Annotated in this window: 54 protein-coding genes (2 of these 54 only partly in view); 33 read left to right on the forward strand and 21 right to left on the reverse strand. The window is 60.6% G+C overall.

Annotated features, from left to right (window positions below; translation table 11 throughout):
- Both glcF and ATY79_RS23705 read left to right on the forward strand, forming a co-directional pair.
- On the forward strand, window positions 1-576 hold the 3' portion of the coding sequence (gene glcF, locus ATY79_RS23700) for a glycolate oxidase subunit GlcF (RefSeq protein WP_088705058.1). It extends 738 nt beyond the left edge of the window; only the last 576 of its 1,314 coding nucleotides appear in the window; the start codon falls outside the window, past its left edge; it ends in the stop codon at window positions 574-576.
- Window positions 577-614: 38 nt separating this feature from the next.
- Window positions 615-1,055, forward strand: a complete 441-nt coding sequence (locus ATY79_RS23705; RefSeq protein WP_088694646.1) for a hypothetical protein — start codon at window positions 615-617, stop codon at window positions 1,053-1,055.
- A gap of 33 nt (window positions 1,056-1,088) precedes the next feature.
- On the opposite strand, the gene ATY79_RS23710 is transcribed toward ATY79_RS23705, so the two are convergent.
- Entirely contained in the window at window positions 1,089-1,769 is a 681-nt protein-coding gene (locus ATY79_RS23710) for a L,D-transpeptidase (RefSeq protein WP_088705059.1), read from the reverse strand.
- A 134-nt stretch (window positions 1,770-1,903) separates the two neighbouring features.
- Entirely contained in the window at window positions 1,904-2,644 is a 741-nt protein-coding gene (locus tag ATY79_RS23715) for a L,D-transpeptidase (protein ID WP_088705060.1), read from the reverse strand.
- A 209-nt stretch (window positions 2,645-2,853) separates the two neighbouring features.
- Here ATY79_RS23715 and ATY79_RS23720 point away from each other — a divergent pair, with 209 nt between their 5' ends.
- Together ATY79_RS23720 and ATY79_RS23725 are read left to right on the forward strand one after the other, a co-directional pair.
- Window positions 2,854-3,483, forward strand: coding sequence for a DNA-3-methyladenine glycosylase I (locus ATY79_RS23720; RefSeq protein WP_088705061.1), 630 nt, complete (start codon window positions 2,854-2,856; stop codon window positions 3,481-3,483).
- Window positions 3,480-3,962, forward strand: a complete 483-nt coding sequence (locus ATY79_RS23725) for a hypothetical protein (protein ID WP_088705062.1) — start codon at window positions 3,480-3,482, stop codon at window positions 3,960-3,962. The genes ATY79_RS23720 and ATY79_RS23725 overlap by 4 nt, the downstream gene beginning before the upstream one ends.
- A 7-nt stretch (window positions 3,963-3,969) precedes the next feature.
- Here the strand turns inward: ATY79_RS23725 and ATY79_RS23730 are convergent, their stop codons facing one another.
- A complete protein-coding gene (locus ATY79_RS23730) occupies window positions 3,970-4,674 on the reverse strand; it encodes an HAD family hydrolase (protein ID WP_088694641.1) in 705 nt (234 codons plus the stop codon).
- Between the two features lie 238 nt (window positions 4,675-4,912).
- Here ATY79_RS23730 and ATY79_RS23735 point away from each other — a divergent pair, with 238 nt between their 5' ends.
- Entirely contained in the window at window positions 4,913-5,962 is a 1,050-nt protein-coding gene (locus ATY79_RS23735) for an aldo/keto reductase (protein WP_088705063.1), read from the forward strand.
- Between the two features lie 53 nt (window positions 5,963-6,015).
- Here the strand turns inward: ATY79_RS23735 and ATY79_RS23740 are convergent, their stop codons facing one another.
- Window positions 6,016-6,375, reverse strand: a complete 360-nt coding sequence (locus ATY79_RS23740) for a DUF305 domain-containing protein (protein WP_088694639.1) — start codon at window positions 6,373-6,375, stop codon at window positions 6,016-6,018.
- Between the two features lie 158 nt (window positions 6,376-6,533).
- Between ATY79_RS23740 and ATY79_RS32015 the strand changes: the two genes are divergently transcribed.
- Both ATY79_RS32015 and ATY79_RS23750 read left to right on the forward strand, forming a co-directional pair.
- On the forward strand, window positions 6,534-6,911 hold the full coding sequence (locus ATY79_RS32015; protein ID WP_210421415.1) for a hypothetical protein: 378 nt from the start codon (window positions 6,534-6,536) through the stop codon (window positions 6,909-6,911).
- Between the two features lie 103 nt (window positions 6,912-7,014).
- A complete protein-coding gene (locus tag ATY79_RS23750; protein ID WP_088694638.1) occupies window positions 7,015-9,006 on the forward strand; it encodes an ABC transporter ATP-binding protein/permease in 1,992 nt (663 codons plus the stop codon).
- Window positions 9,007-9,040: 34 nt separating this feature from the next.
- Here the strand turns inward: ATY79_RS23750 and ATY79_RS23755 are convergent, their stop codons facing one another.
- Complete coding sequence (locus ATY79_RS23755; RefSeq protein ID WP_088694637.1) at window positions 9,041-9,799, reverse strand: hypothetical protein; 759 nt, start codon at window positions 9,797-9,799, stop codon at window positions 9,041-9,043.
- A gap of 138 nt (window positions 9,800-9,937) precedes the next feature.
- On the opposite strand from ATY79_RS23755, the gene hisS reads away from it, so the two are divergent.
- From hisS to hisG, 3 genes are read left to right on the forward strand one after another with little or no spacing between them, the layout of a single operon-like run.
- Window positions 9,938-11,452, forward strand: a complete 1,515-nt coding sequence (gene hisS, locus ATY79_RS23760; protein WP_088705064.1) for a histidine--tRNA ligase — start codon at window positions 9,938-9,940, stop codon at window positions 11,450-11,452.
- A gap of 1 nt (window position 11,453) precedes the next feature.
- Entirely contained in the window at window positions 11,454-12,572 is a 1,119-nt protein-coding gene (locus tag ATY79_RS23765; RefSeq protein WP_088694635.1) for an ATP phosphoribosyltransferase regulatory subunit, read from the forward strand.
- Complete coding sequence (gene hisG, locus ATY79_RS23770) at window positions 12,572-13,267, forward strand: ATP phosphoribosyltransferase (RefSeq protein ID WP_088694634.1); 696 nt, start codon at window positions 12,572-12,574, stop codon at window positions 13,265-13,267. Before ATY79_RS23765 ends, hisG begins: the two co-directional genes overlap by 1 nt.
- An 81-nt stretch (window positions 13,268-13,348) precedes the next feature.
- On the opposite strand, the gene ATY79_RS23775 is transcribed toward hisG, so the two are convergent.
- The gene (locus tag ATY79_RS23775; protein ID WP_088694633.1) at window positions 13,349-13,771 is read right to left on the reverse strand and encodes a DoxX family protein; all 423 of its coding nucleotides are present in this window, start codon (window positions 13,769-13,771) and stop codon (window positions 13,349-13,351) included.
- A 215-nt stretch (window positions 13,772-13,986) separates the two neighbouring features.
- Here ATY79_RS23775 and ATY79_RS23780 point away from each other — a divergent pair, with 215 nt between their 5' ends.
- Window positions 13,987-14,697, forward strand: a complete 711-nt coding sequence (locus ATY79_RS23780; RefSeq protein WP_088694632.1) for a glutathione binding-like protein — start codon at window positions 13,987-13,989, stop codon at window positions 14,695-14,697.
- Window positions 14,698-14,761: 64 nt separating this feature from the next.
- Here the strand turns inward: ATY79_RS23780 and ATY79_RS23785 are convergent, their stop codons facing one another.
- The 3 genes from ATY79_RS23785 to groES all read right to left on the reverse strand — a co-directional run bounded on the left by ATY79_RS23785 (window position 14,762) and on the right by groES (window position 18,029).
- Window positions 14,762-15,208, reverse strand: coding sequence for a hypothetical protein (locus ATY79_RS23785; RefSeq protein ID WP_189637243.1), 447 nt, complete (start codon window positions 15,206-15,208; stop codon window positions 14,762-14,764).
- Between the two features lie 810 nt (window positions 15,209-16,018).
- The gene (gene groL, locus ATY79_RS23790) at window positions 16,019-17,659 is read right to left on the reverse strand and encodes a chaperonin GroEL (RefSeq protein WP_088705065.1); all 1,641 of its coding nucleotides are present in this window, start codon (window positions 17,657-17,659) and stop codon (window positions 16,019-16,021) included.
- Between the two features lie 73 nt (window positions 17,660-17,732).
- Window positions 17,733-18,029, reverse strand: a complete 297-nt coding sequence (gene groES / locus ATY79_RS23795) for a co-chaperone GroES (protein WP_007530391.1) — start codon at window positions 18,027-18,029, stop codon at window positions 17,733-17,735.
- A 324-nt stretch (window positions 18,030-18,353) separates the two neighbouring features.
- On the opposite strand from groES, the gene chrA reads away from it, so the two are divergent.
- The 5 genes from chrA (at window position 18,354) to ATY79_RS23825 (ending at window position 25,667) form a co-directional block, all read left to right on the forward strand.
- Window positions 18,354-19,766: a chromate efflux transporter gene (gene chrA / locus ATY79_RS23800; protein ID WP_088705066.1), complete on the forward strand. Its 1,413-nt coding sequence runs from the start codon at window positions 18,354-18,356 to the stop codon at window positions 19,764-19,766.
- A gap of 103 nt (window positions 19,767-19,869) precedes the next feature.
- A complete protein-coding gene (locus ATY79_RS23805; protein WP_088705067.1) occupies window positions 19,870-20,718 on the forward strand; it encodes a TIGR01459 family HAD-type hydrolase in 849 nt (282 codons plus the stop codon).
- A gap of 27 nt (window positions 20,719-20,745) precedes the next feature.
- On the forward strand, window positions 20,746-21,729 hold the full coding sequence (locus ATY79_RS23810; RefSeq protein ID WP_088694627.1) for a bifunctional riboflavin kinase/FAD synthetase: 984 nt from the start codon (window positions 20,746-20,748) through the stop codon (window positions 21,727-21,729).
- Between the two features lie 271 nt (window positions 21,730-22,000).
- Window positions 22,001-24,907, forward strand: a complete 2,907-nt coding sequence (gene ileS, locus ATY79_RS23820; protein WP_088705068.1) for an isoleucine--tRNA ligase — start codon at window positions 22,001-22,003, stop codon at window positions 24,905-24,907.
- 133 nt (window positions 24,908-25,040) lie between these two features.
- The gene (locus ATY79_RS23825; protein ID WP_088705069.1) at window positions 25,041-25,667 is read left to right on the forward strand and encodes a hypothetical protein; all 627 of its coding nucleotides are present in this window, start codon (window positions 25,041-25,043) and stop codon (window positions 25,665-25,667) included.
- A gap of 109 nt (window positions 25,668-25,776) precedes the next feature.
- Here ATY79_RS23825 and ATY79_RS23830 read toward each other — a convergent pair whose 3' ends face one another.
- The gene (locus tag ATY79_RS23830) at window positions 25,777-26,214 is read right to left on the reverse strand and encodes a nucleoside deaminase (protein ID WP_189638070.1); all 438 of its coding nucleotides are present in this window, start codon (window positions 26,212-26,214) and stop codon (window positions 25,777-25,779) included.
- A 90-nt stretch (window positions 26,215-26,304) separates the two neighbouring features.
- On the opposite strand from ATY79_RS23830, the gene ATY79_RS23835 reads away from it, so the two are divergent.
- Genes ATY79_RS23835 through ATY79_RS23845 form a run of 3 tightly spaced genes read left to right on the forward strand, consistent with a single transcriptional unit; the run spans window position 26,305 to window position 29,709 of the window.
- On the forward strand, window positions 26,305-28,248 hold the full coding sequence (locus ATY79_RS23835) for a pseudouridine synthase (protein ID WP_088705070.1): 1,944 nt from the start codon (window positions 26,305-26,307) through the stop codon (window positions 28,246-28,248).
- The gene (rsmD, locus tag ATY79_RS23840) at window positions 28,229-28,789 is read left to right on the forward strand and encodes a 16S rRNA (guanine(966)-N(2))-methyltransferase RsmD (protein ID WP_088705071.1); all 561 of its coding nucleotides are present in this window, start codon (window positions 28,229-28,231) and stop codon (window positions 28,787-28,789) included. The genes ATY79_RS23835 and rsmD overlap by 20 nt, the downstream gene beginning before the upstream one ends.
- 23 nt (window positions 28,790-28,812) lie before the next feature.
- Window positions 28,813-29,709: a patatin-like phospholipase family protein gene (locus ATY79_RS23845; RefSeq protein ID WP_088694621.1), complete on the forward strand. Its 897-nt coding sequence runs from the start codon at window positions 28,813-28,815 to the stop codon at window positions 29,707-29,709.
- Between the two features lie 15 nt (window positions 29,710-29,724).
- Here the strand turns inward: ATY79_RS23845 and ATY79_RS31025 are convergent, their stop codons facing one another.
- From ATY79_RS31025 to ATY79_RS23860, 3 genes are all read right to left on the reverse strand, one after another.
- Window positions 29,725-29,874: a hypothetical protein gene (locus ATY79_RS31025; RefSeq protein ID WP_189638067.1), complete on the reverse strand. Its 150-nt coding sequence runs from the start codon at window positions 29,872-29,874 to the stop codon at window positions 29,725-29,727.
- 286 nt (window positions 29,875-30,160) lie between these two features.
- Window positions 30,161-30,673, reverse strand: a complete 513-nt coding sequence (locus tag ATY79_RS23855) for a hypothetical protein (protein ID WP_088705073.1) — start codon at window positions 30,671-30,673, stop codon at window positions 30,161-30,163.
- A 147-nt stretch (window positions 30,674-30,820) separates the two neighbouring features.
- Window positions 30,821-32,629: a monovalent cation:proton antiporter-2 (CPA2) family protein gene (locus ATY79_RS23860; RefSeq protein WP_088705140.1), complete on the reverse strand. Its 1,809-nt coding sequence runs from the start codon at window positions 32,627-32,629 to the stop codon at window positions 30,821-30,823.
- Window positions 32,630-32,747: 118 nt separating this feature from the next.
- On the opposite strand from ATY79_RS23860, the gene ATY79_RS23865 reads away from it, so the two are divergent.
- The 6 genes from ATY79_RS23865 (at window position 32,748) to lpxK (ending at window position 38,587) form a co-directional block, all read left to right on the forward strand.
- Window positions 32,748-34,094: a TldD/PmbA family protein gene (locus tag ATY79_RS23865; RefSeq protein WP_088705074.1), complete on the forward strand. Its 1,347-nt coding sequence runs from the start codon at window positions 32,748-32,750 to the stop codon at window positions 34,092-34,094.
- 18 nt (window positions 34,095-34,112) lie between these two features.
- Window positions 34,113-34,922: a 3'(2'),5'-bisphosphate nucleotidase CysQ gene (locus ATY79_RS23870; RefSeq protein ID WP_088705075.1), complete on the forward strand. Its 810-nt coding sequence runs from the start codon at window positions 34,113-34,115 to the stop codon at window positions 34,920-34,922.
- 61 nt (window positions 34,923-34,983) lie between these two features.
- A complete protein-coding gene (locus ATY79_RS23875; protein ID WP_088705076.1) occupies window positions 34,984-35,229 on the forward strand; it encodes a DUF4170 domain-containing protein in 246 nt (81 codons plus the stop codon).
- 148 nt (window positions 35,230-35,377) lie between these two features.
- The gene (waaA, locus tag ATY79_RS23880; RefSeq protein WP_088694616.1) at window positions 35,378-36,697 is read left to right on the forward strand and encodes a lipid IV(A) 3-deoxy-D-manno-octulosonic acid transferase; all 1,320 of its coding nucleotides are present in this window, start codon (window positions 35,378-35,380) and stop codon (window positions 36,695-36,697) included.
- 14 nt (window positions 36,698-36,711) lie between these two features.
- Window positions 36,712-37,425 (forward strand): HAD family hydrolase, encoded by a 714-nt coding sequence (locus ATY79_RS23885; protein WP_088705077.1) that lies wholly within the window; start codon window positions 36,712-36,714, stop codon window positions 37,423-37,425.
- A 106-nt stretch (window positions 37,426-37,531) separates the two neighbouring features.
- The gene (lpxK, locus tag ATY79_RS23890) at window positions 37,532-38,587 is read left to right on the forward strand and encodes a tetraacyldisaccharide 4'-kinase (protein WP_088705078.1); all 1,056 of its coding nucleotides are present in this window, start codon (window positions 37,532-37,534) and stop codon (window positions 38,585-38,587) included.
- 10 nt (window positions 38,588-38,597) lie between these two features.
- Here the strand turns inward: lpxK and ATY79_RS23895 are convergent, their stop codons facing one another.
- Entirely contained in the window at window positions 38,598-38,828 is a 231-nt protein-coding gene (locus ATY79_RS23895) for a DUF2093 domain-containing protein (protein WP_088694613.1), read from the reverse strand.
- A gap of 68 nt (window positions 38,829-38,896) precedes the next feature.
- On the reverse strand, window positions 38,897-40,708 hold the full coding sequence (mutL, locus tag ATY79_RS23900; protein WP_088705079.1) for a DNA mismatch repair endonuclease MutL: 1,812 nt from the start codon (window positions 40,706-40,708) through the stop codon (window positions 38,897-38,899).
- Window positions 40,709-40,884: 176 nt separating this feature from the next.
- On the opposite strand from mutL, the gene ATY79_RS23905 reads away from it, so the two are divergent.
- Together ATY79_RS23905 and ATY79_RS23910 are read left to right on the forward strand one after the other, a co-directional pair.
- Window positions 40,885-42,600 (forward strand): response regulator, encoded by a 1,716-nt coding sequence (locus ATY79_RS23905; RefSeq protein ID WP_088694611.1) that lies wholly within the window; start codon window positions 40,885-40,887, stop codon window positions 42,598-42,600.
- Window positions 42,601-42,723: 123 nt separating this feature from the next.
- Window positions 42,724-44,082 (forward strand): EAL domain-containing protein, encoded by a 1,359-nt coding sequence (locus ATY79_RS23910; RefSeq protein ID WP_088694610.1) that lies wholly within the window; start codon window positions 42,724-42,726, stop codon window positions 44,080-44,082.
- Window positions 44,083-44,141: 59 nt separating this feature from the next.
- Here the strand turns inward: ATY79_RS23910 and ATY79_RS23915 are convergent, their stop codons facing one another.
- From ATY79_RS23915 to ATY79_RS23935, 5 genes are all read right to left on the reverse strand, one after another.
- Window positions 44,142-44,759 carry a PRC-barrel domain-containing protein gene (locus ATY79_RS23915; protein ID WP_088705080.1) on the reverse strand — a complete coding sequence of 206 codons (618 nt, stop codon included), beginning with the start codon at window positions 44,757-44,759 and terminating at the stop codon, window positions 44,142-44,144.
- A 250-nt stretch (window positions 44,760-45,009) separates the two neighbouring features.
- On the reverse strand, window positions 45,010-45,897 hold the full coding sequence (locus ATY79_RS23920) for an SMP-30/gluconolactonase/LRE family protein (protein WP_088705081.1): 888 nt from the start codon (window positions 45,895-45,897) through the stop codon (window positions 45,010-45,012).
- Window positions 45,898-45,902: 5 nt separating this feature from the next.
- Window positions 45,903-46,535, reverse strand: a complete 633-nt coding sequence (locus ATY79_RS23925; RefSeq protein WP_088694607.1) for a 2-dehydro-3-deoxy-6-phosphogalactonate aldolase — start codon at window positions 46,533-46,535, stop codon at window positions 45,903-45,905.
- A 15-nt stretch (window positions 46,536-46,550) separates the two neighbouring features.
- Window positions 46,551-47,468 carry a 2-dehydro-3-deoxygalactonokinase gene (locus ATY79_RS23930; RefSeq protein WP_088705082.1) on the reverse strand — a complete coding sequence of 306 codons (918 nt, stop codon included), beginning with the start codon at window positions 47,466-47,468 and terminating at the stop codon, window positions 46,551-46,553.
- Window positions 47,468-48,238, reverse strand: a complete 771-nt coding sequence (locus tag ATY79_RS23935) for an SDR family oxidoreductase (protein ID WP_088705083.1) — start codon at window positions 48,236-48,238, stop codon at window positions 47,468-47,470. The genes ATY79_RS23930 and ATY79_RS23935 overlap by 1 nt, the downstream gene beginning before the upstream one ends.
- 104 nt (window positions 48,239-48,342) lie before the next feature.
- On the opposite strand from ATY79_RS23935, the gene ATY79_RS23940 reads away from it, so the two are divergent.
- The 3 genes from ATY79_RS23940 to apbC all read left to right on the forward strand — a co-directional run bounded on the left by ATY79_RS23940 (window position 48,343) and on the right by apbC (window position 51,732).
- Window positions 48,343-49,137 carry an IclR family transcriptional regulator gene (locus ATY79_RS23940; protein WP_088694711.1) on the forward strand — a complete coding sequence of 265 codons (795 nt, stop codon included), beginning with the start codon at window positions 48,343-48,345 and terminating at the stop codon, window positions 49,135-49,137.
- Window positions 49,138-49,329: 192 nt separating this feature from the next.
- Entirely contained in the window at window positions 49,330-50,061 is a 732-nt protein-coding gene (locus ATY79_RS23945) for a LuxR family transcriptional regulator (RefSeq protein ID WP_088694604.1), read from the forward strand.
- A gap of 516 nt (window positions 50,062-50,577) precedes the next feature.
- Entirely contained in the window at window positions 50,578-51,732 is a 1,155-nt protein-coding gene (gene apbC, locus ATY79_RS23950) for an iron-sulfur cluster carrier protein ApbC (RefSeq protein ID WP_088694603.1), read from the forward strand.
- A 14-nt stretch (window positions 51,733-51,746) separates the two neighbouring features.
- Here the strand turns inward: apbC and ATY79_RS23955 are convergent, their stop codons facing one another.
- Complete coding sequence (locus tag ATY79_RS23955) at window positions 51,747-51,959, reverse strand: hypothetical protein (protein WP_088694602.1); 213 nt, start codon at window positions 51,957-51,959, stop codon at window positions 51,747-51,749.
- Window positions 51,960-52,094: 135 nt separating this feature from the next.
- Between ATY79_RS23955 and ATY79_RS23960 the strand changes: the two genes are divergently transcribed.
- The 3 genes from ATY79_RS23960 to ATY79_RS23970 form a co-directional block, all read left to right on the forward strand.
- Complete coding sequence (locus tag ATY79_RS23960) at window positions 52,095-53,069, forward strand: magnesium transporter CorA family protein (protein ID WP_088694710.1); 975 nt, start codon at window positions 52,095-52,097, stop codon at window positions 53,067-53,069.
- 18 nt (window positions 53,070-53,087) lie between these two features.
- Window positions 53,088-54,986, forward strand: a complete 1,899-nt coding sequence (locus ATY79_RS23965; protein ID WP_088694601.1) for a potassium transporter Kup — start codon at window positions 53,088-53,090, stop codon at window positions 54,984-54,986.
- A gap of 158 nt (window positions 54,987-55,144) precedes the next feature.
- A protein-coding gene (locus ATY79_RS23970) for a cell wall hydrolase (RefSeq protein WP_088694600.1) crosses the window boundary here: on the forward strand, window positions 55,145-55,832 show its 5' portion. 491 nt of this gene lie beyond the right edge of the window; 688 of the gene's 1,179 nt are visible here — the first part of the coding sequence; the start codon lies at window positions 55,145-55,147; its stop codon lies off the right edge, out of view.

Raw genomic sequence — 55,832 nt, forward strand, 5'->3', positions numbered from 1 at the left:
GCCAATGTCGATGTGTGGACGCGTGAAATCGAGAGGGGTGGGCTCGACGCAATCATCATCACTGCCTCCGGCTGTGGCACGACGATCAAGGACTATGGTCATATGTTGCGGCTCGATCCCGCCTATGCCGAAAAGGCGGCGCGCGTATCGGGCCTGGCGAAGGACATCACGGAATATCTCGTATCGCTCGAGCTTCCGACACAGATGCCGAAGGGCATCATCGTCGCCTATCACTCTGCCTGCTCGATGCAGCACGGGCAGAAGATCACGATAGCGCCCAAGCGACTGCTGAAGGCGGCCGGCTTCAATGTCCGCGATCCCGCAGAAGGCCACCTCTGTTGCGGCTCGGCCGGTACCTACAACATCATGCAGTCGGATATTTCCGAGGTACTCAAGACCCGCAAGGTCAAGAATATCGAAGCGACGAAGCCGCAGGTGATCGCAACCGGCAATATCGGCTGCATCATGCAGATTGCGACCGGGACAGCCCTTCCGATCGTTCATACGGTGCAATTGCTGGATTGGGCCTATGGCGGGGATGTACCGGAAAAATTAAAGGATTTGCCTTTAGCTTAGCGGCGCGTCGGATTATCCGGCGATTTCAGGAGCCGCTCATGTATCGCACTATCGTCGCGCTAACGGTTTTCTGCGGCGCGGCAACTGCCGCCCACGCAGACACTCGCTATTTCTGCTCGGCGGATGACAAGGACGTGCGCTTTACGGTCGAAAGCGGCTTCGAGGCTGGCGGCGGCCACAAGCTCAATCATCTTCGCGGCGCTCTGGTGGCGAAGAACGATGACGTTCCGCAGGCACTCAAGAAGATTGCCGTCAGTTCAGAAAACCTGACGCATCACTGGTCGCATGACGGTGAACTGCGGCTGGAGATCTTCTATGAGGGTGGTGACGATGCGAATGGCCAGGGGATCAGCCTGATCGTGATGGCTGGTCAGCGCGGAAAATCGATGAACACGTTCTCGGGGACCTATGAATTCGCTCTCGACGGTGGCGCAAAACCGCTCACCGCCACCGGCAAGGTCACCTGCGGATCGAAATAGGCGACCGGTTGCCCGGCCGCCTGATTGCTTGTCTCAGCCGCCGAACAGCGTCCGCAGCACGTCGATGCCGCGATCGTCGAAGCTGACTTCGCCCTGCTTGTTGCCGGGACCAACGACGATGACCTTTGTGCCGACGGGCGCGCGATCATAAAGATCGATCACATCCTTGTTCATCATCCGGATGCAACCGGACGACATGTTGAGGCCGATCGACCACGGCTGATTGGTGCCGTGGATACGGAAGGAAGTATCGTTGCCGCCCTTGTAGAGATACATGGCGCGGGCGCCGAGCGGATTGTCTTCGCCGCCTTCCTGGAAGGTCGGGAGGATGTGACCCTTTGCCGCCTCGCGAACGCGCATTTCAGGCGGTGGCGTCCAGCCTGGCCACTCTGCCTTGCGGCCGATCTTGACGACGCCCGACCAGCCGAAGCCCTCGCGGCCCACGCCGATGCCATAGCGCGTCGCGCGGTTCTCCGTTTCGACGAGGTACAGGAACTTGTGGTTCGTATCGATGATGATCGTTCCGGGCGCTTCGTTGGTGACGAGGTGCACGCGCTGGCGCTTGAACTGTGGCTTGACCGATTTCGGCGGCACGGCGACCCGGACGACAGGCGCGCCATCATGAGCAGGCGTAGTCGGCTGCGCCGACACCGATGCGGACATGGAAGAGACCAGAAGGCCGGCGGCCGCAAGGGCCGTCGCGAATTTCAGCATGGTTGATTCCCTCAAAGCAAAACTGGAGCGAAGCTATCCGAACTTCGATCCAGTTCAAGATGTCGGGCGCGGAATGAAGCAGGTGCGATGTTAAATTGCAACTGTTCTTGGCGGCATGCCGTATTGATGAGCCTTTACATGACGATGACGCGAGTTCCAATCTTTACGCGTTCGTAAAGGTCAACGACGTCTTCGTTGCGCAACCGAATGCAGCCGGAGGAGACCGCGTTGCCGATCGTCCAGGGGGCGTTGGTGCCGTGGATGCGATAGAGGGTCGAGCCAAGATACATGGCACGTGCGCCAAGCGGGTTCTCTGGCCCGCCGTCCATGCGCGCCGGGAGGTAATGGCCCTTGGCGGCTTCGCGGCCGATCATTTCCGCCGGCGGCGTCCAGTCTGGCCATTCGGACTTGCGGGTGATCTTGTGCGCGCCGGCCCATTCGAAGCCCGGCTTGCCTACGCCGACGCCGTAACGTCGTGCCTTACCGCCGTCCATCACCAGATAAAGGAAGCGGCTGTTGGTATCGATGACGATCGTGCCGGGCTGCTCCGTGGTGTCGTAGTTGACGATCTGCGGCAGATACTGTGGGTCCAGCTGGCGGCGGACGACAGGAACGCCGGGATTGATGGCGGACGTCGGTTGTGCCGCGGCGGCGGGAGCGCGGCCGAAGGCGCCGGACGTGAACAGACCGCGTTGCGGAAATACCGGTTGCTTGTAGACGACGGGGCGAACCTTGCCGCCGAACTCCATGATCCAGGGCTCCGCGAGATCGGGGCTCAGAACAACCGGTGGGCGCGTCGCATAACGATCGTCGCCGAGCGCGGCCGTGGAAAAGGCGCCGAGCATCGCTGCGGCGAGCAGAAGGGATTTCATCATCGGACGGACTCTCTACAAATGGCCGAAATGCGCGGACGGCACCGGCCGTCTGCTTTCACGCTGCCATCTTTCCCGCCAGCGAATGGTAAATTTGAATTCATTCAAACCTGAAGCACCGGATAAACTTTTCGTCAGGGTTATCGTTCGGTTTGGAAACAGAGTTTGCAAATGGTAAAGCCGGATTCGCAGCACGAAAGCGAAGTAGGATCATGAGCGATACGGGCATCATTATCGGTGAGGATGGCAAGAGCCGCTGCCACTGGCACGCCAACCTCCCGGATTATCTCAAGTATCATGATGAGGAATGGGGACGTCCGGTAACGGATGACATCCGCCTTTTCGAGAAGATCTGCCTGGAAGGGTTCCAGTCGGGCCTCTCCTGGCTCACCATTTTGCGCAAGCGCGAGAACTTCCGCGCTGCCTTTGCCGGCTTCGATTTCGAAAAGGTCGCGCTCTTCGACGATAGCGATATCGAGCGCTGCCTTGCCGATTCCGGTATCGTGCGCCATCGCGGCAAGATCGTCTCGACGATCAATAACGCCCGCCATGCGATCGAACTGCGGCAGGAGTTCGGGTCACTCGCGCGCTATTTCTGGAGCTTTGAGCCCGGTCACAACGAGCGGCCGAAGGTGGTTGATCGAGCCGCCGTCATGGCCAACCCGACAACGCCGACATCGGTCGTCATTTCCAAGAATTTGAAGAAGCGCGGCTGGACGTTTGTCGGTCCGACCACAGTTTATGCCTTCATGCAGGCAATGGGTCTCGTCAACGATCATGTCGAAGGTTGCTTCTGCCGCGTTGGGGTAGAGGCGATGCGCGATGCATTGGTGCGCCCATGAGGGCGCTCGCGGCAACCGTCGCCTTCTGCCTGGTGGCGTCGATGGCATTCGCCCAGTCACCGGAACTGCAGCCCGGCGAGCGACTCGAGAAGCTGCAGTTTCCGGCCGCTACCATGGAGCTCAAGGGTTGGACGAAGTTCGGAAACGGGCGCGTCTACACGCTTCCCGTCAAGGCGGGCCAGCATGTGAAGGTCAGTTTCTCGACCAAGAGCAAGTTTGCCTTTCTCTCGATATTCGATCTCGCGACGCCTGATGAGGAGGCGATCTTCGGTACCGACGAGGATGGCAGCAGCTACAACATAACCGTGAAGGACAGCACCACCTGGCTGCTGCGGCCTTATTATTCAAAAGTATCGCCGCGCCGCGGGCTGGGCGCACCCTACAGTATTCTGGTTGAGCCTCGGGCAGCGACGGCGCCGCAACAGGTTGCTCCCGCTGAAAAGGAATCGCCGTCGCCTCTCTTTCCCCCAAGGCAGTGACGACGGGTCAGCCCAGGCCTTCGATCAGTCCGCGCAGTTCTCCGAGATGTTCGATCTTGCGAAAGCGCGGTGCGTCCTTCGGTTCCTCGACATGCTCGACGACCCAGGTCAACTCGTGCGGCACGAAGACACCGTAGCTGCCGGCGGCGATTGCGGGGACAATGTCTGATTTGAGCGAGTTGCCGACCATCATCGCCCGTTCCGGACCGCCGCCGACCTTGGAGAAGATTCGCCGGTACGTCACAGCGGTCTTGTCGGAGACAATCTCGATGGCGTGAAAGAAGTCGCCGAGCCCGGACTGCGCCAGCTTGCGCTCCTGATCGAAAAGGTCACCCTTGGTTATCATCACCAGCAGGTAGTGTTCCGAGAGCGCCGCCAGCGTCTCCTGCACATGCGGCAACGTCTCGACCGGGTGGGAAAGCAGATCGCGGCCGGTGTCGAGGATGCCGGCAATGACGCTGGCAGGCACCTTGCCGTCGGTGACCTCGATTGCCGTCTCGATCATCGATAGGGTAAATCCCTTGATGCCAAAGCCATAGTGGCGGAGATTGCGCTTCTCTGCTTCCAGCAAGCGCTCCGAGACCCTAGGGCCATCTGCATAATCGGCCAGCAATTCGGTGAAATGCGCCTCGGTCAGCCGGTAATATTGCTCATTCTGCCAGAGCGTGTCGTCGGCATCGAAGCCGATGGTTGTCAGCGTGCGAGTCGTCATCGCCCATCTCCGAGTGATCTGATTGGAATCTATTGAAAGATGGACGCGAAACAAGGGGATCACGAGGGGCGTAACGTGAGCACACGGCATGTTGAAATGCTGCCGTCTCGCCTTACATCGTTACTGCCTCCCGCGCAGCCGTATTCCGGCTGTTCCTGTCATGCGCAGGCCAATAACCAAAAATGAATTCATCTGTCCGTGGGCACTGCCTACGGTCGTCACGAGGAAATCTTCGACCATGCGTTACAATCAACTTGGAAATACGGGGCTATTCGTCTCCGAAATCTGCCTCGGCACCATGACCTTCGGGGCTGCCGGCGAAGGCAATATCTGGGGTTCCATCGCCGACGTCGACCAGAAGGCTGCCGACCAGATCGTCGAGAGGTCGCTTGCATCAGGCGTGAACTTCATCGATACGGCCGACGTCTATTCCTTCGGCGAATCCGAAAAGCTGCTGGGCCAGGCCCTGAGGAACCTGAGCGTTCCCCGCAAGGACGTTGTCATCGCCACAAAGGTCTACGGCGTCATGGGCGACAAGCCGAACGACCGCGGCGCCTCGCGTGGCCACATCATGGATTCGGTCGAGGCGAGCCTGAAGCGGCTACAGACCGATCATATCGACCTCTATCAGATACACGCCACCGATACTGTCACGCCGATCGACGAGACGCTGAGGGCCTTCGACGATCTCGTGTCACGCGGTCTGGTGCGTTATATCGGTGTCTCCAACTGGCAGGCGTGGCGCATCGCCAAGGCGCTTGGCATCTCGGAACGACGCGGCTTTGCGCGCTTCGAAACCGTGCAAGCCTATTATTCGATCGCCGGCCGCGATCTCGAACGCGATATCGTGCCGATGATGCAGGAAGAAAAGCTTGGCCTGATGGTCTGGTCGCCGCTGGCTGGCGGGCTTCTATCCGGCAAGTATGGGCCGGGAGCACCCGGCAATGGGGAAGGGCGCCGCGCCTCATTCGACTTCCCGCCGGTCGACAAGGATCGCGCCTGGGCCTGCGTTGCCGTCATGCGCGAGATCGCTGGGAAGCACGGCACGAGCGTCGCGACCGTGGCGCTTGCCTACATTCTCGCGAAGCCTTTCGTGACGACGGTCATCATCGGGGCCAAGCGCGTCGAGCAGCTCGACCAGAACCTTGCGGCCGTCAACTTGAAACTCGATGCAGACGACCTGAAGAAGCTGGACGAGGTCAGCGAGCTCGCGCCTGAGTATCCCGGCTGGATGCTTGCGCGGCAGGGATCTGGCCGCCGACCCGAGCCATTCCAGCCGAAGGCCTGATCGAGGTCTTCTGAGGCGGACGCCGGAGCCTGCTGCTCCGGCGTCCTTCGCGATTACTTGCCGTGTGCCTTGAGCCAGGCCTGCATATCGGCAATCTCGGCTTCCTGGGCCTTGATCACCGCTTCGGCGAGTTTGCGAATTTCTGGATCCTTGCCGTATTGCAGCTCAATCTTCGCCATGTCGATCGCACCCTGATGGTGCGGGATCATGCCGCGGACGAAGTCGACATCGGCGTCGCCGCTATACTTGAGCATCATGTCCTTGTGCATCTTGGCATTGGCCTTAGCAAAGGCATGGCTGGACGCGTTGTGGTCGCCCATCGGCTTGCTCATGTCCATCTTCATGTCTTCGGCGAAGACAGATGCAGTCGAGAGTGCAAGCGTTGCAGCGATGGCGAGAACTTTCAGAGACATGGGATTTCCTTCCTCTGTCTGATATTGGAATTCAATGCACGGCCGGGGCCGCAGCAGTTCATGAAAACCCGTCAGGCAAGCCGGGGAGGAGGCGCCAGTGGCGCAGGGCGTGCATCCCGCATGGCATGAGCCGCTCCGGGCGCAGGATAGGAAAATGCTTGTTTGCCGGCTTCGCCGAAAGCCATCGGTGGCGGCACGACAAGACAGGTCGAGCAGAATGGCATGTGCACCATCCCGGCTGCCGAGCAGGGATCCTGTTGCGGGGCGGGCGACTTGGCTTTCTCGCCCATATCCATCCCGCTCATATGCTGATGCTCGACGCTGGCTTTCGAAGCGGCGGCCTGCATGGACAGGCATGTCGGGCAGCCAGCCCAAGCGGACATGGTGCCATAAGCAAGCCAAGCGAATACCATCGCTATGATTGCAAGAAAGCGCATGCTGTCAAAATAGGAACAGGAAGCGAAGATGCCAAGCCGCTTTTTGTTGATTTGGCAGACGCTACGGACGTGGTAGCCACATTCGGGCCGACTGGCTGAAATTGAGTTCGAGCCGCGATTGCCTCAATTTCTCGACAGGCCTTCAACCAAGTTCGACATTGGCACCGTGAAACCTTTCGATTTTTAAGCCGTTGTCGCGGTTATGACGGACGCTAAATTCAATCCGAAATCGGTCGGCGGTGCCAAATCAGACCATGCCGGGAAGGCATCGACTGTCGAAGTTGCGCCGCCGCCAAATGTCGTTGAGCCCGATCCGGAATTGACGGCTGAGGAGGCCGAGCAGGCGCGCAAGAGATACTTGCTGACGCGTTTCTGGATCAGCGCGCGCGGTTATTGGGGTCGCGGCGGCGACAGCTTCGCGTGGCCCTGCTCACTCGGGCTATTGACACTGATCGTCGTCAATGTCGGCTTCCAGTATGGAATCAATCTCTGGAATCGCGCAATCTTCGACGCCCTCGAGCAGCACAATGCCCGTACTGTATATTTTCTGAGCGCCGTATTCCTGCCACTCGTACTCGGAAGCATAATCCTCGTCACTACACAGGTCGCCCTTCGTATGACGATCCAGCGCCGCTGGCGTTCCTGGCTTACGACCGCGATGATCGCGCGCTGGCTTGCAAACGGCCGTTATTATCAGTTGAACCTGATCGGCGGCGACCACAAGAATCCCGAAGCGCGCATCTCGGAGGATTTGCGGATTGCCACGGAATCACCCGTCGATTTCATCGCCGGCGTCATCTCAGCATTCCTGTCGGCCTCGACCTTCATTGTGGTACTCTGGACGATCGGCGGCGCCCTGCATCTGACAATTGCAGGGTCGATCGTCACCATTCCCGGCTTCCTCGTCATCACTGCGGTACTCTACGCAGCGATCACGTCCAGTTCGATGGCGGTCATCGGCCGTAATTTCGTCCACGTCTCGGAGGTTAAAAATCAGGCGGAAGCCGAATTTCGCTATACGCTGACGCATGTGCGGGAAAACGGCGAGAGTATCGCACTGCTGGGCGGTGAAGAGGAGGAGCGTAGCGACCTCGACAAGACCTTTACCAATGTGCTCAGGCAATGGGCGCTCCTTGCACGCCAGCACATGCGCACGACGCTTGTTTCGCAGGGATCGAGCTTGTTCGCGCCAGTCGTGCCTGTCTTGCTTTGCGCGCCAAAGTTTCTCGAAGGCAGTATGACCCTTGGGCAGGTCATGCAGGCAGCCTCCGCCTTTGCGATCGTTCAGAGCGCATTCGGATGGCTGGTCGACAACTATCCTCGTCTCGCCGATTGGAATGCCTGTGCACGGCGCATCGCGTCGCTGATGATGTCGCTCGACGGGCTCGAGCGCGCGGAACAGAGTGACGCCTTGGGACGCATCAAGCGCGGTGAAACGGAAGGCGATGTGATGCTCAGTCTAAGCGATCTCTCCGTATCGCTTGACGACGGTACCGCCGTGGTCAAGGAAACCCAGGTCGAGATCGAACCAAGTGAGCGGGTGCTCGTGGCGGGTGAATCCGGTTCGGGCAAGAGTACGCTGGTGCGGGCGATCGCAGGTCTCTGGCCGTGGGGTGATGGCAGCGTCAATTTCCACGCCGACAGGCAACTATTCATGCTGCCGCAACGACCTTACATCCCTGCCGGCACGCTCCGCCGTGCCGTCGCTTATCCCGGTGCCGCCGATCGCTGGACCTTGGATGAGATCAAGGCGGCCCTCGACAAGGTAGGGCTGGATTATCTGACCGATAAGATCGAGGAAGACGCGCCCTGGGACCAGACATTGTCGGGTGGCGAAAAGCAGCGGCTCGCGTTTGCGCGTCTGCTGCTGCACAATCCCGATATCATCGTGCTGGACGAAGCGACGTCAGCCCTCGACGAGAAGAGCCAGGACAAGATGATGGAGATGGTGATCCAGGAATTGCCGAAGGTCACCATCATAAGCGTAGCGCATCGAGCCGAGCTGGAAGCCTTCCATAGCCGCAAGATCACGTTAGAACGGCGCGAGGGTGGTGCAAAGCTTGTCAGCGATGTTGACCTTGTCCAGCGCAAGAGAAAGCGGAATTTGCTTTTGCGCCTTGTTGATAACCGGCGTTCCTTGCCGAAAGGCAGCACGACCTCGAACAAAGCGGCGCTTCCCCAGAATAAAAATTGAACTCGCCTAGTTCGGTCGACGTGTGGAAGAAGCCTCAATAGGCGGCGACGACCTCATGGACGATCTGATAGTCGGCGCTCTCTTCTCCGAGTGGCGCCACGGCCCATTTCCAGGTGGCCTGAACAGATGACAGCGCCACGCCATGCAATAGGTCCGTCTCCTCATGAACCTTTCCGTGGCGGTCGATGACGGCATAGGAGACATCGGTAACCAGGCAGGTCTTGCAGGGCGCCGCCTCCAAGGCTGACCGGTGCGCCTCGATCAGTTGCGTCACGGTATCGGCGGGCATGGCGCCTTTCTCTTCCGCCTCGTAGCGGCGTTTTGCGCCGCGACCGATCTGGGAAAGGAGATTGGCCGAGACTACGAAATCGAGATACGGAACGGTTCTCAGGAAGGCGAGCGGCTCCGGTTGCTTACCGACCGCAAGCTCATCATAGCCCGAGAGATCGCGCTCGATCAGCCGAACATTGCTGTACCCTTTGAGCCGGAGCCAGAGGCGCACCGAGGCGAGATGCACGAGGTCGACAAGCACAACGGTATCAAAGGTCCGTGCCAGTTCCTCGATCGGCACGTCGCGCAGCAGACCTGAGCCGAGGACGACCGCCGTTCTCCTCTGTCGCAGGCCCACCAGGGCACTCCTCACCGCGTTCTTGCTTTGCTCCTCGTGCACCGCCCATTGCCGGCTGCAGCGGCCGGCGCGGGACCAGAGATTGACGGAGTATCGGATGAAGCGGCGATGCGCCTTCCGCGTCACCGGAACGGTCGCGGCATAGAGAAGCGCCTCTGCGATCATGATAGAGCTCCTGCCATTCGATCCATTCTCCCTCGTTCAATCGATTCTGTGTTCCGGATCAAGGGCCTTCGCCCTTGCCGCACCCGGCCCTTTCCGCTAGGAAACCGCCACTGTCACAGCGAGCGGAATACCTTGGAAATGAACGACAAGCAGAAGAAACCACAAAAGCTCAAGGCCAGACTTCCACGCGGCTTCGTCGATCGTTCGGCAGCCGACATTCGCGCCGTCAACGAAATGACCGCGAAGATCCGGGAAGTCTACGAGCATTATGGTTTCGATCCTGTCGAAACGCCGCTCTTCGAATACACCGATGCGCTGGGCAAGTTCCTACCCGATGCCGACCGGCCGAACGAAGGCGTCTTCTCGCTGCAGGACGATGACGAGCAGTGGATGTCGCTCCGCTACGACCTGACGGCGCCGCTTGCCCGTCACGTCGCCGAGAATTTCAACGAGATCCAGCTGCCCTACCGCACTTATCGCGCCGGTTGGGTCTTCCGCAACGAGAAGCCCGGCCCCGGTCGCTTCCGCCAGTTCATGCAGTTCGACGCTGACACCGTCGGTGCGCCTGGCGTGCAGGCCGATGCGGAAATGTGCATGATGATGGCCGATACGCTGGAAGCCCTCGGCATCAAGCGCGGCGATTACGTCATCCGCGTCAACAACCGCAAGGTTCTCGACGGCGTTCTCGAAGCGATCGGTCTTGGCGGTGATGACAAGGCCGGCCAGCGTCTCAACGTGCTGCGCGCGATCGACAAGCTCGACAAGTTCGGTCCGGAAGGCGTCACGCTCTTGCTCGGCCCCGGCCGCAAGGACGAGTCCGGCGACTTCACCAAGGGTGCCGGCCTTGATCGGACCCAGATCGACAAGGTTCTCTTCTTCGTCGGCATCAAGGACTACACCGAAAGCGCCGCGCAGCTTGCCGAGCTGGTTGCCGGGACGTCCAAGGGCGGCGAGGGTGTCGAGGAACTGAATTTCATCGGCGCATTGGTACGAAGCGCCGGCTACCAGTCCGACCGCATCAAGATCGACCCCTCCGTCGTCCGCGGCCTCGAATACTACACTGGCCCGGTCTACGAGGCGGAGCTCACCTTCGACGTCACCAACGAGAAGGGCGAGAAGGTTGTCTTCGGTTCCGTCGGCGGCGGCGGTCGCTATGACGGCCTCGTATCCCGCTTCATGGGTCAGCCGGTTCCGGCCACCGGCTTCTCTATTGGCGTCTCGCGCCTGATGACGGCGCTCAAGAATCTCGGCAAGCTCGGCCAAGCCAAGGTCGTCGAGCCGGTTCTCGTGACGGTCATGGATGGCGACGTCGACGCCATGGGCCGCTACCAGCGCATGACGCAGGAACTGCGCAAGGCCGGTATCCGCGCCGAGATGTTCCAGGGCAACTGGAAGAAGTTCGGCAACCAGCTCAAATACGCCGATCGCCGCGGCTGCCCCGTTGCCATCATTCAGGGCGGCGACGAGCGGGCGCAAGGCGTCGTGCAGATCAAGGACCTGATCGAGGGCAAACGCCTGTCGGGTGAGATCGAGGACAACGCCAGCTGGCGTGAGGCGCGCGTCGCACAGGAAACTGTTGCCGAAGGCGATCTTGTCGCCAAGGTAAAGGAAATTCTGGCGGCGCAGGCCGAAGACCGGAAGAGGGCGGGCTGAGATGGCCCTTATCAACCTGCCGGACTTCTCCGGCGAGCTCCTTGCAGAGTTTGCGGCGCGAAAGACGGAGCGGGTGGACACGCCCGTCATTCAGCCGGCCGAACCGTTTCTCGATATCGCTGGTGAGGATCTTCGTCGGCGCATCTTCATGACTGAAAGCGAGACGGGCGCCAGCCTCTGCCTGCGCCCGGAGTTCACGATCCCCGTCTGTCTGCGCCACATCGAGAGCGCGACCGGCACGCCGAAGCGCTATTCCTATCTCGGCGAGGTCTTCCGCCAGCGACGCGAAGGCGGCAACGAGTTCTATCAGGCCGGGATCGAGGATCTTGGCGACATCAACATTGCCGCGGCCGATGCGCGGGCGATCGGTGATGCGATCGGCGTGCTGGAGCGTGTCGTTCCCGGCAAGCGTCTTGCAGTGACGCTCGGCGATCAAGCGGTCTTCGAGGCGGTCGTGCAGGCGCTTGGCCTGCCGCTCGGCTGGCAGAAGCGGCTGATCCACGCGTTCGGCAATATGAGCCAGCTCGAGGCTCTGCTGGCGAGCCTTGTCAGCCCTCAGTTCGTGACCGGGCTGAGTGACGAGATCGCGCAGCTGATTGCCGCCGACGACGAAGCCGCACTGGTCGCGCATATCGATGCGACCATGCAGGCGACGGGCTATTCGACGAACGCCAGCCGCTCGCCACTGGAAATCGCGCGTCGCTTGAAGGAAAAGCTGATCCTCTCCGAAACGCGCCTCGATGACGCGGCCTTCCGCGTGCTTGAGGAATTCCTGTCGCTGAACGTGCCGCTGATCAATGCCTCGGCGGCGCTCGCTGGCTTTGCCGATGCCGCGGGCCTCAAGCTCGGCAACGCGCTGGCGCGTTTCGACGGCCGCGTGGCGGCTCTGGCGAATGCCGGCGTCGATTTGGCGCTGATCGACTACCGAGCAGCTTTCGGCCGTCCGCTGGATTACTACACCGGTCTGGTTTTCGAGATTGGCGTCCAGGGCACGTCGGCGGTTCTCGCCGGTGGGGGCCGTTTCGATCGCCTGATGACCTTCCTTGGCGCCAAGGAACGCATTCCTGCCGTCGGCTTCTCGCTCTGGCTGGATCGCATCGAAGCCGAGAGGGCTGCCTGATGACGATTACTATCGCACTGCCCTCCAAGGGCCGCATGAAAGACGATGCCTCGGCGATCTTCGAACGCGCCGGCATCAGGATCACCGCTGTCGGTAACGATCGTTCCTACCGCGGACGCGTCGAAGGCTGGGACGACGTCGAAGTCGCCTTTCTCTCCGCCTCCGAGATTTCTCGCGAGCTCGGCAACGGCACCGTCGATTTCGGCGTCACCGGCGAAGACCTCGTTCGCGAGGGCCTGGCGGAGGCCGACAAGCGTGTGGAGTTGTGCGCACGTCTCGGTTTCGGCCATGCCGATGTCGTGGTTGCCGTTCCTGAAATCTGGCTCGACGTCGACACTATGGCCGATCTTGGCGATGTCGCCTCCGATTTTCGTGCCCGCCACGGCCGCCGCCTGGCGATCGCCACCAAATACTGGCGGCTGACGCAGCAGTTCTTCTCCAGCCAGCATGGCATCCAGCTTTATCGCATCGTCGAAAGCCTTGGGGCAACGGAAGGGGCGCCAGCCTCGGGCTCGGCCGATATCATCGTCGACATCACCTCGACCGGCTCGACCCTTCGGGCGAACAACCTGAAAGTCCTGTCAGACGGTGTCGTCCTTCGCTCCGAGGCTTGCTTCGTCAGGGCACGGAAGGAAAGCCACGCGAATGACGCGACAGTTCAGCGGTTGATCGACGCCGTTCGTTCGGCGCTCTGACGCATCTTCGAATAATCGCATAAAAAAACCCGCCGTCTCGTGAACGGCGGGTTTTTCATGCCTGGGAGGATGCCTGATCGCTTAGGCGGCTGCGTAGGCGCCGCGACGTGCGTCGAGCGAGTAGACGCCCGGGCCGTAGGTGGCGAGCAGGATGTAGGCGCCGGCCAGCGTGATGTTCTTCATGACCATGATCTGGTTCAGGATGTTAACCAGTTCCGTGCCGCTGGCGTAGGGCAGGTGGAAGAGAACGGCCGTGAACACACAGAAGCCAGCCAGCAGCCAGCCGACGATCTTCGTCTGGAAGCCAACGAGAACGGCAAGGCCGGTCAGCAGTTCGAAGGCGCCTGCGAGATAGGCGAGGGCGGTCGCTGCCGGAAGGCCAGCCCCGGCGATCATGCCGGCAGTGCCAGCCGCATCGGCGAGCTTGCCGAAGCCTGCCAGGATGAACATGAAAGAGAGTAGGATGCGGGCGCCAAGAATGATGAGGTTGTTGGTATTCGACATGGGACGTTGTCTCCGTTTGAATGACGTCTGAGGTCGTTGTGCCCCCGGCACGCTATCAACCTCGATGCCACTTTGTCGCCTTTTTTTGCCGTAGTGGAAAGATAGACGGAAGGGGACACTTTGTTCTCTAATATTGAACGACAGATAGTGAGTAGGCAGCCTTGCCATCGGCGTTGGCCCTCTTCTATGTTCGGCCACCCAAGATGGAGGCCCCAATGGCAGATCTTTCCGCTTTTCCAATCACGACGCGCTGGCCAGCAGCAAACCCGGACATTATCCAGCTTTACTCGTTGCCGACGCCGAACGGCGTGAAGATATCGATCGCGCTCGAGGAACTCGGCTTGCCCTATGAGCCGCATCTGATTTCGTTCAGCACCAATGACCAGAAATCTCCGGAATTCGTGTCGCTCAATCCGAACGGGCGTATTCCAGCGATCATCGATCCCAATGGTCCGGACGGAAAGCCGATCGGCCTTTTCGAATCCGGTGCCATCCTGCTCTATCTCGCCGAGAAGACCGGCAAGCTCATTCCGTCAGACGCGGCCGGGCGCTACGAGACGATCCAGTGGGTCTTCTTCCAGATGGCCGGAATCGGGCCGATGTTCGGGCAGTTCGGGCATTTCTACAAGTTCGCGGCCGACAAGGTCACGAACAACTCCTACCCGATGGAGCGCTACCGCGACGAATCCAAGCGGCTGCTCAGTGTGCTGGAAGCACGGCTGCAGGGCCGGCAGTGGATCATGGGTGATCTCTACACCATCGCCGATATCGCCACATTCCCGTGGCTCCGGGGCGCCGATATCTTCTACGGCGGCCGGGAGGTGCTGGACTATAAGAGCTTCCCGGCTGTCATGGACTGGCTCGAGCGTTGCATCCTCCGGCCGGCATCCGGAAAAGGCCTGAGTATACCTGCGCGACCTGAGTAAAGCCGAAGCAAGATAGCGACAAGAGCCGGTCCCACAGGGGCCGGCTCTTGTCTCGTGGACGCTGCTATTGGCGGCGCGCAAACTCGTTGCCGACATTGGTCTTGAAACGCGGAAAGACGAAAACGCCAAGCATGCTGCCGTGGTAGGCATCGTCATGCCCGTTCGACTCGCCCATGCAGAACAACGGCTGACGGAAGCCATTCGACATTATGATCGTCGTCGAGAAGCAGAAGGACGACGAAAGCGTAGCGGCCTGCTCGAAGAGTTCCAGGATGTGTGCGTGATCCTTGGGGTCATAACAGCGCATGAGGCTGAGAAGCCCGCATTCCCGGGCCGGTAGCCCGTGCAGCAGGGCGCTCGATTCCTTGAGGTGGATCACGCCGCTGGAAAAGTCTGCGACCCAGGTTTCCGAAATGGAAAACTGCGCCAGCATTTCAGGATCGTGATTGCTGATATCCAGTGAGCCCGGCATGAGCGGTGCCGCGGCGTTGGTTTTCGCGATTTTGAACAAGTTTTTCCCCAGCTTAGGTACAGCTTCCCCCGCTGCACGTCCGGCAAAAATGAGCAGGTTCAAGCTGCACCGCGCTTCATGCACGGGCACCTGCGAAATGGGGTCTGGATTGCCGGTTCTTCTAACGGAACCGTTTCCAATTTCGCCGAAAGCTTACACAACTTATGATGTATCGTCGGGAGGGGTTCTTCCCGAGCTCGGTCTCGCGCTCTTGTGGTCGGGATCGTTGTCGGTCGCGACCGTCGGCCGATGAACGCGCGCCGAATGCAGCGCGGATTTATAGGCACTTTTATGCAAACGGCAACCGGCTTTTTGCATGCCGCTGGTCTCTACTGTGAGTGGAAAGGGAGCTTGCGGTGGTGTGGAGATTAAAAGAAAGCCAAAAGACTGCAATTTTTGAGGGTGTAAACGGTTTCAGTTGCCGTCGATGCAGTCAAATCTGCATGAAATTGCATCGAAATGGAAAACAGCCTCCGGACGAAAAAATGCAAACCCGCAAGCTTTGCGAAAGCCTCGCCAAACGCGAGCTACGCTCAGATATCTGCTTAAACGTTTCAGCTAACAATTGAAAAACACGCTCGACCGCAATCCCGCGAATCAGAGTCGAAACGAAAAAGGGCGGTCCGAAGACCGCCCTTCCTGTTCCGGGAAAACCGGAGATAGATCGATGAAGCTTTATGGACGACTTCAGCGATAGGCTTTCGCCTATCACATTATGTCCATGCCGCCTGTTCAGCGCGCTTGTCGCACTGAACCACTTGAAGTGCATGGGCGAAGCTTTACGGACATACCTGCGATAGGCTTTGCCTATCACATCATGTCCATGCCGCCCATGCCGCCCATGCCGCCTGGCATGCCAGCCGGAGCGTCCTTCTTCGGCAGCTCGGCAATCATGGCTTCGGTGGTGATCAGCAGCGAAGCAACCGAAGCTGCGTCCTGCAGAGCCGTGCGAACAACCTTGACCGGGTCGACGATACCCATGGCGATCATGTCGCCATATTCGCCGGTCTGAGCGTTGTAACCGAAGTTGTCCTGGCCCTTTTCGAGGATCTTGCCGACAACGATCGAAGCTTCGTCACCAGCGTTCTCGGCGATCTGACGGGCCGGAGCCTGCAGAGCGCGGCGAACGATGTTGATGCCGGCTTCCTGGTCGTCGTTCTCGCCCTTGACCGAGATCTTGGCGGAGGAACGCAACAGGGCAACGCCGCCGCCCGGTACGATACCTTCCTGAACAGCAGCGCGCGTCGCGTTGAGCGCGTCGTCGATGCGGTCCTTCTTTTCCTTCACTTCGACTTCCGTCGAGCCACCGACGCGGATGACGGCAACGCCACCAGCGAGCTTGGCAAGACGCTCCTGCAGCTTTTCGCGGTCGTAGTCGGAGGTGGTTTCTTCGATCTGGGCCTTGATCTGGGCAACGCGGCCTTCGATGTCGGACTTGGCGCCCGAACCGTCGACGATCGTCGTGTTTTCCTTGGAGATCGAAACCTTCTTGGCGCGGCCGAGCATGTCGAGCGTGACCGACTCGAGCTTGATGCCGAGGTCTTCCGAGATGACCGTGCCGCCCGTGAGGATCGCGATGTCTTCGAGCATGGCCTTGCGGCGGTCGCCGAAGCCCGGAGCCTTGACAGCAGCAATCTTCAGGCCGCCGCGCAGCTTGTTGACGACGAGCGTAGCAAGAGCTTCGCCTTCGACGTCTTCAGCGATGATGAGGAGCGGCTTGCCGGTCTGAACGACAGCTTCGAGAACCGGGAGCATAGCCTGGAGGTTCGAGAGCTTCTTCTCGTGCAGGAGGATGAAGGCGTCTTCGAGGTCAGCAATCATCTTTTCCGGGTTGGTGACGAAGTACGGGCTGAGGTAGCCGCGGTCGAACTGCATGCCTTCGACGACTTCGAGTTCGGTTTCAGCGGTCTTGGCTTCTTCGACGGTGATAACGCCTTCGTTGCCGACCTTCTGCATTGCTTCAGCAATGTCGAGACCGATCTGCTTTTCGCCGTTTGCGGAGATCGTGCCGACCTGGGCAACTTCTTCCGACGTGTTGATCTTCTTGGCCTTGGCCTGGAGATCCTTGACGACTTCGCTAACAGCGAGGTCGATACCGCGCTTCAGGTCCATCGGGTTCATGCCGGCAGCAACTGCCTTGGCGCCTTCGCGGACGATTGCCTGAGCGAGAACCGTTGCGGTCGTCGTGCCGTCGCCGGCGATGTCGTTGGTCTTCGAAGCAACTTCGCGGACCATCTGGGCGCCCATGTTTTCGAACTTGTCTTCCAGTTCGATTTCCTTGGCGACCGAAACACCGTCCTTGGTGATGCGCGGAGCGCCGAAGGACTTGTCGATGATGACGTTACGACCCTTCGGGCCGAGCGTTACCTTCACTGCGTCAGCGAGAATGTCGACGCCACGCAGCATCTTTTCGCGCGCGGTGCGGCCAAACTTGATTTCTTTAGCTGCCATGATTGAAACTCCTGAATTCGAGTTGTCCGGGCTTTGGGCCCGTAGCTAAAATCGGAAAGGGGAAAACGGCTGATTAGCCGATGATGCCCATGATGTCGGCTTCCTTCATGATCAGAAGGTCTTCCCCGTTGATCTTGACTTCGGTGCCGGACCACTTGCCGAACAGAACGCGATCGCCAGCCTTGACGTCGAGCGCGACGACCTTGCCGGACTCGTCACGAGCGCCGGAACCGACGGCGACGATTTCGCCTTCCTGCGGCTTTTCCTTGGCGGTGTCTGGAATGATGATGCCGCCCTTGGTCTTTTCTTCGGACTCAACGCGGCGAACGACGACGCGATCGTGAAGGGGGCGGAAATTGGTGGTTGCCATTGTCTAATCCCTCGATCAAATGACACTCGCGGGCCGAGAGCGGCCCGCACGGATGGGTGTTAGCACTCCTCATTGGTGAGTGCTAGCGAGGCAGCATTTAGGAGTGGCCTATCGGGGAGTCAAGAACGGCCGCAATTTTTCTTTGCCGTCCTCGCAAACAGCCTTAACAGCACATCCTTGTCGGAAGTGCGACAGGCTGCGCGGTGATCAAGCTTTCCGTGAGCTTCTATCTCTGAAAAAGCTAAGTGCAGCCCTTTGGCGCCCGGATTGTCGTAAAGGCGTGCCGATGATATCGAGCGCCTTGGGGCGAGAGGGGCGACAACCGTGAACGAGGCGATCGCGGCAGAGGAAAGCGTGGCGGTACCGACGCTGCGACAGGCAGCGCGCGTCTGGGCGCGGATTGGCTGTCTGAGCTTCGGCGACCCGACCGGCCAAATCGCTCTCATGCATAGGACCATCGTCGACGAGAAGCGCTGGATCTCTGAAGAGCGCTTCCTGCTTGCGCTGAATTTCTGCATGCTGCTGCCAGGGCCCGAGGCCCAGCAACTAGCCACCTACATGGGCTGGCTGATGCACGGCATACGCGGTGGCCTTATTGCCGGCCTGCTGTTCATATTGCCTGGCTTCCTTGTCATCCTGGCGCTGTCGAGCCTGTACGCCGTCTTTCAGGAAGCGACCTGGCTTCCTGCGCTCTTCTTCGGTGTGAAGGCGGCGGTCGTGGCAATCGTCATCGAGGCATTGCTCCGGATGGGACGCCGAGCGTTGAAGGAACGCTTTCATTATTATGTGGCCGGAGCATCGTTCCTGGCTCTCTTCCTTCTGAACTTGTCGTTTCCCCTGGTTATCATCCTGGCCGGAGCAGCAGGTCTGCTATGGACGAGGCATCGCCAGCGTCGATTGGCAGCGCCAGCCTTTCCGCGAACCTCTCCGCACAGGCGTTTTCCGGCGGTAACGACGCATGCGATCGCAAAGCCGCTTGTAGTGCTCGTGCTCTGGATCCTCGTCTGGCAGTCACCGCTCTTTTTCATTCGTGGCCTCGACGCGCCTACGGATCTGATCGCCGAAACGCTGAGCGGCGAAACCAACGTCTTCGGTGCGATCTTCGTCTTCTTCTCCAAGATGGCCGTCATTACCTTCGGAGGCGCTTACGCCGTTCTGACCTATGTCGCGCAAGTCGCCGTCGGTCATTACGCCTGGCTTCAGCCCGGTGAGATGCTCGACGGACTGGCACTTGCTGAGACGACGCCCGGGCCGCTCGTCCTTGTCCTCTGCTTTGTCGGTTTTCTCGCTGGCTACCGCAACCCCGTTGCCATGGCGCCGCTGGCCGGTGGTGTTCTCGGCGCCTTCCTCGCCGCATGGGCAACGTTCGTGCCGAGCTTCGTCTGGATCTTCGCCGGGGCTGCCTACATTGACAGGCTGCGGAACAATGAGAACCTCTCGGCCGCCCTTTCGGCGATTGCAGCGGCCGTGGTCGGCGTCATTCTCAATCTTGCCATATGGTTCGGCCTGCATGTGCTTTTTGCCGAGGTCGGTCGCGTGGCGCTCCTTTCCGGCAAGACCGGGCTGCCGATCGTCAGCGTCGCCTGGCCACAGTGGTGGACGCTCGATCTCGCGGCGCTCGGGATATTCGTGCTGGCGTCCGTCGTGCGCTTTCGCTTCAAGGTCGGCATCCTGGCAGTCATCGGCGTGTCCACCGCTGCGGGTCTGTTGGTCAAGGCTGCCATCGCCGTCCTCTAGTCGATGGGTTCCGGTTTTTTGCAGTTGCTCACTGCAAAATGCCTTGCCATCGCGGCATGCCTTTGCGATGTCAGCCGTGAGTTAACGAGATCGGGAAATCGGAATGGCCAAGCGGATCGAGAACTTTGCGGAAATCACCAGCCAGTATGATGCGGTGTTCTGCGATGTCTGGGGTGTCCTGCACAACGGCGTCGATCCCTTCCCGAAGGCGGCGGCTGCACTGGAGGCAGCGCGTGCGGAAGGACTGACCGTCGTTCTCATCACCAATTCGCCACGCATCGCTCCGCAAGTTGTGGCGCAGCTTCGCCAGATCGGTATCCAGAACGGCGCCTACGACCGGATCGTCACATCGGGCGACGTGACGCGCGGCCTGATTGCCGAGGGGCCGAAGAAGGTGTTTCTGCTCGGACCGGATCGCGACCTGGCAATCATCGAGGGGCTTGGCGTGGAACGCGTCGATGCCAGGGATGCGGACTCCGTCGTCTGCACCGGCTTTTTCGACGACGAAACTGAGGCTCCGGAAGACTACACCGAGATGCTGAAGGCGTTCCAGGCGCGCGGTGTGCCGATGATCTGCGCCAACCCTGATCTGGTTGTCGAGCGCGGCCACAAGATCATTCCCTGCGCCGGTGCGATGGCGGCTTACTACAATCAGCTCGGTGGACAAACGCGCATCGCGGGCAAGCCGCACAAGCCGATCTATGATGCCGTATTGTCGGTCGCCCGCGAGGCGCATGGCGAGTTTCCGAAGAGCCGCGTCCTCGCGATCGGGGACGGGATGCCGACCGATGTGCGCGGCGCTCTCGATTATGGCCTCGACCTCCTATATATCAGCGGCGGCATCCATGCGAAGGAATACACGCTGAATGGAGAGACCGATGAGGCGATCCTCACGGCCTACCTAGAGCGCGAAAAAGCGACCCCGAAGTGGTGGATGCCCCGTCTCGCATAAAGAGCCCCGCACAAGAAAAGCCAGCCGATGACCGTTTTTCACCGCAACGAAACTCGCGAACCCTTGCCGGACCACCTGCGTGGTGGTGTGATTGCCATTGGCAACTTCGACGGCGTGCATCGCGGGCATCAGTCCGTGCTGAACCGGGCCCTGGAGATATCGCAGCAGCGTGGCATTCCGGCACTGGTCCTGACCTTCGAGCCACATCCGCGCACTGTCTTCCGTCCCGATCAGCCGGTCTTTCGTTTGACGCCCGCACCGCTCAAGGCGCGTATCCTCGAGGCGATCGGCTTCAATGCGGTCATCGAATATCCCTTCGACAGGGAGTTTTCGCAGCGTTCCGCCGATGATTTCATCCATTCGATCCTCAAGGATTGGCTCAGCGCATCCGAGGTCGTGACGGGGTTCAACTTTCATTTTGGGCGTGGCCGGGAAGGCGGTCCGGCCTTCCTGATGGATGCCGGTCAAAAATACGGGTTCGGCGTTACGCTGATCGACGCATTTCGCGACGAGAATACCGATGTTGTCTCTTCGAGCCATATTCGCGAACTGCTGAAGGACGGCAACGTTAGCGAGGCGGCCGCAATGCTCGGCTATCACTTTACAGTGGAAGCGGAAGTCATTGGCGGCGAGAAGCTTGGTCGCCAGCTCGGCTTCCCGACCGCAAACATGCAATTGCCTGCTGAAGCCGATCTGAAGGCCGGCATCTATGCCGTTCGCTTTCGTCTTGCCGATGGCACACTGCATGATGGCGTCGCCAGCTACGGTCGCCGTCCGACGGTCACGGACAATGGTGCGCCGTTGCTCGAGACCAACGTTTTCGATTTCAGCGGCGACCTTTACGGGCAGATCTGTTCCGTTTCCTTCTTCGGCTATCTGCGACCCGAACTGAAGTTCGATGGCCTCGATCCGCTTGTGGAACAGATGAACCGCGACAAGGAAGAGGCAAGGGCACTGCTTGCCGGCGTGCGGCCGCTCGGTGAACTCGACCTCAAGATCTGCTTCCACTGAATTTGGGACGGCGGCGCTTGCTACGCGCTCATCGGCGTTCGCCCGCGACACCATGAAATCCCTCTTCCTTTTCCCTGCAAAAGCGCCTATGAACCGGCGCGATGAACAAGTTCCGGCTGGCGATCACGATACGAATTATCGGCCCGGCCTTCCGCGCGCGCTAAGCGGCCGGAAGGTCCGGGTTTTCGGCGCTTGGACGACGAGCGCCTCCGTCACCAATTTTCAAGCCCGTTGCGCCCGCTTCCGTGGCGCCTAGAGACGATTGCTAGACATGACCGACACAGCCGAAAAACTCGACTACTCGAAGACCCTCTATCTGCCGGAAACGGACTTCCCGATGCGCGCCGGCCTGCCGCAGAAGGAGCCGGAAACCGTTGCCCGCTGGCAGCAGATGGGTCTCTACAAGAAGCTGCGCGCTTCCGCCGCTGGCCGTGAGAAATTCGTGCTTCACGACGGCCCTCCCTACGCGAACGGCAACATCCATATCGGCCACGCGCTGAACAAGATCCTCAAGGATGTCATCAATCGCTCGTTCCAGATGCGCGGCTACGACGCCAACTACGTCCCCGGCTGGGACTGCCACGGCCTTCCGATCGAATGGAAGATCGAGGAGAAGTACCGTGAGAAGGGCAAGAACAAGGACGAAGTTCCGGTCAACGAATTCCGCCAGGAATGCCGCGACTTTGCTGCTGGCTGGATCAAGGTCCAGTCGGAGGAGTTCAAGCGCCTCGGCATCGAAGGCGACTTCGACAACCCGTACACGACGATGAACTTCCACGCGGAATCGCGCATCGCCGGCGAACTGCTGAAGATCGCCAAGTCAGGCCAGCTCTATCGCGGTTCGAAGCCGATCATGTGGTCGGTCGTCGAGCGCACGGCGCTCGCCGAAGCTGAAGTCGAATACGCCGATGTCGAAAGCGATATGATCTGGGTGAAGTTCCCAGTGGCTGATGGCCCCAGCGAACTCAAGGGCGCCTTCGTCGTGATCTGGACGACGACGCCGTGGACGATCCCGGGCAACCGCGCCATCGCCTATTCCTCGCGCTACGGCTACGGCCTCTACGAGATCGAGACCGCTGAGAACGACTTCGGACCGCAGCCGGGCGAACGGCTGATCTTCGCCAAGCGCCTCGCCGAGGAGTCGGCTGCCAAGGCGAAGGTGACCCTCAAGTTCGTCCGTGATGTCGCAGCGGCGGAATTCGCGGCGATCACCTGCACGCACCCCTTGCACGGACTCGGTGGCGGCTACGATTTCCATGTGCCGCTCCTCGACGGCGACCATGTCACCGACGAGACGGGCACCGGTTTCGTTCACACCGCGCCGAGCCACGGCCGGGAAGACTTTGATGCCTGGATGGCCAACGTCCGTTTGCTGGAAGAGCGCCACATCTCGTCGGCGATCCCGTTCCCGGTCGACGACGCTGGTTTCTTCACGGCTGACGCTCCCGGCTTCGGCCCGGATGCCGAGGGCGGTGCTGCTCGCGTCATCGACGACAAGGGCAAGAAGGGTGATGCCAACGAGCGTGTCATCAAGGCGTTGATCGGTCGCCATGCGCTGTTTGCACGCGGCCGCCTCAAGCACTCCTATCCGCACTCCTGGCGTTCGAAGAAGCCGGTCATCTTCCGCAATACGCCGCAGTGGTTCGTCTACATGGACAAGGAACTCGGCGATGGCACGACACTGCGCTCGCGCGCCCTGAACGCAATCGACGCAACCCGCTTCGTACCCGCGGCCGGTCAGAACCGCCTGCGCGCCATGATCGAACAGCGCCCGGATTGGGTCCTGTCGCGTCAGCGCGCCTGGGGCGTGCCGATCTGCCTCTTCGTCAATGATGACGGCGGTATCCTGCAGGACGATGCCGTGAACGCGCGCATCCTGGAAGCCTTTGAGAACGAGGGCGCCGATGCTTGGTTCGCCGATGGTGCACGTGAGCGCTTCCTGGGCGAGAAGGCAAATGAGCCCTGGACGCAGGTCATGGACATCCTCGACGTCTGGTTCGACTCGGGCTCGACGCACACCTTCACGCTCGAAGATCGCCCGGATCTGAAGTGGCCGGCCGACCTTTACCTTGAAGGGTCCGACCAGCACCGCGGCTGGTTCCATTCGTCGCTGCTGGAATCTGCCGCAACCCGTGGCCGGGCGCCCTATGATGCTGTTCTCACCCATGGCTTCACCATGGACGAGAAAGGCGAGAAGATGTCGAAGTCGAAAGGCAACGTGACATCTCCGCAGGAAATCATGAAGGACGCAGGCGCAGATATCCTGCGCCTTTGGGTGATGACGTCCGACTACGCTGAGGATCTGCGTGTCGGCAAGACGATCATCCAGACGAACATCGATGCCTATCGCAAGCTGCGCAACACGATCCGCTGGATGCTCGGCACGCTGGCGCACGACAAGGGCGAAGTCATCGCGCTTGCCGATCTGCCGGAGCTCGAGCAACTGATGCTGCATCGCCTCGCCGAACTTGAACAACTTATCCGCGAAAGCTACGACGCCTTCGACTTCAAGAAGATCGCTCGCGCACTGATCGATTTCGCCAACGTCGAGCTCTCGGCCTTCTACTTCGACGTCCGCAAGGATGCGCTTTACTGCGATGCGCCGTCGAGTCTCCGCCGTCGCTCGGCCCTTCATGTCATCCGCAACATCTTCGAATGCATTGTTACATGGCTGGCGCCGATGCTGCCGTTCACGACGGAAGAGGCATGGCTGTCGCGCAATCCTTCGGCGGTTTCGGTTCACCTCGAGCAGTTCCCGACCATTCCGGCGGACTGGAAGAACGAGGCACTGGCCGAGAAGTGGAAGAAGATCCGCGTGGTCCGCACGGTCGTCACGGGCGCACTGGAAATCGAGCGCAAGGACAAGCGTATCGGCTCCTCGCTAGAGGCTGCCCCCGTCGTTCACGTCGCTGATGCGGAGCTTCTGAAGGCGCTGGAGGGCCAGGACTTCGAGGAGATCTGCATCACCTCTGGCATCGTCATCGATGGCACGGAAGGGCCGGCCGATGCGTTCCGTCTGCCGGAGGTGTCAGGTGTCAGCGTCGAGCCGAAACTGGCAGAAGGCACCAAATGCGCCCGCTCCTGGCGGATCACGACGGATGTCGGTTCTGACACCGAGTATCCCGACGTCTCGGCCCGCGATGCGGCTGCGTTGCGCGAACTAGCGGTGCAAAACTGAAGAATATTACCGGGTGAATTGCACAATCGCGGTTCATCCGGTAAAAGCTGCCTGAAAATGGCCGGATTTTTGCGTCAGGGGGACGAGTGTCCGGTAGGGCGAAGATTGCACCGGCATGGCTGGAAGGGTTTTCATGTTATCAACACGTTGGATCCGTGTGGGCGTCTGCCTGACTGTTGCTATGGCCGGCGGCGCGATGATCACCGGCTGCATGGGGAGCCCGCGCTACGGTACGGACAAGACCGCGATGGAACAGTTGACCGACGACCTTGGTCAGTCCGTTTCATTGACCGGCGACGGGCCGAAGAACAAGGGCGTCAAGTACAGCGCCCGCCCGGGCCTCGTGCTGCCGCAGGCAGCTGACAAGGAGAACCTCGTCGAGCCGCAGCAGAGCATAGCCAGCAAGGAAAATCCGCAGTGGATCGAATCCCCGGAAGAGACCCGCGCACGCCTAGTCAAGGAAGCTGACGAAAACAGCGACAACCCGAACTACCGCTCGCCGCTCGCAAGCGACAAGGTTGAAGGTGGCCGGCAAACGACCGAAGCCCAGACCAAGGCCTATCGCGAGGCTCGCGCCACCCAGAAGGGCTCCTATACCGACCGCCGCTACATCTCGGATCCGCCAACCGAATACCGCCAGGTCGACGATCCGGCCAAGCTGGACGATCTCGGCGAGCCGGAGCTGAAGAAGGCGAAGAAGAAGAAGAAGGAAGCTGCGATTGCCGGTACGGGCAATCAGTGGTGGAACCTCCTCCAGTAAGGTTTCAAGCGGGGCATCAGCCCCGCTTTGCTTTTGACCACTTGTCTACCAACATCCTGCCGGCAAGGCTAGTGCCGACGGCGCGAAGATCGCGCCGGTACCAGTAATGTTACGGCATATCCCGTTTCTGCGCGAAGAACGTTCGAAGGATGTCGGCGGATGTCGTCTCCTGCAAACCGGAATACACCTCCGGGGCGTGATGGCAGGTAGGCTGCCTGTAGAAACGCACGCCATTGTCGACGGCGCCACCCTTCGGGTCTTCGGCACCGTAGTAGAGCCGGCGAATGCGCGCAAAGGAAATGGCGGCCGCGCACATGGTACAGGGTTCCAGCGTTACATAGAGGTCGGCGCCGGTCAGCCGCTCCTGACCAAGCGCCTCGCAGGCCATCCGAATGACGGCGACTTCAGCGTGAGCTGTGACATCGTTGAGCTCGCGGGTGCGGTTGCCGGATGCCGCGACCACGGCCCCGTCAATCACCAGAACCGCTCCGATCGGCACCTCGCCGCGCTCTCCGGCGGCGCGGGCCTGGTCGAGCGCCAGCTCCATAAATTGATTTGTCTTCACGATCCGACAATTTCCACTTAACCGCAGGGGCGCGACCTGATAGGAAGGCCCCAAAAGGCAGGCAAACAACAAATGACATTCAAAGACAAGCCAAAACGGCCAGGCGGCAAGCCATCTCCGCGCGATGCCGGCCCGAAATCCGGTCGGAAGCCGGCCAAGGCGCTCGTCAAGACCGAGGCGAGCAGCGTTGCCGAAGGTGACGCCAAGGCCGAGCGCATCTCGAAAGTGATGGCGCGCGCCGGTGTCGCATCGCGTCGCGATATCGAGCGCATGATCATGGACGGCCGCGTCAAGCTGAACGGCAAGCTCCTCGAGACCCCTGTCGTCAACGTGACGCTGACGGACAAGATCGAAGTGGACGGCGTTCCGATCCGCGGTATCGAACGCACCAGGCTCTGGCTTTACCACAAGCCCGCCGGCCTTGTGACGACGAACGTGGATCCGGAAGGACGCCCCACGGTATTCGACAACCTGCCGGACGACCTGCCGCGCGTCATGTCGATTGGCCGCCTCGACATCAACACCGAGGGCCTGCTGCTTTTGACCAATGACGGCGGCCTAGCTCGCGCCCTCGAACTGCCGACGACCGGCTGGCTGCGCCGCTACCGCGTGCGCGCCCACGGCGAGATCGATCAGGAGGCGCTCGACAAGCTCAAGGATGGCATCGCCGTCGATGGTGTCCTTTATGGCGCGATCGAAGCGACCCTTGACCGTACACAGGGCTCGAACGTCTGGCTCACCATGGGCCTGCGTGAAGGCAAGAACCGCGAAATCAAGAACGTGCTGGGTGCGCTCGGTCTCGACGTCAATCGTCTGATCCGCATCTCCTACGGCCCGTTCCAGCTCGGCGATCTGCCGGAGCGGGATGTGGTCGAAGTGCGCGGCCGCACCTTGCGCGACCAGCTCGGCCCGCGCCTGATCGAGGACGCGAAGGCCAATTTCGACGCGCCGATCTACAACTCGCCGGCTGTCGCTGCTGAGGAAGAACCCGAAGCGAAGCCGGAGCGCCGCGAGCGCCCCCGCAAGCCGGAAGACAAGCGCGAGCGTGCGCTGAGCCGCCTCGACACCAAGCGCGACGATCGCCGCGATGACCGTCGCGATGGTGGCCGCAATGACGATGATCGTCCGAAGCGCCCCGCGCTCGGCAGCCGCCGCAATGCCAATGTCTGGATGGCTCCCGGCGCCCGCCCGCTCGGCGAGAAGGCAGCCGCTAGGGCCGAGAAGAATGCCAAGACGGCGCAGCGCCGTGGCGAAAAGCCCGGCCGCGATAGGCCGCAGGCGGCAAGCTTCGGGGATGACCGCCACCGCGTCCAGATCAACCGGGCCACCGATGAAGAGGGCGAATGGATCCGCTCCAGCGATGTGAGCCGCGACGACGGCGATCGCAAGCGTTCCGGTGATCGCGGCCTGCGCGGCGACCGCCCGTCGCGTGGCGACAGGTCCTTCGGCGATCGTGGCGACCGTTCCGGCGGCGACCGCACCGCGCGCGGGGAGAGACCCTATGGCGACCGCCCACCGCGCGGCGATCGGCCATTCGGCGACAAGCCCCGTGGTGAGCGCAAGCCGCGCGAGGACGGCGACCGTCCCCGTTCCTTCGGCGACCGCCCGGCACGCGGAGACCGGCCAGCCGGTGACCGTCCATTCGGCGGCAAGCCGCGTGGCGACCGCAGGCCGCGCGAGGACGGTGATGAGCGTCCCCGTTTCTTCGGTGATCGGCCGCCGCGTGGCGACCGGCCGTTCGGCGACAAGCCGCGCCGTCCGCGCGAAGAGGGCGATGAGCGTCCCCGCGCCAAGCGCTTCTCCGGCGAGGCTCGCTCCGAGCGTCCGGCCGGCGAGCGCTCCTTCGGCGACAAGCCGCGCGGCAAGAGCTTCGGCGGTAAGCCCGGTGGCGGCAAATCTTTCTCCGGCAAGCCGAAGGGCGACAGGCCGGGGGGCAGTGGCAAGCCTTCGGGCGGGCCGTCGCGGGGTGGACCAAAAGGAAAGGGAATAGGACGCGGTGCGGATCGTCGGCGGTGAGTTTCGCGGACGGCCGCTTGCCGTACCAAAGTCAAACGACATCCGGCCGACTGCCGACCGGACGCGTGAGAGCCTGTTCAACATTCTGAGCCATGCCTATCCGGAATGCGTCGATGGCACCCGGATACTGGATCTCTTTGCCGGCACCGGCGCCGTTGGCCTCGAAGCCGTCTCGCGCGGCTGCCGCCATGCGCTGTTCGTCGAAAACAGCGTCGAGGGCAGGGGCCTGCTCTGGGAAAACATCGATGCGCTCGGCCTGCATGGCAGGACGCGCATCCTGAGGCGCGATGCGACCGATCTCGGCAGCGTCGGCAATCTCGAGCGGTTCCAGATGCTGTTTGCCGACCCGCCCTACGGCAAGGGGCTTGGCGAAAAGGCAATGGCCGCCGCAGCCAAGGGTGGCTGGCTGCAACCGGGCGCGATTGCAGTCCTGGAAGAACGCGCGGACGTTGCCGTTTCGGTCGACCCTTCCTATCTTTTCCTCGAAAGCCGGATATTCGGCGATACCAAGGTTCATTTCTTCCGCTATCAGCCTGAATAGGGCGGCGGAAATCGGGGGCAGCGGTGCAGCAGGCAGAGAAGATCGAAACCGAGTTGCCTGCCTCGACCGGCGCCTCCGGCCGTTCGACACCCACAGTTGCGGTTGCCTTCGGCGGTGGCGGCGCGCGTGGCCTGTCTCACATCCACGTCATAGAAACGCTGGATGAACTCGGCATTCGTCCCGTAGCAATCGCAGGCTCCTCGATCGGCTCCATCATGGGCGCGGGCATGGCGGCTGGAATGACCGGCGAAGCCATCCGCGAGCATGTCATGATGACGGTCGGCAACAAGGCTGCCGTTGTCAGTCGCCTCTGGGGCCTGCGCCCGCAGACGGTGCGCGATGCGGTTGCCAACGGCGTGCGCATCGGACAGTTCAATCTCGAGCGTATCCTGAAAGCTTTCCTTCCCGCCGATCTTCCGGATCGCTTCGAGGATCTGCTGGTGCCAACGACGGTGACGGCCACCGATTATTACGGCCAGTGCGAAGTGCTGACGAGCCACGGTGCGTTGTTCCCGGCGCTGGCCGCTTCCTCGGCAATCCCCGCGGTCTTCATGCCGGTGCGGCTGCACGGACGGGTGATGATCGATGGCGGCATCAGCAATCCCGTGCCTTACGAATGCCTGATGGACCGCGCCGATATCGTCATCGGCATCGATGTCGTCGGCGCGCCGGAAGGCGACGGCACCCATATTCCGAACCGGATGGAGAGCATCTTCGGCTCCGGGCAGCTGATGATGCAGACCGCCATTTCCCTGAAGCTGCGCCTGCAGGCACCGCACATCTTCCTGCGCCCCCCAGTTGGGCGCATCGGCGTGATGGACTTCCTGAAGGCTCGCCAAGTCCTGTCCATGTCGGTCGGCATCAAGGACGAACTGAAATACGCGCTCGATCGGGAGATCGAAGCGCGGATCGCCTCTTAGAGGCTTTGCCCAAGACTAGTAGCCGTTAATACCGCTGCCACGAACCGGGCCAATCCCTGCGGGGGTTGCGTAGGTGGTATTCCCTGCGCCCGAGCCGGTGGTTGCGCATCCGGAAAGGGTAACGAGGGCAATGGCCGCGACGGCCAGAAGACAGCGTAGAGGCATAGCATTGTCCTAACATCGAAGACTGCGCGGGCCTCAGGGGCCAGAGCCGGATACTCCCTCAAATCAATGGCAATCGCAACGGGTATCGCGGGCCGCGGATCAATACCTGCGGAGAAAGTGGCGGCGACTATCACCAGTAGGATGCTCGACGCGATGGCCTCAGCCAGAGCGGAGTTACTCGCTTACGTCTTCATCGGGATCGCTCGTTATCTCGCCTCTTTGTTGCTTCAAGAGATGTTCTCCTAATCCGAGCAGGCCTCCGACGGCGAGCGGTGTTTTGGGGGAGCTAATTAGTGCCTCCGTGATACTCTGCAGGGGACATCCTGTTTTCTAGAGTTCGCAACCCATTATCAAACTCATTGATTGTATCGATGTGCTTCAAGAACACGTCAACAGACCAGTCAATTTCGGGGAACTTTAACTTGCTATTTGCGGACAACGCAAAGAATTGCACGCCATCCGTTTTAAAGCTCCTGCGGAAAGCGGTATGAGCAACTATGTTCCTATCCTCGGTGCACTTCTTAGCCCGCCGCGCGAGTTCATCAAAACTGGCTGCTTTGTCCTTGTCGTAGATGAACAGGTTAACCAAGGTTCGTAGGGTCTTTATTTTGTCATCAAAGGACATGTTGCGGGCGATGATAGCGGCAGGGAGATCGGTGACTTCCAATACCTCAGCGAGTGCCTTGTTAACCCCTTCTTCAAGCAGAGCAAAGAATCCCATATAGGCGCCGACAAGCGTGAATGCGCGAGTGTCGGGATCTAGCTTCAACATCGCCTCCTTCGTCAGTCCAAACGTCATACCATCCTCGTGTAAGTCCTGAAAATGCGCGGCATGAGAGCGTGGTGAAAGTATTCGCGCAAGCCGAGATCTGCTGTCGTCATAGTGGGGGGCAAAAGAGCTTTCACCGTCTGAGCCAACAGAACGTTTCAATTTAACCCTGAAAGGCTAAGCGTCGGCCGTCACTTCTGCCGTGCCAGCCAGCGGGTCCTCGTCGAAGCTCGCGGCGCGCTTTGGCTTCATGAGTGGCTCCGGTTTCACCGGCTGGGAGAACAGCATGTCGCGGCCGGCCTGCAGTCCTTCCGTGACCTGCAGCACCAGGCGCGCTTCATCACGCTTGCGGATATCCTCGCCGATTTCGTAGGCCTCCGCCTCGCCGACACCCAATGCCTCCAGCGTTCGCCGGCCGAACAGCAGACCGGATTCCAGCGTCTCGCGCAGTTCATAGTCGACGTTGAGATTGCGGAGCGCGATTGAGTGAATGCGGTCGTAGGAGCGCACGAAGAGCTTGGCATCCGGATAGTCCGCCTGCACCAGCTCGACGATCTTGTCGGTAATCTCGCGCTTCTGGGTGCAGACGACGACGATCTTGGCGCGGTCGATGCCGGCGGCCCTGAGCACGTCCTTGCGGGTGCCGTCGCCGAAGTAGATCCGGAAACCGAAGGAGGAAGCCTGCCGGATGCGATCGGCCGAAAAGTCGATGACGGTCACGGCACGCCCGCCGGCGAGCAGGATCTGGGCGGCAATCTGCCCGAAACGCGAGAAGCCGACCATCAGCACATCCGCGCCGGCGCCTTCGAAATCTTCGTCCAGCTGTTCCTCCTCTTTGCCGGAGAGAAGACGCTTGGCCAGCATCGTTCCGATCGGGGTCAGCGCCATCGACAGGGTGACGATCGCGATCAGAAGCGAGGCGGTGCTTGTCGGCATCAGTCCGGCAATGCCGGCGGCGGTAAACAGGACGAAGCCGAACTCGCCGCCCTGCGGCAGCAGGAAAGCGATCCTGATAGCGTCGTCATGCGGCGATCCCGTTGCGCGGCAGAGAGCGTAGATCACCAGTGCCTTCGCGGCCATGATGACGGGCACGGCAACGATGATGAAAAGAGCGTTGTCTCTGAGCACTTCCAGCTCGATCGAAAGGCCGACCGCGATGAAGAAGATAGCGAGCAGGACGCCACGGAAGGGCTCGATATCGGCTTCCAGTTCGTGGCGATAGGAAGACTCGGCAAGCATCACGCCGGAAAGGAAGGCACCCATCGCCATCGACAGTCCGGCAAGCTGCATGAGGCTCGCCGACCCCATTACCACGAAGAGGGCGGCGGCAATCATCGCCTCGCGGGCCCCGGTGCGGGCGATGATCTGAAAGAGCGGCGTGAGCAGATAGCGCCCCATGACGATCATCGCGGCGACAGCCGCAATGGCGACCGCGAAGTCCAGCAGCGGCGTGCCGCTGCCCTTGCCGCCGTCGAGAATGCTGATGAGGGCCAGCAGCGGTACGATCGCAAGATCCTGGAACAGCAGCATCGAGAAGGAGCGCTGTCCGTAGCGAGTGTTCACATCGCCTTCGTCCTCGAGGATCTGCATCGCAAATGCGGTGGAGGAGAGGGCAAGCCCGAAACCCGCGACGATGCTGCCGCGCCAGTCCAGAACCCCGGAAAGATAGGTCAGTAGTGTGAGCACAAGACCGGTCGCCACCACCTGCGCGGTTCCGAGCCCGAAAATGTCGCGCCGCATCTGCCAGAGACGCGAAGGCTTCAGCTCAAGACCGATGATGAAGAGGAGGAAGACGACGCCGAGTTCGGCAACGTCCAGGATCTGCTCGCCATCCGTCAATCCGTGAAAGATCGGGCCGATGACGACGCCGGCGGCCAGATAGCCGAGCACCGTTCCGAGCCCAAGGCGCTTGAAAATCGGCGCCGAAACCACGGCGCCACCGAGCAGCAGGATCGTCTCGGTGAAAAGAGTGTTGGGCTCTGACATCAGGCGAGTTTCTTTCAATGCGCGGAGGCATGCAAGCGGCCGGCAAAAGAATCGGCGCACGCGGCCTTGATGCTTTTCGTAGCGCACAATAAATGGAACGCGAAGGAAAGGCCAAATCATGTCCTCAGAAATCGACTCCTCGACGCTTCTTTCCCGCGCAAGCCAACTGATCGACCTGGCAAAGAAGGCTGGTGCCGACGACGCGGACGCTGTGGTGGTGCGCTCGCGCTCGCAATCGGTCAGCGTGCGCCTCGGCAAGGTCGAGGGCACGGAATCCTCGGAAAGCGATGATTTCTCGCTGCGCGTCTTCATCGGCAAGCGCGTTGCCAGCGTCTCCGCAAATCCAGGCTTCGATCTTTCGGCTCTGGCCGAGCGGGCTGTGGCGATGGCAAAGGTGTCGCCGGAAGATCCGTTCGCCTGCCTGGCGGACGAGGACCGGCTTGCGAAGTCCTATCCGGACCTTGAGCTTCTCGATACGACCGAGGTTACTTCCGACCAGCTTCGCGAAGCCGCGCTCGAGGCGGAAGCTGCGGCCCTTGCGGTCAAGGGCGTGAGCAATTCGTCGGGTGCCGGGGCTTCGGCCGGCAGGGGTGGCCTTGTGCTTGTGACCTCACACGGTTTCGAAGGCAGCTACATGGCCTCGCGCTTCGGCCGATCCGTCAGCGTCATCGCCGGCGAAGGCACGGCCATGGAGCGCGACTACGATTTCGACAGCCGCCTCTATTTCGGCGAGCTTGATGATGCCGCGGAGATCGGCCGCAGGGCAGGCGAACGCACGGTCAAGCGCATCAATCCGCGTCAGGTGGATACGGGCAAGGACATCACCGTTGTTTTTGATCCTCGCGTTGCTCGCGGCTTCGTCGGCCACATTGCCGGGGCCATCAACGGCGCCTCGGTTGCGCGCAAGACGAGCTTTCTGCGCGACAAGATGGGTCAGCAGGTCTTGAAATCGGGGCTTTCGATCTCGGACGATCCGCTGATCGTCCGCGGTCCGTCGTCGCGCCCCTTCGATGGCGAGGGCATATCCGGTGAGCGATTGCTGATGGTCGAGGACGGTATCCTCAAGCATTGGTTCCTCTCCACCTCGACGGCCCGCGAGATCGGCATGGAAACCAACGGCCGCGGCGTGCGCGGCGGCAATTCGGTGACGCCGGCCGCGACGAACCTCGCGCTGGAGCCGGGCGATATCTCGCCGGAGGATCTGATCCGCAGCGTCGGCAACGGTTTCTACGTGACCGAGCTGATAGGCCAGGGTGTCAACATGATCACCGGCGAATACAGCCGCGGTGCGACCGGCTTCTGGATCGAGAATGGCGAACTGACGTTTGCCGTCTCCGAAGTGACGATCGCTTCGAACCTCAAGGACATGTTCATGCGGGTCACGCCTGCAAACGACATCGACCGCAAGTTCGGTGTCGCCGCTCCGACGCTTGCGATCGAAGGAATGACGCTCGCCGGGCGCTGATAGATTGGATTGCCGAAAATGACCGACGTGGACACAGCCCTCTGGCGGAGCGATCTGGAACTGATCGCGGATGCTGCCAGGCAAGCCGGCGATGTTGCACTCGGTTATTTCAACCAGTCGCCTGAGGTCTGGTGGAAGAACGAGGGACGATCGCCCGTCAGCGCCGCCGATTTCGCAGCCAACCAGAAGCTTGAATCTATCCTGCGTGCCGCCCGGCCGGATTATGGCTGGCTCTCCGAAGAGACCGAAGACGACGGCGATCGGCTTTCACGAGACACGCTGTTCATCATCGACCCGATCGATGGCACGCGAGCATTCCTGGCGGGGCTGGAATTGTGGTGCGTCAGTGTTGCGGTCGTCCGCCGTGGGCGGCCTGTCGCCGGGGTTCTCTACGCTCCTGCCTTGGAGGAACTTTACGAGGCTGTCGAAGGCGGCGTGGCCTTGAAGAACGGCCAACCGATAACCGTATCGACGACACCGCTTGATGCACCGGGACGCTTTGCGATCGCCGAGGACGTGCTCAAGGCATTTCCGGAAGCGCTCAAGCATCGCATTGAGCGCGTCAGGCACGTGCCGTCCCTTGCCTACCGCATTGCGATGGTTGCCGACGGGCAGATCGACGGCACCTTCATCAAGCACAATTCGCACGATTGGGATCTCGCCGCCGCCGATTTGATACTGGAGCGCGCCGGCGGGCGGCTTGTCGATCTCCAGGGTGACACGCCGCTCTATAACCGCATTAAGGTCAGCCACGACGAACTTTGCGCAGCCGCCGCGCCGCGACTCTCCGATCTACTAACCGGGATTGGCGAACGACGAGGCAGTTGACGTTTTCGTCAAAATCCCTCAGATGAAGCGGCGGAGGAGAACAGAGCAGAAAGAGAAGAAAATGACGGAATCCGGCGACAAAAAGCAGCTCTTGCATCTCGTATTTGGCGGCGAACTGGAAAGCTTGGACGATGTTCAGTTCAGGGACCTCAAGGACCTCGATATCGTCGGCATTTTTCCGGATTATGCCACTGCACTGACGGCTTGGAAGGCAAAGGCGCAGTCGACTGTGGATAATGCGCATATGCGCTATTTCATCGTCCACATGCACCGTCTGCTGGACCCGGAAAGCAAGTCCGCGCAGTAACCCTCCCGCGGTCGCGGTTCATCGGAGCCGCGAACCGACCGACTGCCGGACGCATTCTGGACAAACTGATCGGTCATTGCAGGCCGCAACAATAATTGGGAATTGGGAACGGGTTGATGTCGATCGTTTGTGATCGGAGAATTGGCAGATGAGTGGTCGCATGGCGCGGTTTGCGCTGGGCGCCTACCAGGCAACGGGAACGTTGCTGACCCCTTTTGTCGGCGGCTATCTCGCCTATCGGGCGGCCAAGGGCAAGGAAGACCGCGCGCGCCGTTTGGAGCGCTCAGGCTATGCCAGCGCTGATCGCCCGGCCGGGCCACTGGTCTGGTTTCACGCCGCAAGCGTCGGCGAAACGAACGCCGTCATTCCGCTGATCCGCGAAATTCGCCGGCGCGACGTCCATGTCATTCTGACAACAGGAACGATCACGTCCGCCAAACTGGCTGCTGAGCGTATCGGCAACGAGGCGATCCACCAGTATGTGCCGCTCGACCTGAAGCCAGCCGTCAGCCGCTTCCTCGAATACTGGCAGCCGGACTGCGCGCTGATTGCCGAATCCGAAATCTGGCCTGCGACGCTGATGGAACTCGGTCGCCGCCGCATCCCGCAGATCCTTGTCAACGCACGTATGTCGGACCGCTCCTTCGAGCGATGGAGCCGGCGTCCGGCACTTGCCGAGGCTCTGTTTGAAAACCTTGCGCTCGTCATCGCGCAGTCGGATGTCGACGCAGAGCGTTTCCGCGATCTCGGCGCACGCCACGTCATGATGTCGGGCAACCTCAAGGTCGATACCGACGCTCCGCCCTATGACGCCGCGGTATTCGCCGAATACAAGCAGCAACTCGGTGGCCGCAAGACCTGGGCGGCAATCTCCACCTTCGACGGTGAGGAGAAGGCCGCGGGCATCGTCCATCGGGCGCTGAAGGAACGAAACGGGCAGTTGACGATCATCGTGCCCCGCCATCCCGAACGCTCCGACGAAATTGAAGCCGAGCTTGTCAATCAGGGGCTCAAAGTGGCCCGCCGCACGCGTGGCGATGCGCTCACCCCCGATGTCGATGTCTTCCTTGGAGATACGATCGGCGAGATGGGCCTCTACCTGCGCCTGACCGAAGTCGCCTTTGTGGGTCGCTCGCTGTTTGCCGAAGGCGGGCAAAATCCGCTGGAGCCGGCGATGCTGGGTTGCGCGGTCCTGTCGGGCAGCAATGTGCAGAATTTCCGGGAAGCCTATCAGAAGCTGGCACGGCGAGGCAGCGCGCGCATGGTCCGCGATACTGAGATGCTCGCCAAGGGCGTCCACTATTTGCTCACCAACGACAGCGCACGCCGCACCATGATCGAGGCCGGGATCAGCGCCGTGCAAGAAATGCGTGGCGCGTTGACGGCGACGGTGAAGGGTTTGGAGCCCTACATCAATCCGCTGACGGTGAAGGCCAGGCTGCTGCCGAAGGCGGCGGTGCAGCGCTGAGGAGCAGGGCGGATATGAAGGCGATCAAGGGGATACTCTTCGACAAGGACGGGACGCTTCTCGACTATGACGAGAGCTGGCTGCCGGTGAACCGCGAACTGGCGCGCATCGCGTCGGCAGGTGATCCCGAACTTGCGAACAGGCTGCTTCTGGCTTGCGGCATGGATCCGGTCACCGGCCATATCGTTCCCGACAGTTTGCTTGCGGCCGGCAACACCCGCCAGATTTCGGAAGGGCTGATCGCGGCCGGCTCGAAGCTTGACGTGATCGAGCTGACGACCAAGCTGGACGATCTCTTTTCGCACGCCGCCGAGTTTTCCGTTGCGGTCACCGATCTTTCCGCTTTTTTTGGTCGCCTGCATGGCCGCGGCTTTCGTCTCGGCGTTGCCTCGAGCGACAACGAGCGCTCGATCAAGCAGACGGCCCAGCGTTTTGGCTTTGCGCCCTTCATCGACTACGTGGCCGGTTACGACAGCGGCTTCGGCACGAAGCCGGAACCCGGAATGGTGCTTGGCTTCTGTGCGGCGACGGGCCTTGACCCCTCCGAAGTCGCTGTGGTCGGCGATAACAACCACGATCTGCATATGGGCCGCAACGCTAAGGTCGGCGTCACCGTGGCCGTTCTCACCGGCACGGGATCGCGGGAATCGCTCGCCGCCGCATCGGACTACTGCCTGAACGACATTACAGAGCTCGAGGGACTGTTGCCCCACCTCCAGCTTGCCTGATTGACCAAGGGCTTGCTTTTTCTTGAAAATTACCCTTTCTTTTCGCCCGGTCGAGGACAAAGCCCGTCAGCATGATGCTCGGGGTCCGAAAGGCGGGACGGGGAAAATGGTATCCGAAGCGCCACCCTTCTGGTGGTCGAAAGCCGATTGGCGTGCCTGGGCGCTCTATCCAATTTCCTTCCTTTACGGACGTGTCGCCGGCTACCGTATGGCCAACGCCAAGCGCGCCTCGGTGCCCGTGCCTGTTATCTGTGTCGGCAATTTCACGGTCGGGGGTGCCGGCAAGACGCCGACGGCGCTGACCATCGCTCGCGCGGCAAAGGCGAAGGGGCTGAAGCCGGGCTTCCTGAGCCGCGGCTATGGCGGCTCCCTCGACGTCACAACGGTTGTCGATCCGGCTCATCACCGTGCCCTTGCTGTCGGCGACGAGCCTTTGCTTCTCGCCCGAGAAGCGCTGACCGTGATCTCGCGCCGCCGTGTTGAAGGGGCTCAGCGTCTCGTGAAGGAAGGCGCGGATCTCATTATCATGGACGACGGATTTCAGAGCGCGCGGCTGGCGATCGACTATGCATTGCTGGTCATCGATGCCACGCGCGGCTTGGGCAACGGCCATATCGTTCCGGGCGGCCCCGTGCGCGCGCCCATTCGCCAGCAGCTGCGCTACGCCACGGCGCTCCTGAAGGTTGGTGGGGGCGAGGCCGCCGACAACATCGTTCGGATCGCCGCGCGCGCGGCCAAGCCCTATTTCACAGCCTCGCTGAAAGTGTGCGACAGCGCCGAACTTTCTGGCCGCAACGTGCTGGCCTTTGCGGGCATTGCCGATCCGTCGAAATTCTTTCGCACGGTCGAATCCGTCGGCGCGCAAATCGCTGCTCGCCGTTCGTTTGGTGATCACGAGCATCTGACCGATGACGAGATCGACGACATCCTCTCAACCGCAGAGCGCGACGGCCTTCAGATTGTCACGACGTCCAAGGATTTCGTCCGCCTCGCCGGCCATCATGGCAAGGCCGAGGAACTTGCAGCGAAATGCCGGGTGATCGAGGTGGAGATGGCCTTTGCGGACGCAATGGCGCCAGGGTTGATCATCGACCGCGCGATCAATGCTTGCCGCGAGCGGCGTTTGAAGGGAGGGCGGAAGGCCCTAAGCGGAGATCTTTAGGCGCTGGCGCTCAACGTTTCTGATTGGGCAGGACGCCCGCGCGCTTGTCGGCCTCAAATGAGGCAACGGCATCGGCATAAGGTTCCTGGCGCGCGACGCTCCAATAGCGCAGCTCGTCGAGCGGGATCTGCTTGCCAGTGATTGCGCACACGACGTAGGAGCCTGGCGACAGGATCTGAAAATCCGCATCGAGATACCGTATCTGCGCCTGGCGGTTTCCATTTCCCTCGAACAAATTCATGCGCTCCGTTTCCTTGCGGCTTGTTATTCGCCTGCCATAACGCGGCTCCGCTGGCTTTTCCAGCTTTTTCAGCTCCGGCCAAACAGCCGTTCGATGTCCGAAAGCTTAAGCTCAATGTAGGTCGGACGTCCGTGATTGCACTGACCGGAACCCGGGGTGACCTCCATCTGGCGCAGAAGCGCGTTCATCTCTTCAGGCCGCAGCCGCCGTCCGGAGCGCACTGATCCGTGGCAGGCCATGGTCGCTGCCACGTATTCGAGCTTAGCCGACAGGCCGGACGCCGTATCCCATTCGGCAATTTCGTCCGCCAACTGCCGGACAAGCCCCGTGGCGTCCACCTCCCCAAGCATGGCAGGTGTCTCACGCACCGCGATGGCGCCCGGACCGAAGCGTTCGATCGCCAGTCCCAGATCGCCAAGCTCGGTGGCAAACTGCATCAGCCGATCGCAATCCTCTTCCGGCAGGTCGACGATTTCGGGAATGAGGAGCACTTGCGACGCAAGCCGCTTCGAATGCAGGGCCTTGCGCATCGCCTCAAATACCAGGCGCTCGTGCGCGGCGTGTTGATCGACGATCACCAGGCCATCATCCGTCTGTGCGACGATATAATTTTCGTGGATCTGCGCTCGGGCGGCACCCAGCGGATAGCGTTGCGGCGGCTCTTCCGGCGTGACCGGCATGCTTGGAGGCACGGCGTCGCTGCGGGCTGTCGGCGTCGCCAGTCCGTCGAAGGAAGCTTGAGGACGCTCCCCGAAGCTACTATTCGCAGCCTCGTAAAATGGGCGCGAGGGGGATGTTGCCGCCGACCAGGGTTGTTGCGGCCGCTGGGCACTCGGCTGGAAACCCGGACGGAAGGAGCGCAGCATTCCGTCGGCGCCCGTTGTCGCTGCCCGGCTGCCGTCACGCACCAGCGCCTCGCGCACAGCCCCGACGATCAGGCCACGCACCAGTTGCGGGTCGCGGAAGCGCACGTCCGATTTGGCCGGGTGCACGTTGACATCGACAAGGGCCGGGTCGAGCGTGATCGACAGAACGGCAACCGGATAGCGTCCGGCCGGGATAGTCTCGGCATAAGCGCCACGGATCGCCGACAGGATCAGCTTGTCCTGCACCGGACGGCCGTTGACGAAAGCGTACTGGTGGGCCGAGTTGCCGCGATTGAAGGTCGGGATGCCGGTAAAGCCGGTCAGCGATATGCCTTCGCGCTCGGCATCGATCTCGATGGCGTTGTCGCGGAACTCCTTGCCGAGGATCTGCGCCATGCGCGCCAGATGATCGTCGCCCGTCGCCGGCAATTCCAGCGTCGTGCGGTCAGTCCCTGACAGCACGAAGCGCACGCCGGGGAACGCGATCGCCATCCGCTTTACGACCTCGGTGATCGCCGCAGCCTCGGCCTTCTCCGTCTTGAGAAATTTCAGGCGGGCAGGCGTGGCGAAGAAGAGATCGCGAACCTCGACGATCGTGCCCGGATTGCCGGGTGAGGGGCGAAGATGCGTAATTCTGCCACCCTCGACAGCGATTTCATTGCCACCGGTGCTGTCCCGGCGGCGGCTGGAAATGCTGAGTCGTGCTACCGAGCCGATCGATGGCAGCGCTTCGCCGCGAAAGCCCAGTGTCCGGATGTCATCCAGCGTGTCTGAGATCTTCGAGGTGCAGTGGCGGCGTACGGCAAGCTCCAGATCCGCAACGTCCATGCCGGAGCCGTTATCCGAAACTCGCAGCAGGCTCTTGCCGCCGCCGGATGTCGCAACCTCGATGCGCGTCGCCCCTGCGTCGAGGGCGTTCTCGATCAGTTCCTTGGCGGCACTTGCCGGTCGCTCGATGACTTCACCGGCGGCAATCTGGTTGATGAGGGTTTCTGAAAGTTGTCTGATGGCCATGCGCCATTCTCTTGGATTCGCGGGGCCGAGGGAAGTGCGAAAGCGCAGCCGTTCCCTTGTTCTGCACGCTCCAATTCCGGCCGCTTAGCGTTAAGCGCGCCTTAAGACAAAGATGCCATTTTGCGACTTACTTCCGAGGATTGGGTTTAAATCGGACAGATGTGGGACGCGTAGGAATGAGTGCCGGCTTCGAAAAAGCGGACACATCATCTGTAAGCAGCGAAATGTCGGCTGATATCAGCCTGCAGACGGCGCTGTTTGACGCGGTATGCGAGAGCCTCGGCGCCGCATTCATTGTCTACGACAAGACCGACCACATGATCTTTGCGAGCCGCCAGGTTCTCAATTTCTTTCCCATATCGGAGACCATGCTGAAGCCGGGTACGCGGTTGCGAGACTTCCTCGGCGCGATCCACGACACTGGCATCCGCACGCAGTCACCCAGCAATCAGGCGGCGATGAGCCGTGAGGATTGGCTGTCCCAGAAGATTGCCTCGCATTGGCGCGAACGCTTCGAAGCCGTCGAACGGCACGGTACGGATCGCTGGATTCGCTTCGGCAAGCGTCGCCTCGCCAGCGGCTATGGCGTCTCGGTCATCCAGGATATCTCCGAGGACAAGAAACGCGAGGAACAGTGGCGCTCCGATCTGGAGCGTGTGCAACTCACCGAGGATATCCTCGATAACCTGCCTTTCCCGCTCTTCGTCAAGGACCGCAATCTCAATTACGTCGCCGTCAACATCGCCTTTTGCGAAAAGTACCAGACGACGGTTGACGAAGTGCTCGGCCGCAAGAGCGGTGACCTGTTCTCCAAGGAGGTTGCCCAACGCTTCGAGGAAAGTGACCGTCATGTACTGGAAACCGGCGAAATGTCGATCTCCCGCCAGCGACAGGTCTCCCGCGACGGCGTCGAACGCGACATAGTCGCGCGCAAGCACCGCATCGGCAAGCCCGGGCGCTATTTCCTCGTTTCGACCATGCAGGACCTGCCGCGCGACGGCGCCGATCTCGATGAGTTCCGGCTTGCGTCGGCGGTCACAACATCGAGCAAGAATTCCTATCGGCGCGCCTACGTTCCCATGGGCGGCAGCGGCGAGCGCCGCGAACCGGCCGCGATGGAGGCCATCGTCCCGGAGAACTTCTCGGGTCGGAAAGTCCTGGTGGTGACGTCGGATGTGGTGGCTGAAGCAGCGGCCCTGCGGACCCTCGCCAAATACGGCTTCGAGGCCTGCTCGGTCCGCGGTGAGGACGAGGAAGAGCACTTCCTGGAGATTGCGAGCTCTTCCGGCATCTCGCTCGACCTGCTCGTGATCGACAATCAGCTTGGCATGCGTTGCCTGGAGCTCGCCGAGCAGTACGGCATCCCGGCGCTGGTGATGGATGGCTTCCAGCTCGCCAATGAGCTTACTTTCCAGATCGCCCGACATTTCAACCGCAGCAATCGAGGCGAGATCGCCGAAAGCATCGATTGGGAGATCACTACAGTCGAAGACGTGAGCGTGCTCGACGTGCTTGTCGCCGAAGACAACGACATTAATCAGATCGTTTTCTCGCAGATCCTCGAGGGTCTCGGCTACCGCTACCTGATCGCTCCAAGCGGCGACGAAGCGATCCGGCTGTGGACCGAGCACCAGCCTAAAATCATCCTGATGGATATATCGCTGCCGGGCTTCAACGGTTTTGAGGCGGCGCGGCTGATCCGCCAGACCGAGGAAGGCGGCAGTTCAAGGACGCCGATTATCGGCGTTCTTACTCAGGCCTTCGAGCGTGATCGAGTTGAGTGCGCAAAAGCCGGAATGGACGACGTGATCATGAAGCCGGTGAGCCCTGATATTCTTCAGGGGATCTTTCAGAAATACCTTGCCGGGGATATCAGACAGGTCGGCATGTGACGAACAAAGCTCGTCAAGCCCCTAGATCTAGGGGCAGCATACGGTTTCAACGTGGCCGATCCACTATCGAATTCTTAAGACTTGCCCGCCATCCTTCCTGGCATTGGTGCAGTCTGGGTCTGAATGATGATGTCGGCTGAAATGCCTTTGGTGCCCGTAAGTCAGAATGAACTTCAGACAATGGCCTATACCGACCCACTGACCGGGCTCGGCAATCGCTACCGCATGCGTGACCGCATTGCCCAGATCGCCGCGGAGCGCGCGAGCGATCCCGCACCCTTCACGATCGGCATTGCCAATCTCGATTCCTTCAAACCGATCAACGATCTTTTCGGCTCTTCGGCGGGCGATGAGATTCTCTGCCAGGTCGCCCATCGCCTGAAGGCCTGTATTCCCGATGGCGCCTTGGTCACGCGTCATGACGGTGACGAATTTGCCTTTGTCCTGCCGCTGGTATTCGAGCGGGCGAGCGCCGAGAAGTTCGGCCAGATGATCCGCGAAGTCCTGTCGGCTCCATATGATCTCGGCGATCGCAATGTGAGGCTGTCGGCTTCCTTCGGCTTTTCGATCTATCCATTTGCGGGCGAGGAGTTCGAGGAACTGCTGAAAAGCGCTGAGACCGCACTCTACCGCTCAAAGCGCCGCGGTCGCGGCCAGATCACCGTCTATTCCCGCGAAATCGCCCAGGAAATGAAACGCGCGACGCAATTGGAACAGGCGCTGCGCAATGCCATTATCTCCGATGCCATTGACGTGCATTTTCAGCCGATCGTTGCTCTTTCCAACAATCAGGTCGTCGGTTTCGAAGCCCTGGCGCGCTGGAACGATCCGGATCTGGGTTTCGTTTCGCCGGGGGTCTTCGTTCCGCTCGCGGAAGAACGCGGCTTTATTGACGCCCTGTCCGAGGCGCTGTTGCGCAAGGCGGCCGAAGCGGCACTTTCCTGGCCGCGCGAACTCTTTCTCTCGTTCAATCTCTCCTCGGCGCAGTTGATGGACCCGGGGACGAGCAGCAGCATCCTCTCGATCCTCGGTCGCGTCGGCTTTGACCCGCACCGGCTCGAACTAGAGATCACCGAGACGGCGGTGATGGGCTCGGCCGATACGGCAAACCGGATCATCGCCGATCTTCGTCAGGCCGGCGTTCGCATCTCGCTGGATGACTTCGGGACGGGCCAGTCGAGCCTCGGGCGCCTCCGCGATTTCATGTTCGACAAGATCAAGATCGATCGCGCCTTCGTGTCGCGGATCAATTCCGACCGTGCGTCCGAGCACATTATCAAGGCCATCCTCACTATGTGCGAGGGGCTGGACCTGGAAGTGGTCGCGGAGGGGATCGAGGATTATTCGGAAGCGGTGAAGCTGCGCTCGCTCGGCTGCGGCATGGGGCAGGGCTATCACTTCGGCAAGCCCGCGGATGGTATCGCGACGCTGCGGTTTCTGCATGAGAACTACTACGATACCTCGGATCGCGTTAGCGCCTGAAACGCCGATGGCGCCCCTTCGGACGCCACCGGTTCCGCGATAACTCGCTGCGCACTGTCTTACTTGTTCGTTGTAGAGCCGGTAGCGGTGGTATCCATTGTGCCGGGCGCAGGGGCCTTCTCGGCTGCGAGCATCTGAAGCGTCTTGAATTCCGGAGCCGCCTTCAATGTCTCAGCGGTCTCGGACGTGGTTAGCTTGACGCTACCGTCCTGCGTGTTCTGGGCGACCGTGATCTTATCCATTGGAACGGCCACATTCTTTTCGCCGATTCCGAGGAAGCCGCCAACGCCAATGATCGCTGCGACCAAACCGCCGTCCTTCTTCATGATCAGGTCGTTGACGTTACCGATGCTCTCGTTCTGACCGTTGTAGACCGACTGACCAATATAGGTATTGGCACTGATCTGGTCCGCAGCCTGCTCGGTCAAATATGAGCCGCCTGTCTGTGCGGTGTTGGTCGTCGCAGCCGGCGCCGGAGCCTGAGCCGCGTCACCTGCCGGGACCGGAGCCGTTGCATCCGGAACCTTCGGCGGAGCTGTCGGATCGCTTGGCGCTGCCTGCGTGGCCGGCGCATTCGGATCAGCCGGCTGGGCTGCGCTCTGCGAGAACGCCGTCGGTGCGAAAGCCGTGGCAAACAAGGCACCAGCGGCAACGGTTGTGAGAAGTTTGCGTGTCATCTCGAACCTACCTTTTCAGTTCAATAGTGATCTCTAGCCATTTTGCCTTCCTTCGCAGTCGGGCGTCCGTCTGGCCGGTTCACTATTGAAATGAATGGGATTTCTATTGGTTCCCGAAAAAAATCGCGCAAAAATTGCTAATTTCGTGGAGCTTCTATCGCAAACGCTGCGGTGACCCTCGCCAATCAACCCCACCGATGAAAGCAAGAAGGGCGCCCCGGGCGCCCTTTCCATTGTGCCTGACTTTGCGTCAGATCACATAAACGGGGTCAAAAATTCCCTTTACGGTGACGTCAAGTTCGAGCAGAGACCCAGCCTGCGGTTGCATGGACCGCGCATCGTCATCCAGCCCTTCCCATGCCGTGGTGACTGCAAGGCGGTCGCCATTCGTTCCGATGAAGGCAGGACAGGAGGGTTGTGCCGCCGGGACCTTGTAACGCGAAATGCGTAGCCCATCCGGGCTGTAGCGATCGACCGTGCCGGCACCCCACCGCGCATTCCAGATGTACCCGTCGGCGTCGACGACCGAGCCATCGATGCCGCCCGGCTCGTCCATGGTGTCAACCAGCACAATCGGTTCACCGGTCGGCAGGCCGGTCTGTGCGTCGACCATCACCCGCATCAGGCGACTGAGGCGAGTGTCGGTGAAGTAGCCGATCGTTCCATCCGGCGAGAAGCAGATCGAATTCGGAATGCTGATGCCGTCGAAGATCTTGGTCACGCGACCGCCGGCCACATGGTAGATGGCGCCCGCGCGGTTTTCCGCCCGCTTGCTCATCGTGCCGATCCACAGTGCGCCGGAAGGATGCGTCCGGCCGTCGTTCGAACGGTTGTCCGGGTTGTCGCTTTCGAGCGCCACATAGAACGTCAGATTGCCGCTCTTCGTGTCGCGGACGAAGAGGCCCTGTTCGGTCGCAAGCAGTTGACGCCCGGCATCGATGCGCGCCAGCACGCTCGCCATCATCGGCAGGGCGTGCACCTTCTTTTCGTTCGTCGAAAGATTAAGCTCGTGCAGTTCCTTGCCGAGAATATTGAACCACCACACCGTGTTGGTATCGGGGTCGTAGGTCGGCCCTTCACCCAGCACGGAGCTGGTATTGCAGAGTGTCCTTCCCGCGAATTCATGAATTTCCGTCATACGCCTTAAGCTCCTACCGCTGCGTCATAGGCGTAAATGGTCGCCTTGGCACGCTCGGCAACCTCTGCTGCGGTCATTCCCGGCTTGTAGAGGCTGGTGCCAAGACCGAAGGCATGAATGCCGGCTTTGGTGTAATCAGCGAAATTCTTGTCTGAAACGCCGCCGACGGCAGCAATCACGAGCTCTGGCGGCAAAATTGCGCGGATTGCGGTGATACCGGACGGTCCGAGAACACTGGCGGGGAAGAATTTCAGCCCCGTTGCGCCTGCGCGGGCGGCGGCCAGCGCTTCCGTCGGGGTGAACACGCCAGGCATCGTGACCATGCCGTAGTTGCGGGCAAGCACGATGACTTCAGGCTCGACGTTGGGCGTAACCAGCAGCTTGCCGCCCGCCGAATTCAGGCTGGCGACGGCCTCTGTCGTCAGTACGGTTCCGGCGCCGATCAGGCAATCGGCAGGCGCCATCTTCGCGGCGATCTCGATCGACTTGAACGGGTCGGGCGAGTTCAGCGGGATTTCAATGGCGGTCAATCCGCTTTCGATCAGCGCACCGACCACGCTTTCGGTCTCTTCGGGCTTAATCCCCCGAAGAATGGCAATCAGCGGGCGCTTCATCGTGGGGAAGGGGATACGGTTCATCGCTTTGGTGCTTTCTTAATTCGGCCAAATGGCTTTGGCGGCGGAAGCAAGCCCGCCACGGACAGCAGTGTCGGCGTCAATCGTGTTGAAGGATAATGATAGTGCCTTGAAGGCCGCTTCATAAAGACCCTGCAGTCGGCCGGCGGCCACAAGGGTAATGTTAACGCCCGTACCCGCCGTCGCCATGGCGCCGGCGATTTCCAGGCCGATCAATGTGCCGGAGATCCTGGCCTGTGCCGCTGCGGCCGTGAGCCCATGCAGCAGCTGTCCGGAGCGCGCCGTAAAGAAGAGGTTGGTCGCCATTGCCGGCTGTTCGTAAGCTGCCTTGATCGCGCTTTCGAAGGCCGCCACATCTGTCGGCGTCTGTTCCGCGCCGGCGACGGCATGCGACAGAATCGTATGCTTGGATATCGCATCGAAGAGTTCGCCGGTCATGAAGCTGGAGAAGCCGGTGACCCGTCCATTCGTGACATGCACCCACTTGGAGTGCGTGCCAGGCATGCACACGGCCTGTGATCCGCTGCTTGCCGGGCCAAGCGCGCCGAGAAGCTGTGTTTCCTCACCGCGCATGACGTCGGGCCTTGCCTGATCCCTCTGCGCGAGCCCCGGAAGGATGCGGACGTCGCGGCTCTGGCCGGGAACGGATGCCGCGCCGGTGAGGATAGAAGATAGCGATGTCGGCACGTCGACATAGCCGGCCTCGACCCATCCCTGCTTTGCACCAGCCATGCCGCAGATGATGACCGGAAGATTTCCTGGCGCATCCATCTTGGCCAGGTGCGAGGCCAAAACCTCAGCAAAACCGGTCTTCGCAGCCGTCGTCATGCCTTCGTTGCTGCGGCTTTCGCCAAGGATGCTGTCATCCTTGCCGATCAGCCAAAGCCGGAAACTGCTCGTTCCCCAATCCACCGCGACGTAAGCGGGATCCGCCATCAGAAAATGCCTCCATCGACAATAAGAGATTGTGCGCTGATCGCTGCCGCGCAGCTCGACGCCAGAAACAGGCACGGACCAACGATCGCATCGGCGTGCAGGACCTTCTTTATACACTGACGCTGCACGGTCCGAGCAATGCCGTCCTCAGTGAGCCAGAGTTTCATCTGACGATCCGTTACGATCATGCCTGGCAGAATACAATTGACACGGATGTTATCAGGTCCAAGCTTGCCGGCCAGACTTTTTGTCAGCCCGATCACACCGGCTTTTGCCGCCGAATAGGCAGGGAATTCCGGCATGTTGAGGAGAATGGCGATCGACGACATGTTGATCACCGCGCCGCCGCCGGCGGTGCGCATCGAGGGCGCGACGGCCTGCGTGGTGAAGAAGACGTGACGTAGATTTGTCGCCTGGTTATTGTCCCAATACTCCTCGGTCACAGCCTCGAAATCGTGCCGGTCGTCGCGCGCGGCATTATTGACAAGCACGCTGATCGGGCCCGAGTGAGCGACGACTTCATCGACCGTCCGGCGGATTTCTGCAACATTGCGCAAATCCGCCTTGTGGAAGCGAACGGGATGCAGCGTGTCGCGCGAAAGCCTCTCCACAAGCTCGTGGCTTTCCGTTTCCGCGACATCGATGAAGGAAACCTTGGCGCCCTGGCGGGCAAAACCTTCGACGATCGCCGCCCCAATGCCGGACCCGCCTCCGGTGATCAGTACGCTTCGATCCCTGAATTCCGGAAACTGCGCAACAATACCCGTCACCTTTTCCTCCCGGTTTTGCAACTGTTCTATTATTTGGAACTCAATTTGACTATGTGGAATTATCCGATTACGTTGGTGGTCCTGTCAAGGCATTTGGGGCAATGATGAGTGCGGCAAAAGAGAGTGCGCACGGGAAGCGCGACACGGGCACCCTAGGCAAGCTGATGGTCCTTCTCGACCTTGTGAGTCATGCCGACGGCCCCATGCGCTTCACCGACATACTGGCGGTCGCCGATCAACCCCGCGGGACGGTTCACCGCCAGCTCAGTCATCTCGTGGAAGAGGGGCTGCTCGAAATCGATGAGGACGGCCGTTATCTGCCGGGCTTGCGGCTGCTGGACTTTGCCTCCCGCAGTTGGGGACGCAACGAATTCCGGCTCGTTGCCGAGCCGCACCTCAAGGCTCTCCAGGATCTAACCGGTGAGACGGTCCATCTCGGCGTGCTCCGCGGCACCTCGATCATCTACCTCGACAAGTTCGAGGGGCAACAGCCTGTCAGAATGTACTCACAGATCGGCAATGCGTCGCCGGTCTATTGCACCGGTGTAGGTAAGGCCGCCCTGTCCGTTCTGCCCCGGGAGCGCGTTGAGGCTTTGGTCGCGGAAATCGCCTTCCACCGCTTCACGGCCAACACGCATACGGCCGAGTCGCTTCTTGCGGAGATCGAGGAGATAAGAAAGCAGGGCCATGCCTTCGACCGTGAGGAGCACGAGGTCGGAATCTGCTGTATTGCGGCCCCGATCTGGTCGGAAAACCTGTCGCTTGTCGGAGGCGTTTCCATCACTGGTCCTGCCTATCGGCTCGGCATGGAAAACCTGTCAGAATGGGCTGCTCCGATCCGCGAAACATCTGGACGGATCATGGAGGCCATGCGCATCGGCCTAGGTCCGCGTCGCTGACCTGCCGCGACCGGTGGGCCTCCTCCTAAAGCATAGTATTGAGATTTTCTGACGAATCATCACAATTGACGCTCGTCAATCCCCCGTCCTGGGGTGTATGTGCTGGTAAATCGTCACCGGCGATACAAATTGCGACGGCGCGGACGAGACGCTGTCCATCAGGCTTCCATCTTTTTTGAGTTGAACACGTAAATGAACCCATCGCAGCCAGCATCTTCCGTAGACGTACACGTTAGCGAGATCGCCGGATTGAAAACGCAGTTTGATATTTTCCGCTTCATGAAAAAGGTGACGGAAGCCTATCGAGCGCGGGCCTTTATGGTTTTCAATCTTCCTTCGACAACGGCGATCGATCTGCAGAGCAGCACTGTGATCTCAAGCTGGCCAGTGGAACTGTTGGCAGCTTATGACCAGGAGGGGCTTGTAACCAATAGCCCGGTCATGAAGCGGTTGAGGGCATCGACCACGCCGTTTTTCAACGACGTATCACAGGTGAAATTGGAGCGAACCGATGGAAAGGCCGGCTTTGTTGCCGCCCTCTTCGAGCGCTTTCGCATGATGCGTTGTGCCTATTTCCCCGCCCACGAGGCCTCTGGCGGTCGCGGCGCCGTGTCATTCTCGGGCGATCGCGAGGCGTTCACCGCCGAGGAAATGCGCGAACTCCACTATATCTCCACCCACGTCTTCGATCGGTTGGCGGAGGTTCGCAGTTATGACACGCGGGTCATGGATACCTTGACCGACCGCGAACTCGACTGTTTGAACTGGACTGCAGCCGGTAAGACCAGTGTTGAGATCGCCGAGATCCTTAATCTGTCCGAGCATACGGTAAATCACTACCTCAACCGTGCGACGAAGAAACTCGGTACCGTCAACCGGACTCAGGCGGTTGCCAGAGCTTTGCGGATTGGTCTCATAAAGTGACAGGTGCGCAAATTGTGGGCTTCGCAGGCATTCGCGCCTAAATCTTCGCCACGGCCTATCAGCATGTCGCTCGATAACATTGGCTTTGCCAACTGTTTGCCAGTTGGCACGTTTTCTGCTTCCTTGTCTCCAGCGGTCCAGAGGGGACCTGGTAACGACGCCGGATAAACGGCGCGACCCGCATACTGCCCGCCGACGTGACGGTGCCCAATTTCGGGCTTGGACGTCGGCGGCGGTTGTTGCGTTTGGGACACGCCGCCGCCGGCATTCCCCCTCGCTTTCTTGTCGGATGGACTTTTGTGCTGGCCTTTTGGCACGCTTGCTCTAGTTCGCAAGGCTTACCTCGGTCTCCTGGAAGGCTGTTGCGGCTATCAGGGCGAAAGCCCGGCGGACTTGGTGGACGCAGCCGCCTTCCGGTTGACCTCGCTCCTCAATCGCTACATCGATCACCGATTTTGTTTGGCGAAGACGCGGCACTCCTCTATCTAGAATGCCAACACAGGCAGTGAGGATGGAATGACCGGCGTCACCAAGGAACAGGTTCTCGAAACGCTGAAGACAGTGCGCGGGCCGGATCTCGAACACGATATCGTCGAGCTCGGGATGGTGTCCGATGTCTTCATTTCCGATGGCAAGGTCTATTTCTCCATCACCGTTCCGGCGGAGAGCGCCAAGGAGCTGGAGCCCCTTCGCCTCGCGGCGGAACGGGTCATCAAGGAGATGCCGGGCGTCAAGGGAGCGCTGGTCGCGCTGACGGCGGACAAGAAGGCCGGCCCGGGATCGGCGCCAGTGTCGCGCCCGCAGCCGCAGGCGGGACATGACCATCACGGCCATGCACACGCGCCGCAACAGCAGCCGCGCGCGGGCAAGCTCGGCGTTCCCGGCATCGGCGCGATCATCGCCGTCGCCTCGGGCAAGGGAGGCGTCGGCAAATCCACGACCGCCGTCAATCTTGCACTCGGTCTTCAGGCAAACGGCCTGCGTGTCGGCATTCTCGATGCCGATATCTACGGCCCGTCGATGCCGCGACTGCTGAAGATCTCCGGTCGTCCCACTCAGATCGATGGGCGCATCATCAATCCGATGGAGAATTACGGACTCAAGGTCATGTCGATGGGTTTCCTCGTTGACGAGGAGACAGCCATGATCTGGCGTGGTCCCATGGTGCAATCGGCGCTGATGCAGATGCTGCGCGAGGTTGCCTGGGGCGAGCTCGACGTGCTTGTCGTCGATATGCCGCCCGGAACCGGCGATGCGCAGCTGACGATGGCGCAACAGGTGCCGCTGGCCGGCGCCGTCATTGTCTCGACGCCGCAGGACCTCGCTCTGGTCGATGCCCGCAAGGGATTGAACATGTTCAAGAAAGTCGAGGTTCCCGTGCTCGGCATCGTCGAGAACATGAGCTATTTCATCGCGCCCGATACCGGCAGCCGCTATGATATTTTCGGGCATGGCGGCGCTCGCAAGGAAGCCGAACGCATCGGCGTTCCTTTCCTCGGCGAAGTGCCGCTGACGATGAACATCCGCGAGACGTCGGACGCCGGAACGCCGCTTGTCGCCACCGAGCCGAACGGCATCGTGGCCGGCATCTATCGCGAGATCGCCGCCAAGGTCTGGCAGCAACTCGGCGGGCAGCCGCAGCGGGCCGCGCCAGCCATTGTTTTCGAGTGAATGCTTCGCCGCCGTTAGGCTCCCAATTGCGGAGAAAATGTGGTCAAACGGCGCAGTGGACGTAAGATGTCTTGATTCTTTCGCAGCTTTCCGTCATATGGCGCGCCGTCGCCATGAGGGCGGCTGTTTTGCGAATGCTCGATGATGGCCACCCTGCCGGGGCCGGTCACCTGCATGTTCGGAGTTGTCTTGGCCGAAGGATTGGTGACTGCGATGCGGTTGAGCACGTTGCATATCTCGGCGGTTGCCGGATATGGCAGGGATCGTATGAACTTTCCTCAAACGTTTTCGCTAAGATCGGGAACTTGCGTCACAGGCGGTGTGCCGTGCGCACAGTGCTCGGATTGCCGGAGGCCGATCCGGTGATCACGGCTTACTGTTCCAACTGCAAGTCGGTCGAGATCGGCGATTTGTCGCAAGGCTCGTTGCGCGACGACGTCATATGGATCGACATGATCGAGCCAACGCGCGAGGAGGAGCTCTTCGTCGAAAGAACGCTCGGCATCGAAGTGCCGACGCGCGACGACCTCAAGGATATCGAGCCGTCAGCCCGCCTCTATACGGAAAATGACGCCGTATTCATGACCGCGTCCCTCGTTTGGAAGGCGGAAACGGACGCGCCGACGCTGACCGATGTTGCGTTCATCCTGGCCGGCAAGCGGATGGTGACGATCCGCTATGCGCAGCCGAAATCGTTTGCACTGTTCATTGCCGCGCTGCACCGCGTGCCGCAGCAGTGGCGCAGCGGCGCGGCCCTGCTGACGAAGCTCTTTGAAACCGTGATCGATCGGACCGCGGAGATCCTGGAGCTCTCGGTCGCCCGTATCGACATTCTGTCGACGCATGTGTTTGGCGATCGCGCCCGGAAGGTGCGCAAACCGTCGAACTATCTGGAAGAAAAACTCAGGGACATTGCGGGCCATCATCGCCTCGTCAGTAAGGTTCGGGACAGCCTGGCGTCTTTGTCCCGGCTGATGACGTTCTTCTATAATGTTCCGGCCGTCCAGCAGGATCACGATACCAAAGAATTGTGCAAGACGGTTTCACGCGACATCCAGTCGCTCAACGAGCATGCTTCTTTTATTGCAGGCAATATCACCTTCCTGCTCGACGCTTCGCTCGGCCTGATCAACATCGAGCAGAACTCGATCATCAAGATTTTTTCGATCGCGTCCGTGGTGTTCTTGCCGCCGACGCTGGTCGCCTCCATCTACGGTATGAATTTCGAATTCATGCCGGAACTGCACTTCGCTCAAGGATATCCCTATTCGCTTGGGCTGATGGTGCTATCCGCCATCATTCCCTTCTTCTTTTTCCGATGGAAAGGCTGGCTCTGAAGAGCCTGTTTTCATTTCATGCACGAAGGTAGCCATTCACACGAACGCACAATGAAGCCGCGCAAGCTGTTCTACCTTGCGCTTGGCTCCATCGGCGTCGTCTACGGTGATATCGGTACCAGCCCGCTTTACGCGTTCCGTGAAGCATTGAAGCCTGTCGCAATCGACGGCCTCACCCGCTTCGAGGTGATCAGCCTCATCTCGCTGATGATCTGGGCTCTGACCATTATCGTCACCATCAAATACGTGCTCTTTCTGTTGCGTGCCGACAACGAAGGCGAAGGCGGCACGCTTTCCCTGTTGGCGTTGCTGATGAAGACCGCCAATGGGCATACCGCACTGTTGATGCTGCTCGGCCTGGTCGGTGCGGCGCTGTTCCTCGGTGACGCGATGATCACGCCGGCGCTCTCGGTTCTGTCGGCCGTCGAAGGCCTGAAGCTCGTCGCGCCCAGCATGACGAGCTATATCGTGCCGATTTCGGTCTTTATCCTGGCCCTGTTGTTTGCTGTGCAATCGCGTGGCACTGGCGCCGTCGCCCGCTTTTTTGGGCCGATCACGGCACTCTGGTTCCTCGTTATGGCGGCTGCCGGCATTTCGCACATCTCCGATGACTTCGGGATCCTTGCCGCTTTCAACCCGTACTATGCGGTCAGCTTCCTGCTGCACGAGGGGTTCTACGGCGTCGTCGTGCTTGGCGCGGTCTTCTTGACCGTGACAGGTGCCGAAGCGCTCTATGCCGATCTTGGCCATTTCGGTCGTCGGCCGATCCAATGGGCGTGGTTCGCGCTGGTTTTCCCATCATTGACGCTGAACTATCTGGGGCAGGGTGCTCTGGTGCTTGGAAATCCGAAGGCGATGTCCGACCCCTTCTATCTGATGTATCCGCAATGGGCGTTGCTGCCTGTCGTCATCCTCGCGACTGCGGCGACCATCATCGCCAGCCAGGCAGTCATCACGGGTGCCTTTTCGCTCGTCCGCCAGGGCATCAACCTCGGCTTCCTGCCGCGCATGGAGATTCTTTTCACCTCGGAGACGAATACCGGACAGATCTTCGTGCCGTCCGTTAACGCCGTACTCTTCTTCGGCGTCATCTTCCTCGTCATCAGCTTCAAGACGTCAGACGCTCTGGCAATCGCCTACGGTATCTCGGTAACGGGCGCGATGGTCGTCACATCGATCATGGCCTTCGAGTTTGTGCGCGTACGCTGGCATTGGTCCACAGCCGTTGCCACGCTGGCGCTTGCGCCGCTGGTATGCTTGGAAATGATCTTCCTGGGAGCGAACCTGCTGAAGATCCATGATGGCGGTTACATTCCGGTGCTGATCGCGAGCGTCTTTACGATCATCATGTGGACGTGGCGTCGCGGTACCGCTCTTCTGACTGAGAAGACGCGCCACACCGATATTCCGTTGGCGTCTTTCGTTAGCTCGATTGAGCGCAAGAGCGACCATTCGCCCGCCCAGGTGCCCGGTACCGCGATCTTCCTGACAAGCGATCCGGAATCGGCGCCTGCTGCCCTGCTGCACAATCTGAAGCACAACCACGTTCTGCACGACAAGAATGTGATCCTGACGATCCGCACGATCAACAAGCCGCGCGTTCCGAGCGCCGATCGCTACAAGGTCGAGCCGATTTCGGAGCGGTTCTCGCGTGTAGAGCTGCAGTTTGGCTTCATGGAGTCGCAGAACGTCTCGCAAGCCTTGGCGACGCTGCGCAAGACCGGCCTGAAGTTCGACATCATGTCGACCTCTTTCTACCTCGGCCGCCGCAAGCTGGTTCCCGATGCGAAGTCCGGCATGCCCTATTGGCAGGATCGCCTTTACATCGCACTTGCCAATGCAGCAGCCAATCCGTCGGACTACTTCCGACTGCCGGCAAACCGCGTGGTGGAACTCGGCTCGCACGTCATTATCTAGACAGCACATACTGCCCAATAAAAGCCCGGCGATCTGCCGGGCTTTATTTTTCCTTGCTCTAATTCTTTCACCCCCGAGAGCCACCGCATTAACCAAGCATCAAGGTTAATGAGACATTTTCAACGGCATGTTCATGCGTCTCATGCCGGAGTCCCGCGTTGCGTCGAAATAGCCCTTCCCGTGGCAAGCTGCGCCTCTTGCTTCAAAATTGGAGTTCCCCCGCGCTCTTCGGCGTTTGTGGGTGGCTGATGTCGCCGACGATGGCGTCCCATGCTGACCTCGCTGCTCTACTTGCCGGCCTCGACCAGGGACGGGAAAACTGGCGCATGGTTTTGACGAATTCGCCGGCAGGGTCGATTCATCAGGCCGAACTGACCTTTGCCGACCCTGTTGTCACGGGCACAATCGCAGCCGGGGCCGGTATGGTTCTGCCCGACGGCCGCAAGGTCGCCTTCGTGGCGAACGACAAGGGCCATGAGGCAACACCGGATGAAGACCGCGTCAATCGTCCGGCCAAGAAGAGCCGTGTCGTTGCTGTCGAGAAGGTGCAGCCACCAAAGGATTTTTCCGCCGGCTCTATCCTCCAGAGAACGCGCCTACTTTTTCAGCCCGCCTTCGATCTCAAGGATAAGTCAGCCTTCGTGAAGCCGAAGATCAAGGGCAAGGAAATCGAGATCGCGACCAACTTCTATAAGAGGGAACCGCTCAAGCCGGATCGCGGCGTTTCGCCGATGCTGGCTGGCCTCGTGACCAACCCAAAGGCCGACGTGCTGGCGACGGCCTACGCGCCAGCCGCGCCTGATTACTCCCGTCTGTCGCCGTTTGATTCGATTCTCACCGACAAGG

The organism is Rhizobium sp. R693 (assembly GCF_002211315.1).
In the GTDB taxonomy this organism is placed as follows: domain Bacteria; phylum Pseudomonadota; class Alphaproteobacteria; order Rhizobiales; family Rhizobiaceae; genus Rhizobium.

What these genes read in the sequence shown, in the direction of transcription:
- ATY79_RS23895 (WP_088694613.1), bottom strand. Translation starts at nt 38,828, where the DNA reads ATGAATTTGTTCGAGGGAAATGGAAACCGCCAGGCGCAGATACGGTAT.
- ATY79_RS23750 (WP_088694638.1), top strand. Translation starts at nt 7,015, where the DNA reads ATGACGGACGCTAAATTCAATCCGAAATCGGTCGGCGGTGCCAAATCA.
- ATY79_RS23925 (WP_088694607.1), bottom strand. Translation starts at nt 46,535, where the DNA reads ATGAACCGTATCCCCTTCCCCACGATGAAGCGCCCGCTGATTGCCATT.
- ATY79_RS23720 (WP_088705061.1), top strand. Translation starts at nt 2,854, where the DNA reads ATGAGCGATACGGGCATCATTATCGGTGAGGATGGCAAGAGCCGCTGC.
- ATY79_RS23710 (WP_088705059.1), bottom strand. Translation starts at nt 1,769, where the DNA reads ATGCTGAAATTCGCGACGGCCCTTGCGGCCGCCGGCCTTCTGGTCTCT.
- ATY79_RS23870 (WP_088705075.1), top strand. Translation starts at nt 34,113, where the DNA reads ATGACCGACGTGGACACAGCCCTCTGGCGGAGCGATCTGGAACTGATC.
- ATY79_RS23915 (WP_088705080.1), bottom strand. Translation starts at nt 44,759, where the DNA reads ATGACACGCAAACTTCTCACAACCGTTGCCGCTGGTGCCTTGTTTGCC.
- ATY79_RS23705 (WP_088694646.1), top strand. Translation starts at nt 615, where the DNA reads ATGTATCGCACTATCGTCGCGCTAACGGTTTTCTGCGGCGCGGCAACT.
- ATY79_RS23725 (WP_088705062.1), top strand. Translation starts at nt 3,480, where the DNA reads ATGAGGGCGCTCGCGGCAACCGTCGCCTTCTGCCTGGTGGCGTCGATG.
- ATY79_RS23805 (WP_088705067.1), top strand. Translation starts at nt 19,870, where the DNA reads ATGGCCAAGCGGATCGAGAACTTTGCGGAAATCACCAGCCAGTATGAT.
- ATY79_RS23860 (WP_088705140.1), bottom strand. Translation starts at nt 32,629, where the DNA reads ATGTCAGAGCCCAACACTCTTTTCACCGAGACGATCCTGCTGCTCGGT.
- apbC (WP_088694603.1), top strand. Translation starts at nt 50,578, where the DNA reads ATGACCGGCGTCACCAAGGAACAGGTTCTCGAAACGCTGAAGACAGTG.
- hisS (WP_088705064.1), top strand. Translation starts at nt 9,938, where the DNA reads ATGAACGACAAGCAGAAGAAACCACAAAAGCTCAAGGCCAGACTTCCA.
- ATY79_RS23945 (WP_088694604.1), top strand. Translation starts at nt 49,330, where the DNA reads ATGAACCCATCGCAGCCAGCATCTTCCGTAGACGTACACGTTAGCGAG.
- ileS (WP_088705068.1), top strand. Translation starts at nt 22,001, where the DNA reads ATGACCGACACAGCCGAAAAACTCGACTACTCGAAGACCCTCTATCTG.
- ATY79_RS23910 (WP_088694610.1), top strand. Translation starts at nt 42,724, where the DNA reads ATGATGATGTCGGCTGAAATGCCTTTGGTGCCCGTAAGTCAGAATGAA.
- ATY79_RS23885 (WP_088705077.1), top strand. Translation starts at nt 36,712, where the DNA reads ATGAAGGCGATCAAGGGGATACTCTTCGACAAGGACGGGACGCTTCTC.
- ATY79_RS23715 (WP_088705060.1), bottom strand. Translation starts at nt 2,644, where the DNA reads ATGATGAAATCCCTTCTGCTCGCCGCAGCGATGCTCGGCGCCTTTTCC.
- ATY79_RS23965 (WP_088694601.1), top strand. Translation starts at nt 53,088, where the DNA reads ATGCACGAAGGTAGCCATTCACACGAACGCACAATGAAGCCGCGCAAG.
- groL (WP_088705065.1), bottom strand. Translation starts at nt 17,659, where the DNA reads ATGGCAGCTAAAGAAATCAAGTTTGGCCGCACCGCGCGCGAAAAGATG.
- ATY79_RS23930 (WP_088705082.1), bottom strand. Translation starts at nt 47,468, where the DNA reads ATGGCGGATCCCGCTTACGTCGCGGTGGATTGGGGAACGAGCAGTTTC.
- ATY79_RS23920 (WP_088705081.1), bottom strand. Translation starts at nt 45,897, where the DNA reads ATGACGGAAATTCATGAATTCGCGGGAAGGACACTCTGCAATACCAGC.
- ATY79_RS23905 (WP_088694611.1), top strand. Translation starts at nt 40,885, where the DNA reads ATGAGTGCCGGCTTCGAAAAAGCGGACACATCATCTGTAAGCAGCGAA.
- ATY79_RS23810 (WP_088694627.1), top strand. Translation starts at nt 20,746, where the DNA reads ATGACCGTTTTTCACCGCAACGAAACTCGCGAACCCTTGCCGGACCAC.
- waaA (WP_088694616.1), top strand. Translation starts at nt 35,378, where the DNA reads ATGAGTGGTCGCATGGCGCGGTTTGCGCTGGGCGCCTACCAGGCAACG.
- ATY79_RS23765 (WP_088694635.1), top strand. Translation starts at nt 11,454, where the DNA reads ATGGCCCTTATCAACCTGCCGGACTTCTCCGGCGAGCTCCTTGCAGAG.
- groES (WP_007530391.1), bottom strand. Translation starts at nt 18,029, where the DNA reads ATGGCAACCACCAATTTCCGCCCCCTTCACGATCGCGTCGTCGTTCGC.
- ATY79_RS23835 (WP_088705070.1), top strand. Translation starts at nt 26,305, where the DNA reads ATGACATTCAAAGACAAGCCAAAACGGCCAGGCGGCAAGCCATCTCCG.
- ATY79_RS23875 (WP_088705076.1), top strand. Translation starts at nt 34,984, where the DNA reads ATGACGGAATCCGGCGACAAAAAGCAGCTCTTGCATCTCGTATTTGGC.
- ATY79_RS23755 (WP_088694637.1), bottom strand. Translation starts at nt 9,799, where the DNA reads ATGATCGCAGAGGCGCTTCTCTATGCCGCGACCGTTCCGGTGACGCGG.
- ATY79_RS23740 (WP_088694639.1), bottom strand. Translation starts at nt 6,375, where the DNA reads ATGTCTCTGAAAGTTCTCGCCATCGCTGCAACGCTTGCACTCTCGACT.
- ATY79_RS23855 (WP_088705073.1), bottom strand. Translation starts at nt 30,673, where the DNA reads ATGACGTTTGGACTGACGAAGGAGGCGATGTTGAAGCTAGATCCCGAC.
- mutL (WP_088705079.1), bottom strand. Translation starts at nt 40,708, where the DNA reads ATGGCCATCAGACAACTTTCAGAAACCCTCATCAACCAGATTGCCGCC.
- ATY79_RS23865 (WP_088705074.1), top strand. Translation starts at nt 32,748, where the DNA reads ATGTCCTCAGAAATCGACTCCTCGACGCTTCTTTCCCGCGCAAGCCAA.
- ATY79_RS23775 (WP_088694633.1), bottom strand. Translation starts at nt 13,771, where the DNA reads ATGTCGAATACCAACAACCTCATCATTCTTGGCGCCCGCATCCTACTC.
- ATY79_RS23730 (WP_088694641.1), bottom strand. Translation starts at nt 4,674, where the DNA reads ATGACGACTCGCACGCTGACAACCATCGGCTTCGATGCCGACGACACG.
- hisG (WP_088694634.1), top strand. Translation starts at nt 12,572, where the DNA reads ATGACGATTACTATCGCACTGCCCTCCAAGGGCCGCATGAAAGACGAT.
- ATY79_RS23940 (WP_088694711.1), top strand. Translation starts at nt 48,343, where the DNA reads ATGAGTGCGGCAAAAGAGAGTGCGCACGGGAAGCGCGACACGGGCACC.
- ATY79_RS23830 (WP_189638070.1), bottom strand. Translation starts at nt 26,214, where the DNA reads ATGGAGCTGGCGCTCGACCAGGCCCGCGCCGCCGGAGAGCGCGGCGAG.
- lpxK (WP_088705078.1), top strand. Translation starts at nt 37,532, where the DNA reads ATGGTATCCGAAGCGCCACCCTTCTGGTGGTCGAAAGCCGATTGGCGT.
- ATY79_RS23825 (WP_088705069.1), top strand. Translation starts at nt 25,041, where the DNA reads ATGTTATCAACACGTTGGATCCGTGTGGGCGTCTGCCTGACTGTTGCT.
- ATY79_RS23735 (WP_088705063.1), top strand. Translation starts at nt 4,913, where the DNA reads ATGCGTTACAATCAACTTGGAAATACGGGGCTATTCGTCTCCGAAATC.
- ATY79_RS31025 (WP_189638067.1), bottom strand. Translation starts at nt 29,874, where the DNA reads ATGCCTCTACGCTGTCTTCTGGCCGTCGCGGCCATTGCCCTCGTTACC.
- ATY79_RS23780 (WP_088694632.1), top strand. Translation starts at nt 13,987, where the DNA reads ATGGCAGATCTTTCCGCTTTTCCAATCACGACGCGCTGGCCAGCAGCA.